At 40.5% G+C, this 43,758-nt stretch carries 46 protein-coding genes (1 of these 46 cut by a window edge); 7 read left to right on the plus strand and 39 right to left on the minus strand.

Annotation, left to right across the window (positions count from 1 at the left end):
- Positions 1-104 carry the 5' end (the start) of a tagaturonate reductase gene (locus BM398_RS02090; protein ID WP_092336200.1) on the minus strand. The gene continues 1,396 nt to the left of window position 1, outside the view, so only the first 104 of its 1,500 coding nucleotides appear in the window; the start codon lies at positions 102-104; the stop codon falls past the left edge of the window.
- A 246-nt stretch (positions 105-350) separates the two neighbouring features.
- Between BM398_RS02090 and BM398_RS02095 the strand changes: the two genes are divergently transcribed.
- Positions 351-1,301 carry an SGNH/GDSL hydrolase family protein gene (locus tag BM398_RS02095; protein WP_175531799.1) on the plus strand — a complete coding sequence of 317 codons (951 nt, stop codon included), beginning with the start codon at positions 351-353 and terminating at the stop codon, positions 1,299-1,301.
- Between the two features lie 682 nt (positions 1,302-1,983).
- Here the strand turns inward: BM398_RS02095 and BM398_RS02100 are convergent.
- The 5 genes from BM398_RS02100 to BM398_RS02120 are packed head-to-tail and all read right to left on the minus strand — an operon-like array spanning position 1,984 to position 8,050.
- A complete protein-coding gene (locus tag BM398_RS02100) occupies positions 1,984-2,952 on the minus strand; it encodes a carbohydrate kinase family protein (protein ID WP_092336202.1) in 969 nt (322 codons plus the stop codon).
- Positions 2,953-2,954: 2 nt separating this feature from the next.
- On the minus strand, positions 2,955-4,433 hold the full coding sequence (locus BM398_RS02105; protein ID WP_092336203.1) for a glycoside hydrolase family 32 protein: 1,479 nt from the start codon (positions 4,431-4,433) through the stop codon (positions 2,955-2,957).
- A gap of 59 nt (positions 4,434-4,492) precedes the next feature.
- Positions 4,493-6,151 carry an ABC transporter substrate-binding protein gene (locus tag BM398_RS02110; RefSeq protein ID WP_092336204.1) on the minus strand — a complete coding sequence of 553 codons (1,659 nt, stop codon included), beginning with the start codon at positions 6,149-6,151 and terminating at the stop codon, positions 4,493-4,495.
- 51 nt (positions 6,152-6,202) lie between these two features.
- Entirely contained in the window at positions 6,203-7,117 is a 915-nt protein-coding gene (locus tag BM398_RS02115; protein WP_092336205.1) for a carbohydrate ABC transporter permease, read from the minus strand.
- Between the two features lie 12 nt (positions 7,118-7,129).
- Positions 7,130-8,050 carry an ABC transporter permease gene (locus BM398_RS02120; protein WP_092336206.1) on the minus strand — a complete coding sequence of 307 codons (921 nt, stop codon included), beginning with the start codon at positions 8,048-8,050 and terminating at the stop codon, positions 7,130-7,132.
- A gap of 213 nt (positions 8,051-8,263) precedes the next feature.
- On the opposite strand from BM398_RS02120, the gene BM398_RS02125 reads away from it, so the two are divergent.
- Positions 8,264-9,322, plus strand: a complete 1,059-nt coding sequence (locus BM398_RS02125) for a LacI family DNA-binding transcriptional regulator (RefSeq protein ID WP_092336207.1) — start codon at positions 8,264-8,266, stop codon at positions 9,320-9,322.
- Between the two features lie 120 nt (positions 9,323-9,442).
- Here BM398_RS02125 and BM398_RS02130 read toward each other — a convergent pair whose 3' ends face one another.
- Positions 9,443-9,646 carry a PspC domain-containing protein gene (locus tag BM398_RS02130; protein ID WP_092336208.1) on the minus strand — a complete coding sequence of 68 codons (204 nt, stop codon included), beginning with the start codon at positions 9,644-9,646 and terminating at the stop codon, positions 9,443-9,445.
- Positions 9,647-9,897: 251 nt separating this feature from the next.
- Here BM398_RS02130 and BM398_RS02135 point away from each other — a divergent pair, with 251 nt between their 5' ends.
- Entirely contained in the window at positions 9,898-11,673 is a 1,776-nt protein-coding gene (locus BM398_RS02135; RefSeq protein ID WP_092336209.1) for an Rqc2 family fibronectin-binding protein, read from the plus strand.
- Positions 11,674-11,755: 82 nt separating this feature from the next.
- Here BM398_RS02135 and BM398_RS02140 read toward each other — a convergent pair whose 3' ends face one another.
- The 3 genes from BM398_RS02140 to BM398_RS02150 are packed head-to-tail and all read right to left on the minus strand — an operon-like array spanning position 11,756 to position 13,939.
- The gene (locus BM398_RS02140; RefSeq protein ID WP_092336210.1) at positions 11,756-12,373 is read right to left on the minus strand and encodes a hypothetical protein; all 618 of its coding nucleotides are present in this window, start codon (positions 12,371-12,373) and stop codon (positions 11,756-11,758) included.
- A gap of 32 nt (positions 12,374-12,405) precedes the next feature.
- Positions 12,406-12,846, minus strand: a complete 441-nt coding sequence (locus BM398_RS02145) for a hypothetical protein (RefSeq protein WP_092336211.1) — start codon at positions 12,844-12,846, stop codon at positions 12,406-12,408.
- Complete coding sequence (locus BM398_RS02150) at positions 12,839-13,939, minus strand: hypothetical protein (RefSeq protein WP_092336212.1); 1,101 nt, start codon at positions 13,937-13,939, stop codon at positions 12,839-12,841. Before BM398_RS02150 ends, BM398_RS02145 begins: the two co-directional genes overlap by 8 nt.
- Before the next feature lie 271 nt (positions 13,940-14,210).
- Between BM398_RS02150 and BM398_RS02155 the strand changes: the two genes are divergently transcribed.
- Positions 14,211-14,759: a hypothetical protein gene (locus tag BM398_RS02155; RefSeq protein ID WP_092336213.1), complete on the plus strand. Its 549-nt coding sequence runs from the start codon at positions 14,211-14,213 to the stop codon at positions 14,757-14,759.
- Positions 14,760-14,837: 78 nt separating this feature from the next.
- On the opposite strand, the gene BM398_RS02160 is transcribed toward BM398_RS02155, so the two are convergent.
- From BM398_RS02160 to BM398_RS02205, 10 genes are all read right to left on the minus strand, one after another.
- Complete coding sequence (locus BM398_RS02160) at positions 14,838-16,274, minus strand: radical SAM/SPASM domain-containing protein (protein WP_092336214.1); 1,437 nt, start codon at positions 16,272-16,274, stop codon at positions 14,838-14,840.
- Positions 16,275-16,324: 50 nt separating this feature from the next.
- A complete protein-coding gene (locus BM398_RS02165; protein WP_092336215.1) occupies positions 16,325-17,272 on the minus strand; it encodes a hypothetical protein in 948 nt (315 codons plus the stop codon).
- A 184-nt stretch (positions 17,273-17,456) separates the two neighbouring features.
- Complete coding sequence (locus BM398_RS02170) at positions 17,457-18,005, minus strand: 3'-5' exonuclease family protein (RefSeq protein WP_092336216.1); 549 nt, start codon at positions 18,003-18,005, stop codon at positions 17,457-17,459.
- Positions 18,006-18,080: 75 nt separating this feature from the next.
- On the minus strand, positions 18,081-19,727 hold the full coding sequence (locus tag BM398_RS02175; RefSeq protein WP_092336217.1) for a putative polysaccharide biosynthesis protein: 1,647 nt from the start codon (positions 19,725-19,727) through the stop codon (positions 18,081-18,083).
- A 9-nt stretch (positions 19,728-19,736) separates the two neighbouring features.
- A complete protein-coding gene (gene glgA, locus BM398_RS02180; protein ID WP_092336218.1) occupies positions 19,737-21,182 on the minus strand; it encodes a glycogen synthase GlgA in 1,446 nt (481 codons plus the stop codon).
- The gene (gene trpS, locus BM398_RS02185) at positions 21,182-22,276 is read right to left on the minus strand and encodes a tryptophan--tRNA ligase (protein WP_026655083.1); all 1,095 of its coding nucleotides are present in this window, start codon (positions 22,274-22,276) and stop codon (positions 21,182-21,184) included. The genes glgA and trpS overlap by 1 nt, the downstream gene beginning before the upstream one ends.
- Before the next feature lie 52 nt (positions 22,277-22,328).
- A complete protein-coding gene (locus BM398_RS02190) occupies positions 22,329-23,531 on the minus strand; it encodes a cobalt-precorrin-5B (C(1))-methyltransferase (protein ID WP_092336219.1) in 1,203 nt (400 codons plus the stop codon).
- A gap of 335 nt (positions 23,532-23,866) precedes the next feature.
- Positions 23,867-24,151, minus strand: coding sequence for a hypothetical protein (locus tag BM398_RS02195; protein WP_092336220.1), 285 nt, complete (start codon positions 24,149-24,151; stop codon positions 23,867-23,869).
- Positions 24,152-24,237: 86 nt separating this feature from the next.
- Positions 24,238-26,076, minus strand: a complete 1,839-nt coding sequence (locus BM398_RS02200) for a C1 family peptidase (RefSeq protein ID WP_092336221.1) — start codon at positions 26,074-26,076, stop codon at positions 24,238-24,240.
- 18 nt (positions 26,077-26,094) lie between these two features.
- Positions 26,095-26,730, minus strand: a complete 636-nt coding sequence (locus BM398_RS02205; RefSeq protein WP_092336222.1) for a C39 family peptidase — start codon at positions 26,728-26,730, stop codon at positions 26,095-26,097.
- A 332-nt stretch (positions 26,731-27,062) separates the two neighbouring features.
- Here BM398_RS02205 and BM398_RS02210 point away from each other — a divergent pair, with 332 nt between their 5' ends.
- Positions 27,063-28,406 carry a putative bifunctional diguanylate cyclase/phosphodiesterase gene (locus BM398_RS02210; RefSeq protein WP_092336223.1) on the plus strand — a complete coding sequence of 448 codons (1,344 nt, stop codon included), beginning with the start codon at positions 27,063-27,065 and terminating at the stop codon, positions 28,404-28,406.
- A gap of 97 nt (positions 28,407-28,503) precedes the next feature.
- Here the strand turns inward: BM398_RS02210 and BM398_RS02215 are convergent, their stop codons facing one another.
- The 9 genes from BM398_RS02215 to BM398_RS02255 form a co-directional block, all read right to left on the minus strand.
- The gene (locus BM398_RS02215; protein ID WP_175531800.1) at positions 28,504-29,499 is read right to left on the minus strand and encodes a DUF4003 family protein; all 996 of its coding nucleotides are present in this window, start codon (positions 29,497-29,499) and stop codon (positions 28,504-28,506) included.
- Positions 29,500-29,654: 155 nt separating this feature from the next.
- A complete protein-coding gene (locus tag BM398_RS02220; RefSeq protein WP_092336225.1) occupies positions 29,655-30,551 on the minus strand; it encodes a DUF4097 family beta strand repeat-containing protein in 897 nt (298 codons plus the stop codon).
- A complete protein-coding gene (locus BM398_RS02225) occupies positions 30,544-31,095 on the minus strand; it encodes a DUF1700 domain-containing protein (protein ID WP_092336226.1) in 552 nt (183 codons plus the stop codon). The genes BM398_RS02220 and BM398_RS02225 overlap by 8 nt, the downstream gene beginning before the upstream one ends.
- Entirely contained in the window at positions 31,092-31,442 is a 351-nt protein-coding gene (locus BM398_RS02230; protein ID WP_092336227.1) for a PadR family transcriptional regulator, read from the minus strand. The genes BM398_RS02225 and BM398_RS02230 overlap by 4 nt, the downstream gene beginning before the upstream one ends.
- A 184-nt stretch (positions 31,443-31,626) precedes the next feature.
- Positions 31,627-32,385, minus strand: coding sequence for an SDR family NAD(P)-dependent oxidoreductase (locus BM398_RS02235; protein ID WP_092336228.1), 759 nt, complete (start codon positions 32,383-32,385; stop codon positions 31,627-31,629).
- A 57-nt stretch (positions 32,386-32,442) separates the two neighbouring features.
- Positions 32,443-33,588, minus strand: coding sequence for a PP-loop family protein (locus BM398_RS02240; protein ID WP_092336229.1), 1,146 nt, complete (start codon positions 33,586-33,588; stop codon positions 32,443-32,445).
- Positions 33,589-33,699: 111 nt separating this feature from the next.
- A complete protein-coding gene (locus BM398_RS02245) occupies positions 33,700-33,987 on the minus strand; it encodes a hypothetical protein (RefSeq protein WP_092336230.1) in 288 nt (95 codons plus the stop codon).
- Between the two features lie 88 nt (positions 33,988-34,075).
- Positions 34,076-34,552, minus strand: a complete 477-nt coding sequence (locus BM398_RS02250; protein ID WP_092336231.1) for a hypothetical protein — start codon at positions 34,550-34,552, stop codon at positions 34,076-34,078.
- A 72-nt stretch (positions 34,553-34,624) separates the two neighbouring features.
- Complete coding sequence (locus BM398_RS02255; RefSeq protein WP_092336232.1) at positions 34,625-35,032, minus strand: hypothetical protein; 408 nt, start codon at positions 35,030-35,032, stop codon at positions 34,625-34,627.
- Between the two features lie 450 nt (positions 35,033-35,482).
- Between BM398_RS02255 and BM398_RS02260 the strand changes: the two genes are divergently transcribed.
- Positions 35,483-35,818, plus strand: coding sequence for a hypothetical protein (locus BM398_RS02260; RefSeq protein ID WP_092336233.1), 336 nt, complete (start codon positions 35,483-35,485; stop codon positions 35,816-35,818).
- Positions 35,819-35,914: 96 nt separating this feature from the next.
- On the opposite strand, the gene BM398_RS02265 is transcribed toward BM398_RS02260, so the two are convergent.
- From BM398_RS02265 to BM398_RS02295, 8 genes are all read right to left on the minus strand, one after another.
- Positions 35,915-36,148 carry a purine biosynthesis protein PurH gene (locus BM398_RS02265; protein WP_092336234.1) on the minus strand — a complete coding sequence of 78 codons (234 nt, stop codon included), beginning with the start codon at positions 36,146-36,148 and terminating at the stop codon, positions 35,915-35,917.
- Positions 36,149-36,168: 20 nt separating this feature from the next.
- Positions 36,169-37,227, minus strand: a complete 1,059-nt coding sequence (locus BM398_RS02270; protein ID WP_242949741.1) for a GGDEF domain-containing protein — start codon at positions 37,225-37,227, stop codon at positions 36,169-36,171.
- A 176-nt stretch (positions 37,228-37,403) separates the two neighbouring features.
- Positions 37,404-38,048, minus strand: a complete 645-nt coding sequence (locus tag BM398_RS02275; RefSeq protein WP_092336236.1) for an MBL fold metallo-hydrolase — start codon at positions 38,046-38,048, stop codon at positions 37,404-37,406.
- A 27-nt stretch (positions 38,049-38,075) separates the two neighbouring features.
- On the minus strand, positions 38,076-38,597 hold the full coding sequence (locus tag BM398_RS02280; protein WP_242949742.1) for a nucleotidyl transferase AbiEii/AbiGii toxin family protein: 522 nt from the start codon (positions 38,595-38,597) through the stop codon (positions 38,076-38,078).
- The gene (locus BM398_RS17360) at positions 38,582-38,743 is read right to left on the minus strand and encodes a hypothetical protein (RefSeq protein ID WP_242949743.1); all 162 of its coding nucleotides are present in this window, start codon (positions 38,741-38,743) and stop codon (positions 38,582-38,584) included. The genes BM398_RS02280 and BM398_RS17360 overlap by 16 nt, the downstream gene beginning before the upstream one ends.
- On the minus strand, positions 38,730-39,347 hold the full coding sequence (locus BM398_RS02285; RefSeq protein WP_092336237.1) for a hypothetical protein: 618 nt from the start codon (positions 39,345-39,347) through the stop codon (positions 38,730-38,732). Before BM398_RS02285 ends, BM398_RS17360 begins: the two co-directional genes overlap by 14 nt.
- Before the next feature lie 135 nt (positions 39,348-39,482).
- On the minus strand, positions 39,483-40,385 hold the full coding sequence (locus BM398_RS02290) for a serine hydrolase domain-containing protein (RefSeq protein ID WP_242949744.1): 903 nt from the start codon (positions 40,383-40,385) through the stop codon (positions 39,483-39,485).
- A 190-nt stretch (positions 40,386-40,575) separates the two neighbouring features.
- Positions 40,576-41,571, minus strand: a complete 996-nt coding sequence (locus BM398_RS02295) for an alpha/beta hydrolase (protein ID WP_092336263.1) — start codon at positions 41,569-41,571, stop codon at positions 40,576-40,578.
- A 301-nt stretch (positions 41,572-41,872) separates the two neighbouring features.
- On the opposite strand from BM398_RS02295, the gene BM398_RS02300 reads away from it, so the two are divergent.
- Positions 41,873-42,745 carry a LysR family transcriptional regulator gene (locus BM398_RS02300; protein ID WP_092336238.1) on the plus strand — a complete coding sequence of 291 codons (873 nt, stop codon included), beginning with the start codon at positions 41,873-41,875 and terminating at the stop codon, positions 42,743-42,745.
- Positions 42,746-42,822: 77 nt separating this feature from the next.
- On the opposite strand, the gene BM398_RS02305 is transcribed toward BM398_RS02300, so the two are convergent.
- On the minus strand, positions 42,823-43,233 hold the full coding sequence (locus BM398_RS02305) for a peptide deformylase (protein ID WP_092336239.1): 411 nt from the start codon (positions 43,231-43,233) through the stop codon (positions 42,823-42,825).
- A 51-nt stretch (positions 43,234-43,284) separates the two neighbouring features.
- A complete protein-coding gene (locus BM398_RS17065; RefSeq protein ID WP_175531802.1) occupies positions 43,285-43,566 on the minus strand; it encodes an AbrB/MazE/SpoVT family DNA-binding domain-containing protein in 282 nt (93 codons plus the stop codon).
- Positions 43,567-43,758 lie beyond the last annotated feature (192 nt).

The raw sequence follows: 43,758 nt of genomic DNA on the forward strand, positions 1-43,758 counted from the left end.
AGAAAGTTTCCTTCTCCAAACTGAAGAACCTTAATCCCGGCATCTTTTTGCACAAATCCTGTATAACCCGATTTCGCCAAAACCTCATAGTTTAATTGTTCCATTTCCCATAACCTCCGCAATGTAAGCGCTTACATATCAAAGTCGCAAGCATTTATTTCATTTACAGTTATATCATATAATGTAAGCTCTTACAAGAAATAAATTATAAAAAACAAAAATCACCATATTTAGGACAAAAAATTTTTAAACCACTTATTTTTTTATCAAAGATTGTCCGCTATAATTGAACTACATGTTGCTTATGAGAAGGGGCCGCATGTATTGTTTTTATTTTGGAGGTTATGGCAATGATTTTTACAAATGAAGAATTAAAAAAGATCTATTACGGCGCTTATGAGTTCGAGGAGACTGATGATGGCTATCTTCAGGCTTTCCAGTATTCCAAGAAACAGATTAAATATTTTAAAGGCGCGTTTGAGATGTGGTATGAGAGGTGCACCGCATCAACCGCAAAAACTCTTGAGTTCACTACATCTGCAACTAAACTCTCGTTTGATTACAAGATCATATGGAAAGGCTCTCCCGATTCCTTCGAGCTCTTAGTTGACGGATTTGTGACCGGAATCAAGTATGTAAAAGATATCATGGATGTCGGAACGATCGAATGGGAACTTCCCGAAGGCGAAAAGAATGTAGTTATCTATCTTCCGGCAGATGCCACGGCCTTGATCAAAAACTTCACGATAGATGCCGATGTTGTACCCGCCGTTAAAGGCAAAAAAGTATTGTGGCTCGGCGATTCCATCACTCAGGGCTACGGCCCCTTAAGATCATCCAACACTTATGTCAGTGTTGCCAACAGGATTCTAAATTACAACATCCTTAACCAGGGTATCGGCGGATATATATATGATAAGAATTCACTCATGAAAATGGACGGCTATACGCCGGACAAGATTATCGTTGCACTTGGAACCAATCAATACGGCGACAAAACTATGACTAAGGTTAAAAAATATTACGAGACTTTGACAAGTATATATGGCAATGAAATCCCCATTCTTTGTATAACACCTCTATGGAGGGGTGATCATATCGACGAATTGCCAAAGCTTTATTCTTTCTGTGAAAAAGTCAGGGATATCGCCGGACAGTATAAAAACGTAAAGATCATCGACGGAATGAAAATGGTACCGCATTTTCCCGAGTACTTCCTGGATAATCTTCACCCCAATTGCCTTGGATGTGAGGTGTACGGAAGAAATCTTGCGGCGGAGATTGAGAGAATCGGTTTTTGATTTCTAATCTGATTTCTTACTACAGATGTTTTTAATTTACGAATAAAAAAGAGAGTGCAACGGATATCTCTCCGCTTGCAACTCTCTTTTTAATTATTTTACTCTATCACTGGCATTTTTCTAAATAATCTTGTCCTGTAGTATGCACTACATCATACACCTCAACATCAGGTAGGTATTCATGTATTTCTTTACATATTGCATCCTTATCGTGTTCCGGCCAAAAATCCATTACAATCTGCTCTGCATTCTTATAATCTTTCAAGAACTCGAACACTCGCCCTCCCATGAAATTTCTTAAGATCATATTTCTCGTCAGTAACCGCATAACCAACTGAATCTGTTCCAATATCTAATCCTACGTAATACCGTTTGTTCGTTTGCATATTCTTGACAAGCCTCCTTGTTGAAGATATTATGATTATGTAGTTTGTAGAACCCTATGAATTTACACTGCGAGTTCAAATAAAAGTTTACTCAAATCACCGACTCAGTTCGGCTGCACAGTGTGTGCATTATGATGCCTAGAATATATTAAATATTCTAGGTTTTTCTTTTATTGTTATATTATACATTAGTTATTGTTCTTTCGCACGCTGCTCGCAACTTATTCCCACAATAAAAAGGAGCATGTCACAGACAGCTCCTAATTTATGTTTTCATATTTTATACAAACAACAGCTTACACGGAACAAAGCGCCATAATTTCTTCTTTGGCAGGCATGACGGAAAGCGCGCCTTTTCTGGTAGTTATGATAGATGCTGCCGCATTGGCAAAATCCAGACACTCCTTTAGGTCTTCTTCCTTCATATCTTCCATGCCATGTTTCAGAATGAAATCTATGGCACAGGCGCAAAATGTATCCCCTGCACCGGTGGTCTCTATTGTTTTTGGATTTCTGTATCCGGGCATCTTCACTTCCATATCGCCACAAAAAGCAATACTTCCCTCTGCACCCAGTGTTGCAAAAACAACTTCTATTCCGTATTCATCACGGATTTTTTTCGCCCCTTTTCGAACATCGTTCTCTCCGGTAAACAAAGTTACTTCGTTATCCGAAATCTTAAGAATATCGCAGACTTCAAATCCATACTTCATTGCCTCGATTGCTTCTTCTACAGAATTCCAAAGAGGTTCCCTGTAATTCGGATCAAAAGAGATCAGGAGATTATTTTTCTTTGCAATCTCAACCGCTACCTTTGTTGCGCTTTTTGATGGTTCATTCGTCATGGAAAGTGTTCCGAAATGGAACAGTCTTGCACTTTCAAAAATGCAGGATGCTTTCTCTACTTCTTCTGCAGTAAGCATCATATCGGCTCCCGGCTTTCTGTAAAAAGAGAAATCCCTGTCTCCGTTCGGAAGCTTATTTACAAAAGCCAGAGTTGTAGGAATATCCTTATCCTCATAAAGGAATGTTGCATCAATGCCCTGCTTTTCTATTCTATCCTTAAGCATCTTCCCGAAAAAATCCGCTCCGACTTTGCCTATAAAAGCCGTGTCGTTTCCAAGATTCTGAAGCATAGACAGTACGTTACAAGGAGCGCCTCCCGGATTAGCCTCAAAAAGAGGATTTCCACGATCACTCATTCCGCAGTCGGTAAAATCAATCAGTAATTCTCCAAGTGCAACAACATCTCTTTTTTCCATCATCATTACCTCTTAAGCTCGTGCATGGTAACATCCATAAGTAGTTCACCAAAAGCCTTGAAACTTATTCCTTCGGCTCTGATATCTGTGTATATTCCCATGGACATTACCTGCTCACCATCGTTAATAAACAGCTCCATACTGTATCTGTCCAGTATAAGGCGAAGCGTGATCTCTCCTTTGTTATCAGAAACACGACATCTTCTTTGATGAACAACAGCTCTCCTGCTGCCGGAATGCTTTCTGTCAATCTTTACTATGGATTCTTCCGGATTGAACGCAATCTTTGAATACGCCTTGCCATTATCAGCAAATTTTATCTCAAACTTTTTGTATGACAGATTAGCACCGGTGCTCTTAACCTTAACGGTCATATCAACACAACGTCCCTCAATACTTGAAAGCGAACAGCTGTCTGTAATAAGCACACTCTTTCTGCTTATTCTTTTACCATAATAGTTTACTATTTCCGATATAGGTTTCTGCAAAAGCCTGCCGGCTCTTATAGCGATTTCTCTCGGAAAACTCATCTGTCCAAACCACGGGAAATCATCGCGTCTTATTCCGCAAGTATCCCAGTTCTGGAGCCACCCGATCATTATTCTGCGTCCATCCTTTGTCAGGATTGTCTGCGGAGCATAGAAATCTATGCCATAATCTATTGCCTGACAGTTTTCCTCAGAGAATATACCCTCTTTGCCAAGTGTTCCGATAACACATATCGTCCCATTACCATTGTGGAACTCAAGTTCCTCGGGAAGCATATCCTGCGGACTTGCCATAAGCACCTGTTTGCCATCGAGATTAAAGTAATCAGGGCACTCCCACATAGCGCCAAATCTGTTATTGTTTTTTATAACAACCTTTTCATAATTCCAGTTTATACCATCTTCACTTGAATACTGAAGGATCTGTCCATCTCCGTCTGCAGTCTTATTTCCGACAACAATATGGTACATGCCGTTTTCCTTCCATATCTTTGGATCTCGGAAGTCATATTTTCCGGCTCCCTCAGGAAGACTTTCGCTCTTGATAACAGGATTATTTTTATATTTTACATAGTCCTTGCCATCTCCGAATGCAATACACTGAGTTTGGATATCATGCCAATTTCCATCTTCATCCTCTTCCCTGCGCACGCCGGTATACACAAGCATCTGTTTTCCATCTTCCATCTCAATAGCACTTCCAGAAAAGCATCCGTCTGTGTCATATTCTTCATCCGGAGCAATAGCTGCAGGAAGATAATCCCATGTCAAAAGGTCCTCACTGACTGCATGTCCCCAATGCATGGGTCCCCACTCAGTCTTGTAGGGATTATACTGATAAAACATATGATATTTTCCATTATAAAAGCTAAATCCGTTGGGATCGTTCATCCAACCGCATCTTGGAATAAGATGAAAAAGAGGCCTGAGTTCTTCAGCTATAGTCTTTTCTTTTTTGCTCTCATATTCTCTTGCTTTATCCAATAATTCACTCATTGTATTTCCTCACTTGCCAAAAATTTTAATGGGGAGGAAACTCCTCCCCATCCCCTTAATTATTTATAAAACTCATCCAGATACTTCTGATAAATTGAAAGATAATCCTCAAGCCCATACGCATCAACCTGCTTAACATATGAATTCCAGTCAGCATCGGTCAAACCGTTCATAACAAAGTTACTTCTGCTGGAATTTATATAGGAAATAAGATCCTGCTGAATAGTAGTAAGTTTCTCAGTGTCTTCAGCCGTCATGAATACGTTAGGATATACGTACTTGCACTTCATGTCATTTGTGTAGTACTCCTTAATCCAATCAAGACGATACTGTGCATCATCGGGACATGTGACATATACACCGTAATACTCATCCAAAATTGCAAGAGGTCCACCCACACACTCTGCTTCACGTACTTCGACAGGAGAAGCTTCGCCGAGAGCAGCGTGCTTTAACATTTTGTCACCGTTTGCATTTGTAGAGAGTTCAAAGATATCAAACTCATCATCCTCGCCATAGGTTCCCCAGTTATTCTGAGGTGACTGGAAAGGATCGTACATAAGATCGAGCCATGCACATACAAATGCAGGATTGTCACATTTTGCCGTAACAACACATCTGCCGCGATCAAAACCTGAAGTAAACGAAGCATTCATTGGTGTTACGTTTCTTGTGTCGGCTTCAAGTGCTGCAAGAGGAACATAATCCTCAAGATTGTCGATGTTTGCCACGTCCCATGTGAAGCAGACTCCATATCTGTGTGATTTACCCTTTGCAACATATGTTGACCAGTCCTGTGTAAAGCACTCAGGATCGATAAGTCCTTCTTCATAGAGCTTGTGCAACCACTCAAATCCTTTTCTGAATCCTTCTGTGATCGCTGTACAGATAACCTTCTTGTCATCGGTTACTGCAATATGCTGTCCGACATCGTTGTCACCGTATCCCTCGCCAAAACCATTGATCAAAAGGCTGGGATCATTATCATTCATGATGCATGACATAGGAATGATGTCACCATCTATTCCGAACTCAGCCTGCAACTCAGACGCATGCTCTTTGAATGCAATAAGCACTTTTTCAAACTCATCAACCGTTGTAGGTGCTGAAAGATTAAGAAAATCAAGCCACTTCTTGTTGATATAAGTAAAGTTGTTACCAACGGTCTGGATTGCAGTCTTTTCCGAGCCAAGCTGCTCTATCCAGGGAAGCGCCCAGATGTGACCGTTTGAGTCCTCACACATTGCGCGGTACTCAGGATGCTTATCAAACACCGCTTTAAGATTAGGCATATAATTATCAATGTACTCCTCAACAGGAATGATAACTCCCTGATCGGCGTATCTTATTAGATCCGAATTACTAAAGCCCGCGTTGAATACAAAATCCGTAAGTGCATTCTTGTTTGCCATGTTGAGCTGGATCTTGTCCCCCCATTGATCGCTTGAAATTGCAGTCCAGTCTACATGTACATTTGTTTCTTCCTCAAGTCTCTTAAAGATTGTCCTGTTATTGGGTTCCGACTCAGTTCCCGAAGGATAGCTGATGGTTCCTGTAATAGTAACCTTCTCCTGAAGAGGGAAGCTGAGCTTGTCCGCTGACACCGATGCAGAATTACTTCCTGCACCCGCTGCTTTCTGCCCGCACCCTACAAGTGCACCTGCCGTCAAAGAAAACGCAAGTGCTGTTGACAGTAACTTAGTTGTTGTCTTTTTCATTTACCTCTCCTTTTTTGCTCTAAAACTATAATCAACCCCATTGGGATAGACTTACCCTTTTACAGACCCAATCATAATTCCCGAATCGAAGTACTTCTGAAAAAATGGATACATAACCAAAAGCGGTAAACTTGAAATTATTATTGTTGCATATTTTAACAGTTCTGCCAGTTGTGCCCTCTGAGCAGTACTCTGCATGTCGGCGATCATTCCGGGATCAGGCTCATTCTGGATAAGGATTGCCCTAAGAACCAACTGCAAAGGTTGTTTATTTGCAGAATTGAGGTAGATCATTGCATCAAAGTAACTGTTCCACATTCCGACGAACTGCCACAGTATCAAAACTGCTATAAGAGGTGTACACACCGGTAACAGTATCTTGAAGAAAAATACCAGCTCATCAGCCCCATCCACATCCGCAGCTTCACGAAGCTCATTAGGTATTCCCCTATAATAGGTCCTTGCAATGATCATGTTCCATACACTGAAGGAACCCGGAAGGATGACTGCCCACATACTGTCGAGAAGTCCCATATTGCTGATCAAAAGATATGTAGGAATCAGTCCGCCACCAAAAAACATTGTTATGATAAAAATCGCATTAAAGAATTTTCTTCCTTTAAAATCATCCCTTGACATAGGATAAGCACACAAAAGCGTTATAAATACCGAAATCACACTGAACAGAACCGAGTAAAGCACGGCATTTCCAAAACCGATCCAAATCTGTGAATTAGTCATTACCCTCTTATATGCTGTCAAAGTCCACTTACCGGGTTCAAAGACAATGCCCCTGTTCTGAAGAGTTATTGGATCCATAAAGGAAGCTATAACGATGTAAACAACAGGTCCGATAATTGCAAGAACAAAAAGTCCCAGCAGTATATACCCGATTAAAAGAAAAATCTTATCCCCGAGTGATGCTCTTGCAAACTCGCTCTTTTTTAATGTAACTGCATTAGACATCTCCGTTCCTCCTTATAATCCCTGTCCGTCATTGAGCTTTTCTACCACCTTGTTTACAGCTATCAGCAATATTACGTTAATGATGGTATTAAAAAGCCCCACCGCGGTGGAATAACTGTAATCTCCATTTAGAAGACCTTTTTTGTATACATATGTGGCTATGATCTCTGATGAGGAAAGATTCATGTCTGACTGGAGTGCATAAGCTTTTTCAAATCCGATGCTCATAATGTTGCCGGCCTGAAGAATGAACTGAATGACCACCATGTCTTTGATTGCCGGCCATTCAACCGCCTTGATCTGCTGCCATATATTGGCTCCGTCAATCTGTGCGGCTTCCTTGAGTTCTTTGCTGGCATTTGACAGAGCGGCTGTATACATTATCGAAGCCCAACCTGCTCCCTGCCATATTCCGCTTGCTATGTAGATAGGTCTGAAGGCTTTAGGGATGGTGAGGAAATTTATACCCGTTCCAAGCATCATATTTAAAGGGCCTGTAACAGAAAGAAGTATTCGCACCATACCGCAGAGCACTATGACTGAAATGAAATTTGGCATATACAGTACCAGCTGTATCTTCTGCTTGATCTTGCTGCTTGCTATCCTGTTAAGAAGAAGTGCAAGTATGATCGGCATAGGGAATCCCCATAAAAGGCCATACACACTAAGTTTTAACGTATTTACAAGATATTGCATAAAGTCCGGGGATGATAAGAATTGTTGAAAATACTTTAATCCCACCCATTCACTTCCAAGTATTCCTTTAAAGGGATTGTACTTTTGAAAAGCAATCAATATTCCACCCATTGGAAGATATTTGAATATGATTGTCAATAAAAGAGCAGGTCCCAGAAAGAATACATACAACTGCCAGTGTTGTTTTACATATACAAAGGTATTATGCAATTTATTGACCCTTGTTTTGGCGTTCATACTGCCTTCCTCCTAAATTATTTTTACATTTGTGCATTTTGTTTTGCATATGTAAAATATAGCATCGGAATTTGTAACTGTCAATACGATATTTTTACATTTGTAAAATTTAATATGTCATTTGACACACTCATTTTTACATTTTATAATGAGCATGTGTCAAACGTAACATTCTGATACAATTTATTCTATAATCTAAATACGGAGATTATTATGGCTACGAAAGTAACACTACAAGATATTGCCGATGCTCTCGGCGTTTCAAGAAATACAGTATCAAAAGCTATCAACAATACAGGAGTTCTGGCTGATTCCACCAGGCAAAAGGTCTTGGAAAAAGCTATTGAAATGGGCTATAAGCAGTTTTCATATGCCAGTTCGGTTACCGATATAAAGAACCCTTCTTTTTTACAGCAAAAAGCTGCAGGAGAGATAGCTCTTTTCACCGGATCATTCCTTAACAACTCACATTTTGCATCCACCATGCTTGATAAGTTCCAACATGAGATATCTCTTTTTGGATACAGTTTGTCAATGCATCGGGTTGACGAGAACAATTTCAATGATATGACTCTTCCGATTTCTTACAGACCGGAGAACACAAAAGGCATTGTCTGTATCGAAATGTTCAATCATCCCTACTGTGAAATGTTGTGTCAATTGGACCTTCCGGTTCTAATGATAGACGCTCCCGTTGCAAGCTACTGGAAGCCACTTAACGCAGATATACTGTTGATGGACAATTCATCAAGTATTTTTTCTGTCATAAATGATATGAGTAAAAAGGGAATAACCAAGATAGGATTTGTAGGACAAGTCACTCATTGCCGTTCTTTCTATGAGCGATTCATGGCCTTCAGAGAGGCTCTGTATATCAACAACCTCTCTTTTGAAGAAAAGTATTGTCTGACGGAAGTCCATCCTCACGGCTTAGAATACAAAGAATACTTATTCAAAGCGCTTGAGAAACTGGAAGAGTTGCCGGAAATGTTTATCTGCGCGAACGATTTTGTCGCAATAGACCTCATCTACGGTCTAAGAAAGCTGGGAATAGAATGTCCGCGTGATATTAAGCTGTTTGGTTTTGATGATTCGCCCGAATCCAAAATCATGACACCTCCATTATCAACAAGCCACATTCACAGTCAAATAATCGGTTACTCTGCTGCCAACATGATACTTTCGAGAATACAGCAACCGGACCTCAATTACAGAATAACATACACTGAAACCGACCTGATCGTCAGAGAATCAACCGTCACAGAGAACTGATCATCACTATTTTATACTACATCTATTATCTCACACCGAACTATATTACGCTTAATTTTATTTGATATTTTTACAAAAAAAGAGGCTGTCACACGACAGTCTCTTTAACTCTATGATTGATCATCCTCTGCTTATATAATCCGGCTTATCGTCCATAATGATTGCTGCAATAATGTATATCAATAATCCGCTTCCGTATGTAAGTGCAAGTATCGCATAAACGAGGCGAACTATTGTGGGATCAATTCCGAAAAACTCTGCAAGTCCACCACATACACCACAGATCTTTCGGTCATTGCTTTTATAAATTCTCTTTTTTTCCATAACCTTTTCTCCTTTTATATTTGTGCTGTAGGCTCACTAAAATGATACACAAAAGAGCTTTTCGCAACAATGTTTTTATTTCGTTTGGTATGAACTTATTATATGGTTAATAAACGTAATAATACATATTTGTTTAGAGGAAATGAGCGTTGTTATTTCTCTTTTTTGACAAATTAAAACAATTTTGACAGACATTCACACGGCTAGTAGACTATACAATATATTATCGACTATAAAACACGGAGTTAAAAATGGCATTTGACGGTATAACCATAGCAAATATAACTAAAGATATGAGCGATCTTCTTACCGGAGGAAGGGTCTACAAGATTGCTCAGACAGAGAGCGACGAACTTCTCATCACGGTCAAGCTCTCCTACGAAAACACTGACAAATACGGGATAAAGCAGGCTAAGATGATCATGTCTGCCGACGCTTCTCTTCCGCTTATCTATATGACGGACGAAACGAAGCCATCGCCCATGACCGCGCCGAATTTCTGTATGCTTTTAAGAAAGCACATTCAGAATGGACGAATCATTTCCGTAACTCAGCCCGGACTTGAACGAATTATCCGTTTTGAGATCGAGCACCTTGATGAAATGGGCGATCTTAGACACAAAGTTCTCCTCATCGAGATTATGGGCAAATACAGCAACATAATCTTCACCGACGAGGACAATGTGATAATTGACAGTATCAAGCATATTCCGGCATCTGTCAGCTCGGTAAGAGAAGTCCTTCCGGGCCGCGAGTATTTCGTTCCTTCGCAGGATAAGATGAATCCTCTCGAGACAAGCGCAGATGAATTCTCAGCCGTTGTCCTAAGCAAGGGTGTTCCTGTATTCAAGGCAATTTATCAAGGCTACACAGGTCTTTCGCCCGTCATTTCTCAGGAGATTTGTAAAAGAGCAAACATCGATTCCGACAAGTCCGCGATAGCGCTCGATACATCCGAATCCATAGCGCTTTACAGAGCTTTTTCCGAGATCGTTGATATGGTAAAAAACGGCGAATTTACGCCCGAGATCATCTATGAAGGAAACTCGCCCAAAGAGTACTCTTCTATCCCGCTTACCATGTACAAGGACGCACCGGGATTTTCCGCAGTTGCCCAGAACAGTATCTCTGAGCTCATCAGCAAGTACTATGCAGAAAAGAACGTCGTTACAAGGATCAGACAAAAGTCAGTCGACCTAAGGAAAATAGTCCAGACTGCGCTTGAAAGAAACGTTCGTAAGTACGACCTTCAGACCAAGCAAATGCTCGACTGCGACAAAAAAGACAAGTACAGAATTTACGGTGAACTCCTCACGGTCTACGGCTACAGCGCAGAGCCGGGCGCCGATAAGATCACTGTCAACGATTACAACACGGGAAAAGACATAACGATCACACTTGACCCTACTCTGACTCCAAACCAGAATGCCAAGAAGTATTTTGATAAATATACGAAACTTAAGAGAACCGCTGAAGCTCTTGAAGAGCAGCTAAAAGAATCTAAAGAAGCGATTGAGCAGCTTGAATCAATAGAGAGCGCTCTTGAAATTGCAGAAAAAGAAGCCGACCTCGCCCAGATAAGGCAAGAACTCCACGAGAGCGGCTACATAAAATCAGGATTTGGAAAGAGCGGCCGCAAAGAAAAGATAACAAGCAAGCCCTTCCACTATCAGTCCAGCGACGGCTTTGATATCTATGTCGGAAAAAATAATATCCAGAACGATGAACTCACCTTCAAAACCGCAAATGGCGGCGACTGGTGGTTCCACGCCAAGAAGATACCGGGATCTCACGTTGTCCTCATAACAAAAGGCAAAGAAGTTCCCGACAGAACATTCGAGGAAGCTGCTGCCCTTGCAGCCTACTACTCAAAAGGAAAAGTTCAGGAGAAAGTTGAGATTGACTACTTAAAGCGCAAAGACGTAAAGAAACCGAACGGCTCAAAGCCCGGCTTCGTAGTTTATTACACCAACTATTCGCTGTCGATTTCACCGGATATATCCGCTCTTAAACTTATTAGTGATTAAAAATATAAGCACCTTCAAGGACGCCCAATGTCCTCTAAGGTGCTTATTTTAATTTCATAATATTTTTTCAAACGAATCAAAATTACCAGTCTGAGCCCCAATCTGTATATCCCGAATCCCAGCTGTCAGAGCCCCAATCACTGTAACTGTTATTGTCATAATTATTGTAGTTGTAATCATTGTAATAATAGTTATCTGAGCCGCTACCATGACTTCTGCTCTTCGAATTGAACCTGGCTCCAAGCACAACTAATAACAAAAATAATAAATATATAATACCGGCAACAATTTTACCGCCATGTCTATGCCAAAAGTCCGATCTTTTTGCATTTGCGGAATATGGTGAGGAAAAACTCACGCCTGCATATGGATTATCATTACTCGTATTTCCGCTTGGAACATCTCCGGCGTAATAATGCTGTTTCTGATTGACAATCTCTTTCTGAAGCCTGTCGTAAAGCTCGCCTACCGCGAACGCTTCATCATATCCTCTGTAACGGATGGCTCTGTTACCATCATCCTTGTTCTTATAGACTATAAACTCGCCATTTCCTTCATCCTTATAAATACCGAAGGCTTTGGGTTCCTTATAATTCTCTCCGATAAAAAATCTTGTCTTTTCCGAAGTAAAACCATTCTTTTCGCAATATTCTTTTAATTCTTCAATAGTCTTTGGCTTAGCGCCGCTTATGAGATTCATTACCATTCTCCTAAACTTTAACCAATTTATTTTTAATCTTCCTTAGAAAAATACAATTCCACAATATCTTTTATATTCTTTTTTCTAGGAGATTGATACAAGACAAAACTGCCTTTATACAACGCATCCGGATCTATATAGTATATTGATTCTTTATCCCAGTATTTATATATAGTATTAGACTTATCTAAATCACTAACGCAATACCTACCGCCTTCTGAATCTTCTACAGTCAAATCGAAATCAGTTTCATTCCAGTATTCAATCAGCTCAAGCACTTCCTGGCCATTTACAGGTTCTTGAAGATATTTTTCATATTTCTTTTGAGCTGCTGAATATTTCTCATCAAAAGCTGTGTCATCAGATGCAGAGGAAAAAGAACATCCGGATATGAGCGGTAATATAATAACTACAAGTATAATAAGTAAATTAGCAAAAGAAATGTTAGTAGCACAAGTATATTTTTTAATCATTGCAACTACCGATTACTGTATAATCATCCTCATCAAATATCAGTAATGTATTATTAATCCAATTAAAGGATAATTGATCCTTGTTTCTATTTTTATCAATAGAATAAATGACTTCCTCTTTTTTATCATTAAGATTTTTTCTAATAACTTTTCCTTTTCTATAAAGGTAAATTTGTTTATCTTTATATCCAATTATCAGAGTTTTACTTCCTTTGGTCTCATATAATATATTGCTTTTTTGTGTGTTGATATCAAATTCAAAAAGCGCTGAACCTTTTAAGTTCTGTGGCTTTAATAAATTTTTAGGGCATAGTCCATTTTTCCACTCAGTAAATTGAACTATCCCAATAACTTTTTCATCTTCAACCAAGAAATCATTATACAAACCTGAATCCAAAGCATTTTTGTTTGTCAAGGCATCAATATCACCATTTATGCCATCTAACGAATAACTGTAGTTTGCTTCACCAATATTCTTAGTAAATGTCACTGATTTACCATTTTCTAAAGGTATTATCTCTGAAGATCCATAATTATTTAAGTTGTTCAGCTCAGGTTTGACTATCTCACTTAGTTGAAATGTTGAATTAGCTTCATCAAGGTTATAATAGTGCGGTGTATCATTATCATCCTTTTTATTAATCCCAACAATCATTCCGGTTCCTGTACGGATTAGATAGATACTGCCTGATACTTCAGTTATAATTTGATTCTCACCTGAATTGTTATTGTGATGATATAAGAAACTTGTTTCATTATCATTCTTGTTTTCATTAACTATAATAAATAAATCATTATCATTGCCATAGTAATCAGTAATTCTTTTATTGCCGGCAGTGTTATTATCTAATGCAAAAACTTCATGCTCTTCTGAAGATTTAATATCATATTTTGATATCTTTGAATAAACAAATCCATCCTCGTTTTTTACATAATGGTAATATGAATTATTATAATCATTGTTTGGCCCAAACGATGTAACGAAAGAAACATAATTTGATTTTTTTGAATCGTTGCCTTCAAAAATACATCCTGAAACGGTAATTAAAACAAAAATTAGAGTAGCAAATAATAATCTTTTTATGTTTTTCAACCTAATTTATTCTCTCCTTCATTATAATCTCCGAGAACACTATTAACTTCACGTTTGCTATTTCAGTCTGTAATCTTCTTATGAGTCTTTCTTGTTTCTTTTTAAAGTAATAATTAACATTTTATCATGTATGGTATCCATTATCAACCTTAATTCGTCATCCGGGTATTCTTGCCAAACCTGCACTGCTATGCGGTATGTTAACTAAAATTTATCTTTTCATACACCTCTTGATATAATAATACAAATATTAACCCTTAGGAGTACGAAATTGAAAAATATTATAATAAAAGGCAGTATAATCGTTGCAATCATTGTGCTTTATATGATAAAACGTTCCGGATTCGCCGAGCCGGATTTCGATACCGGTATCCCGCAGGAAGTAACATATACAGAGGATGCAATCAATGTTTCCGGAAAGCAGATTTCTGTTCTGGATAAGATAGATACAACACTCTCCTCTTTGAATGATGAACCCAAAGATGTCTTTAAGGCCAAAAATAGCGGTGTATATACATATAGTGATCTGGGACTTGAGATAGAAACATTCAAGATCAAATGGACTGAATATCCGTTGCATTTTTTTATTAATAAAGAGGGCATCACATCATACAGAAACATTGGAGTCGGGAATACCAAAGACCAAGTCTACGAAGCCTATGGTCTTCCCGCTTATCAAAATGAGGATCATTCTGAAACATATACTTTCAGCAACTGTATTGTCCAATTTCGCTACAATGATAATGATATAGTTGAATCCTTTTATATCGAAAACACAGATACTCGCTTAAGAATGAATCACTATTGGAAAATAGATTAGTCACAGCACATAAAAAGGCAGCCTTTTTCATTTCTATTCTATGAAAAAGACTGCCTTTCTTTTATTTATTGCATATCATCACATCTTACCGTCTGTCATGTACCTCAGATCCTGGATCAGGTTCATATCACGGCCACCCGTCAAAGCAACTGCTTCGCGCATGATGCGAATACCTTCATCCTTCTGCCCAAGCCTGAACAACGCAAGAGCACGACCGCCCATGGCGTAAGTATTATTGCTGTCCATCTCGAGCGCCTTGTTATTTGCTTCAAGGCAGGATTCATAGTTTCCGCACATAAATTCGCTATAGCCTATTGCGCTATACACATCTGCATTTTCGGGATCCAGCTCTTTTGTCCGTTTAAGAGCAAAAGATGCTTCCTGATAATCTCCCTGCTGTATAAGCGAATCGGCAAGTCTGCGTAATGCAGCGGCATTGTCGCACTTGGAATACTTTGTTTCTTTTTTCTTGAGAGAAAGATTGTATGCGCAATACTCGTTCTCCTCGTATATACTGCCCTTCATCGTGAGTCTTGTATTCGGACAGCCTCCGAGACACTTTGAGCCATAGACACAGGTTTTGCATGAGCCGGAAAGTTTTTCTTTTGTCAGCTGGCGCCTCCATAAGAATGCATTTTCATCTTCCCATATCTCACGAAGTTTTCTCTTACGGATATTCCCTTCAATAAACTCTTTTGAGCGAATTGAAGTACATCCCAAAATATCTCCGTTATGCAATATACCAAAGCCGCGAACTCCCGCATTGCAGCCATCCCACAAAGAATGTCTGTCAAATCCGAAAGATATACGCCTTGTTTCAAGATCTTTTTTCGAATAATAACCGATACAATCGGCAGGGTATATTCGAATTCTTCCCTCTTTTGCCGTGTTATAGCAAAAATCGATGACATCATTGACCTGTTTCGGCTCAAGCACCCAGTCAGGGCGTTCCTTAAGATTTCCCATGGGTAGACCAAGCTGTACCTGCCATGTCTTAACTCCCATGCCGATTAATTCTTCTTTAAGGTCCGAAAGAATTTCTATATTTTTCTTAGTTATGGTTGTGACAGCGCCGGTCTCTATCCCAAGTTCCGTCATTGCATGAAATGCATTACGAGCGTGTTCAAAAGCTCCTTCTTTTCTTACACTGTCATGTATCTCCGGCGTACCGTCGATACTTATTGCAACTGTAGATATCCCACTGTCTTTGAGTCTTTTTGCCATATCTGTATCAAGAAGCCAGCCGTTGGTAATGATATTTACCTTAACACCATTACCGGAAAGTCTTTTCACCAGATCCGGTGTATCCTTTCTTGTAAGCGGCTCTCCTCCTGACAAGGTTATCCATCTCAGCCCAAGCTCCGCGATCTGATCGCATAGGTCAAGAGCTTCCATTGTGCTAAGTTCTCCTGGGAGCGCACCCGCGCAAGACGAGCCGCAATGGCCACAACGCATGTTGCATCCCATCGTAACCTCCCAGACTGCTGTAACCGGTTTATATTCAATATGTGCCATTTCTTTTTCTTAACCTCCAAACCGCCGATGGGCATTATGTATTCAATTTGTTAGCAGAAATAACCATATTTCATCATTGCATTCTGTGCATTGCAGTTATATCCGTAAGCAACTGCTGAATTCTGAATATTGCACGGATAACCATATTTAAGCGTTGCATCCTGTGCGCCGCAAGGATATCCATATTTAAGTACCGGTGTATCTCCGCACGGATAACCATACTTGAGTACCGGAGCGTCTCCGCAAGGGTATCCATATTTAAGTGCAGGTGTGTCTCCGCATGGATAGCCATACTTAAGAACCGGTTCTCCGCATGGATAGCCGTATTTAACGCCAGTTGCCACATCTTCCGCTCCACACGGATATCCATACTTAAGCGTTGCATCTTCTACTCCGCAAGGATATCCGTACTTCATAAGTGTTGCATCCTGTGTACCGCAAGGGTATCCGTATTTTACAGCAGTCGCATCATTTGCACCGCATGTATAGCCATACTTCACATTGGTGTTAGTTGCATCCTGTACCCCACACGGATATCCATATTTAAGTGTAGGAGTATCGGCCGAATCACACGCATATCCGTACTTAAGAAGCGGATCCTGTGCTCCGAGCACATATCCGTAAGGAATTGCAGCATTGCTGATACTTCTTAGCATTGCATCATTATTCTCGCTATATTTAGCGAATTCATCTGAATCACTGGGAACAACTGAGATTGAAACATTATGTTTCTGATCTGTTGCAGACAAGTTAGTGAAATTCATCATTGTAAATTCAATTTCAGCTTTCTTATCTGTTTCAGAAACAGCAACGAACCAAAACTTCTGAATAATAGGCGCAACCGTGTTAGGTGACTGAACCTTTTCCGTTTCGATATTTAACAATACTACGCCTTTCGGTAGACCTGTCAGGCACCATCCGTATGCTGTAGAACCAAGCATTGACTGAAGCCCAACCGAGAATGATTTTCCCTGAAATACTACCATTTCGTTTGCCATAAGAACCCCCTTCCATCTAGTTGGAATTTTTAGTTGACGTTGCCGACGTCTTGCCTTGACGCTTTAAAAAGGCAACGTATTACACCAGTAAATACCTATACTTAAAATTATGGGGGATGCTCTTTTTTATGTCAATAAAAAGTCGGGATATAGACAACTTTATTGGTCTACATCCCGACAACACTCACAGCACCGGATACTTCTCTATACCGTATTTTAGATAGCGCATGATTCTAAGCTCATCGACCGCATCCGTCAACGCATTGTGAAACTCTTCATATCCAGCCTCACCGAACATATGGAGAATATTCTCGACCCTGTATCCACTCTTTAAACGTCCGGTCGAGCAACACGGCGCCTCAGGCGGAATCTTAGGATTATGCTGCTTATAAGCTGCGAGCTTTAATATATCATGCCAACTATACTCTTTTAACTCCGGTAACACTCTGGCATCGAACGATGCATTATATGCGAATATCGATTTTATGCCAAAAGAATTCAGATAATCCTTTATGGCATTAACAGCGCTTTTGCGATCCAGCATCTGCGGAGTCTTTCCCTTGATATTAAGCGCGTATGAGTACATCCCGCCAACTTTGGCAGCTTCCTCAATGATAATGTATGTATTGTCCAAGGCCACAAATTGCTCATCTTCCGCAATCACTATCCCCACTGACATTACAACATTCTTCCAGTTTGTTTCCGTGTCTATTACTGCAAATCTTTCAGCCATTATAATTTGTCCAATCCTTATATGAAAAATCCTCATGGCATCTCAACAACGTCATAAGGATTTTTATTATCTTAGTTATAATAATTTGATTTTCTCAAGTGCCTTAACCAGGCTTCTTCCCTTGGGGAACTTGAGGATATCCTCTCTTGCTGCGCCTCCGATCTTTATGAGTACGGCAAAGTAAACAAATATAGCAACAAGTATAGATACTCCCGCACAGATAAGATTAAGCCAGTACGCTCCTTCAATAATTCCGCCCAAAAGTGCTGATAATGCCGCATACAAGAAATATGCCACAATTCCCATAACTGCCGACGCAATCGAAGGTAAAACGTATGTCTTCTTTACGTCTATCGGAATATCTGTACCTTTATTCATAGAGATATTATTAAACACGCACATCAGGAATGAATATATGATCGTAACGATACAAAGCGCTTCGCCGGTCAAATCTGTAAAGATAAGAAGTAACACCAATACCACAGTCTGAATCACAAGAGCTATGGCTGCATTTGTCACAGGCGCCTTCAATCTGCCCATTCCCTGAAGAACAGCGTTGGTAACCGTAGAAATAGAATAAAATACAACGGTGATAGCAACAAGTGCAAGATAAAATGACGCTTCATCAAGTGATTTCCTGTATGGGAACAATATCATCATTACAGGCCTTGCAAGAGCAAAAAATCCGACAGCACAAGGAATGGATATCATCATCATTACTCTCATTACACCTGCAACCGTATCTGCCGCATCTTTTTTATCGCCTTTAGCAAAAGCGGTTGATATCTCAGGCATAACTGCTGCTGCAGCCGCAGACGCAAACGCAATCGGAATACTTGTCATAACGATTGCCTTACCTGTAAAAATACCATATATACTTGCAACAACATCCTCATCCATTTTCTTTATATCCATGAGGACATAATTAAAAAACTTAGCGTTAAGAAAAGCTGAAAGATTGTAGATGCACGTGCTGAGTATAATAGGTGTTACAACTGTGATTATTAGTTTAAATGCCTCTACATCTGATAATTCAGGCCCGTTATCACTTTCCATTTTTTCACTAAAAATCTTTTTATTTGAAAAATAAACAACGATCATGAAAACGAGTGCTGATACTACACCGGCTCCCGTACCAAGCGAACTTCCGATTGCACCGTAGACCGCTCTCTTTGTAGCATTTCCGGTTCCGGCGATATTGGTAAGTATATATGCTCCCGAAACACTCACAATCGCATTCAGTATCTGTTCAAGAAGCTGCGAAACAGATGTAGGGATCATTGTTCTGTGCGCCTGGAAATATCCTCTGAGCACTCCCAAAAATCCAAACAGGAAAACCGTTGGCGCAAAGAAACGAAGAACTATTGCAGAATTTCTTTTTGCAATCATGTCTGCTCCAAAGAAAAGAATCAGACTGCCAATGCCGCCCATAACTGCAACATAAATAAGCGCACACTTAAAAATCTTGTGCGCACTCTTATATTCATTAAGCGCCAATTTACCTGAAATAATTTTTGATATAGCAGAAGGAATGCTGTACGCCGAAATCATAAGAATTATGATATAAGCCTGATATGCAAATCCATAATAGCCGTTACCTTCATCGCCTATGATGCCTGTAAGAGGGCTTCTGTACAAAAATCCTATTATTCTCGATATTATGCCGGCGATTGCCAATATGCCCGCCTGCTTAAATAAATTTTTTTTTGAATCTTCACTCATAACTATAAATCATGGCCTGAGCCAATCGTACATCTCCTGATATTTTTCCGCTGAAACCTTCCATGAGAAATCAACAGCCATTGCACGGTCGATCATCTTGTTCCACTCGCGCTTTCCGTCGTAGAATACGCTCTCCGCTTCACGGATCGTGGCAAGCATCTCATGGGCGTTGTAATTAAGGAAACCAAATCCTGTGCCCGTTCCCTCGAATTTGTTATAAGGCTCGACCGTATCAATAAGTCCGCCTGTCTGTCTTACAATGGGAATGGTTCCGTATCTGAGAGCCATGAGCTGTGAAAGTCCGCAGGGCTCAAAAAGTGACGGCATAAGGAATGCATCACAAGCAGCATAGATCTTGTGAGACATCGGCTCAGAATAGTAAATATTTGCAGAAACCTTGTCATCATACTTCCAGTCAAAATGACGGAACGAATTCTCGTACTGCTCATCTCCCGTTCCCAGAACAACGAGCTCAACTGCATCCTGACAGAGTTCGTCAAGAACACAGTTAATAAGATCAAAGCCCTTCTGGTCGGTAAGTCTTGAAACGATACCGATCATCATGCACTTTTCATCTGCCTTAAGTCCGAGCTCTTTTTGAAGCTCTTTCTTATTCTTGTACTTCTCTTTGCGGAAATTGATCGAATTATATCTGTATGGAATAAATTCATCCGTCTCGGGATTGAATTCATCATAGTCTATTCCGTTTACAATGCCGCGAAGATCTCCTGCGCGCGCCCTTAAAAGCCCGTCAAGATTCTCACCGTAGAACTCCGTCTTGATTTCTTCGGCATACGCATTACTAACCGTAGTGATGGCATCGGAATAAACAATACCGCCTTTAAGAAGATCGGCGTCCTTAAAGAGTCCGAGCTTATCGGGAGTGAAATAATAATCGGGAAGGCCTGTAATATCACGAACCGTCTTAATGTCCCATTTTCCCTGGAACTTAAGATTATGGATCGTCATAATAGCCTTGATTCCCCTGTAGAACTCACTTCCCTGAAATCTCTCTTTGAGATAAACGGGAACAAGCCCCGTCTGCCAGTCATGGCAATGAATAATATCCGGTCTGAAATCGATGACCGGAAGGATTGAGAGCGCAGCCTTCGAAAAGAATGCGTACTTCTCAATCTCAAAAACAGTGTCGTCACTGTAAGGTTTCATTCCGTTGAAATAAAACTCATTGTCGACGAAATAATATTTTATCCCGTCAACCTCTGACCTGAATATGCCCACATACTCGTTCTTCCAATGGAAATCCATATAGAAGTTGGAGACATATTCCATCCTATCCTTCATCTGCTGGCTTATACACTTATAGAGCGGCAAAATAACGCGAACATCAAAGTATCGCCTGTCGATATTCTTAGGCAAAGAGCCTACAACATCGGCAAGTCCGCCGGTCTTGATAAAAGGTACTCCTTCAGATGCAATAAACAGGATATTTTTCATCAGTCACCAATCTCCTCATACTTTGCAGATTGCATAGCAATAAGTTCTTTGTCATCAAAATAATTGATTCTCATTGCGCTCTTTACGTCCTCAAGAGTCTTGGCAGCAGTCTCTTTTGCAATCTCACTGCCCTTTCTGAGAACATCATAAACATAAGGGATATCCTTCTGGAATTCTTTTCTCCTGTTGCGAATAGGCTCAAGCTCTGCCTGAAGTACATTGTTGAGGAACTTCTTAACCTTAACGTCGCCAAGTCCGCCTCTTGAATAATGATCCTTGAGCTCCTGAAGATTGTTGTACTCAGGAAGGAACTCAGCAAAGTGCTCATCCTTGGCAAATGCATCAAGATAGATAAATACAGGATTTCCTTCAACCTGTCCGGGATCTTCCACTCTCAAATGATTGGGATCCGTAAACATGCTCATAACCTTCTTCTTGATAGAATCGGGCTCCTCAGAAAGATAAATGCAGTTTCCGAGCGACTTACTCATCTTTGCCTTTCCGTCTATGCCGGGAAGACGCAGACATGCAGCATTATCGGGCAAAAGAATCTCAGGCTCAACCAAAGCTTCTCCGTATGTTGAATTAAACTTTCTTACAATCTCTTTGCACTGCTCGATCATAGGCTCCTGGTCTTCTCCAACAGGAACAACCGTTGCCTTAAACGCAGTAATATCAGCAGCCTGGCTGATAGGATATGTAAAGAATCCAACAGGAATACTTGTTCCGAAATTCCTCATCTGAAGTTCGGTCTTAACCGTAGGATTTCTCTGAAGTCTTGATACGGTAACGAGGTTCATGTAATAAAATGAAAGCTCTGTAAGCTCCGGTATCTGTGACTGGATGAAAAGATTTGACTTTGCAGGATCAAGTCCCACAGAAAGGTAATCCAGCGCAACCTCTATAATATTCTGACGTACTTTTTCCGGATTGTCGGCGTTATCTGTAAGTGCCTGAGCATCCGCTATCATAATAAAAATCTTGTCAAATTCGCCGGAGTTCTGAAGTTCAACTCTTCTTCTAAGTGATCCCACATAGTGTCCTACGTGAAGCTTACCTGTCGGGCGATCTCCGGTCAAAATAATCTTGCTCATCAGTGTATTTCTCCTAAACCTCTAATTATTTTTGGATAAAAAATATGATACTCTATTTTAACTTAAGTGACAATGCATATTGCTCCTGCGAAACCTTTACAAGAACATTCCTTGTGTCGGCCGTCGCACCTAAAAGCCCGAATTCCTCAGAGAAAAGAGCTACTCCGAACCTTATCCTGCCGTTGCAACGTCTTGCAACAGCTTCGTTTATCTTAGCCATTATGCTTGCCATTACTCTGTCTCGAAGGCCCCAGGTATTAAGAAGCGCCAAAATCTCATCACATGTGGTGCATCCCATAACCGTCCTAACCTGGCTTGATGTGCCTCCGACAATCGCCGTATGAGCGGCAAAGATTTCTCTTCTTCCGTCAGATGCATAAGAATTGGTATTCATGATACCAGCAGCCATTTTCACAAGCTTTCCAACATTTCCTACTAGAAGAAGATTTTCTACTCCCGCTTCGCATGCCGCATCTATGGCACTTCCGGGAAAATTGAAACAATTTATCGCAGTCTTAAGCGATACGTGTATTCCTTCATATATCTTGTCCGCACAGTAATCTCCGGGAGAAACAAGAATACTCTTAACTCCCATCTCGATCTGTTCACGGATCTGATTCTCAATAGAACCTGCAATGTCCCTCTGATGAACGCTCGATATGGTTCCATAATTTCCCATGATACCGATACCGCCCATAAACGCGCTAAGCGCATTGTTTTGCTTTGCAGCTATCATCATTCCTTCGGGACAACTTACTGTTATTAAAAGAGGCTGTGCTCCATCCGAAATTTCGCACACACCCGCAACCGCATCAAAAATAAGCTTTCTTGCATCTTTTTCGATACTAGCCTGACCTTTTCTTGCAGGAGGTGCGTCGACAGACGCTATTCCGATACCCTCGCCCGCATAAAGGAAAAGATTGCCGTATCTGACATCCATAAATGCCCTGCTGTCAACTTTTCTAAAATCGGTCACCTTCGAAACACTTACGTGTATATCAGCTTTTTCCCTGATATCAGGTGCCATGCCGCCTTCCATTACCGCATAGAAATGGGCCTCATTACGTGTGCATTTGTCAGCATCTTTATAAACCTCGATAGTTCTGGTATTCCCTTCATGCTGTATCGTCACATATTCATAGTCAAATTTAAACAAAAGACTCGCCGCTGCCGCTCTTGCCGCCGCTGCTGCGCAATCCCCCGTTGTCAACGGACTAATTATAAGTCCCGAATCTCTTGCATCAAACCTGTCCATATACACCTTCCTCACAAAAAACTCTTAATCATCATTAATTATACATTATTTCGCTATATCATAAAGCAAATAATAATTTACAATATTCCGTATATTAATTATTTATTATTTCGACTTTCTTTATTTTAAATTTATAATTTGTCCATAATTTGTCCAAATTTTGAATTTACTATATATACTATCAGAAGAATAACTTCTGACTCCCCCAACAAAACTTTTTTCATACTGGGTCGATTGGCTCCCCACCGGTCGACCCCTCCTCCCAAAAATAAACCACCTTCTAACGAGGTGGTTTTTTTATTTGTGAAGTTGGTTTGTCGAAGTTTGCTTTTCCTTTAAGCCGTCAGTTCTTTCTTCTCCTCAGCCTCTGCAGTCTCCTGCGCAAGCTGATCGCTCTTTCTGGGTCCTCTTAATCCGAAACTTCCGTTATATCTGAGTTCTTTTAACAACTTCTTGATATCCTTAAGTTCCTTGCTGATATCCTCAGCGCTTTTGCAGATAACTGTGGGAACACCGCTGGCACTGAATTCTGTTCTATATCCCGCATCCTTAAGCGCCTTAAATGCCTTGAGCTTATCTGTTGTACCTATCTGTTCAGGTTGCTTATCTTTAATAGCCATATATATTGTGCCTTTCTAATTCTTTTAACACAATATACCATATTCCTTCGCCATTTTCAAAAGTATGTTCTCATAAACATACACAGTTACTTATTTTTGGTATATGCCTTGATAAAGAAGTCTTTATCCTTCTGGCAATTCAATGATTTTCCGTCATCCGAAATATAATAACTCTTGCCGCTCGCAGAATTACTGTTGTGGATATTTCCCGTAAGGTTGTTCCACTCGTCGTAGTTCTTTTCATAAGTAATATCGCCCGCAGTCTCAAACGCAAGCTTGCCCGGAGTATGAGGCTTTATGAGGATAAAGAAATTGTCCCCTGCTTTAAGATTTATTTTTTCATCAAGATCGTATGTATGGAAACCTCCGCTCACAGAAGAAATCTTCTGAGTAAAGACAGGCTTTCCGAGATCTTTTAAGCTAAGCTCATCATCACCCTCTGTAGGATTAAGATAAATGCTCACCTCGTACTGTCTGTATGAATCAAGGCTCATAAGTCCGATCGCATCAAGTTCCTCATCGCCGATTGCAGTGTACAGTACGCCGTAAGGATTGGAAGATTCAGTGTAGGCTGTTACCGTATTCTTGGTATCTTCAAGCGCGCTGACCTCGTTTGTGATGAATCCGCCCACCTGATAATTGTTATCATAATATCGTTCATCGCCTTTGGCCTTAGCACTGTACGCAGCAGCGTTACTTACGGCAGCGGTCTCATCATAATATGACAGATAAAAGAATCCGTCGGAACCGGCCTTATCTCCCCAGCTGTTCTTGCAAAGCCATGCACCGTTTTCCTTCGGACTTGAAGAAAAATTAGATGCGCTGTAATCATCGTCCCATCCTATTATAAGGACCTCATGATTGGCCGTAGGAGGAAGCTCTCCATTAAAATGAGAATAAAGATTTCCGTGATTCTTGTTCCAGAACTTCTCGTCGGAATTAACTCCGATAGTTGCTCCGCCGTGTTCCATTACCATCTGCTTGATAAGCATGTTGTTGTCATAGTTTCCGCAAACCTGGCTTACATCCTGAACATGAAACTCTGACGCATACGCTTCAGACGGCTTATCCTTATTATCATTAAAGATATACTTGCTTCCGTAGATACTCTTAAAAGAATCCGTTCCCTTATCAAAAACAGGTCCCTTCCATGCTGTAAGAAGGCTTATACAATAGTTTGTAACTCCGCCCATGGCAATATAGCCCGTGTCGTTATCAACAACCCAAGCCCCCTCTTCGTTCTCACTATTTACAAGTTCCCTGTAATCATCATCAATATTTCCGCCATGAGAACCTGCAGCCTTGTGAACATTGTAATAAGCAAGATGTTTCTCGGACAGATCAAGATCCAAAGATTTATATTCGGGATAATGCTTTAAAATATCGCACTCAACAGCACCCGCAGAAGCAAAAGCCCAGCAAAGATACGAATATCCCTGGTCTCTGACTCCCGTAACGTACGATTTTCCATCAACATTTCTTGAATCATACTTTGCAGGTATCTCTGCAAGTTTCGTTTCATCGGCATCACCGGCAAAAGAATCTGCATCGGTAGGCACAACATCTTTGTACTCAGCATCATTATAGAAAGCATCACGGTCGCCCGCGTCTATAACAACTGCCTCGGAAATGGTCATTGTTCTGACTTCCTCGACTTTATCGGAAACAGGGCTGTTTGAAACATCGCCCACAACTGTCTCCGCAGGCTTCTGCACAGCATCGGGGCCTTTGGTTGCTCCAAACTGCGCATCCGGATCGCCGCCTACAAGCAGAAGGTCTTCATCGCCTCCGCCTGAAACTGCCGCGCCATCTCTCCTTGACGCATTCTCTGTCTTGGGAGCGCCTTTTTTTACGAAGACAACAGCCAAAACCGAAACAAGTACTACCGCTATGATTACCGCAAATGCGATTTTTTTCTTTTTCACTACTTTAAACCTCAACTTCTATTGTATTACCTTTATTGTATTAAACGATCCGAATATTGATTGCCTTATATCTTTTGCGAACGCTTCATAATCAATATAGTGATAGCCGCTCTTCCATCCGTCTATCACGCGGACCATGGGATATGTTTTTTCCCCAACCTGCCAGATGTTGTAACCTGAGACAACTACCGTATGATCTTTGTAAAAACCTCTGGCTATATTCATTATTACAGGCCTCCCCGCGCAGATCTCTCTGACTACCTGTTTCTCAAAGCTCCATATATAAATGCCTCTGCACTTGACCTTCACGCCGTATCTTGCGAAAGCCTCCTTAGCAATTCCTGAGATAAAAAAAGGAAACGTTCCTATCTTATCGGTATATCCGTAGCTCTCTGCTATCTCTTCAACATCCTTATATATGTGCTTTATATCTTCGGGAATAGATGTGATCTTATTTCGTCGTCTGTAATAATCTATGATCCTTGCAACGGCAACCACGGAACAGTTCCTCGTCCGCCTGCCGCTTATGGCTTCCATTGATTTCGTATCCATCGGAACAGGCGGCCCCTGACGTATCATCCTGCCTCTGTCCCCATATTGTTCCAGAAGATATTTTGGAATATCGTTTATTCCTCCATATGGTTTCTTCTTCATGTATATCGTATTTCACCTTCAAAAAACAAAAAACTATTTGATTGTATCTATTAAATATACATAATTTTATAAACTAAAACAACGATAAAAAGCAAGTTTATATCATATTAAAAAAAATATTTTTTTAATTGTGGCAGATAGCATCAAATACGCCTCAACCCCAGATAAAACCTGGAACTGGAGTTTTTAGCTTAACGACGGGCAAAAAAGAAATTGTGATAAAATTGTGTTTTTTTTGCGAACTTTGTGTTTTTTTGGTAATTTGTATGTATAATTAATTAAACTAACTAGTATTACATAATAACGCAAAAGGGAGCGAGGAAAATAACTTTATGGACATATCGCCAAGATCTTCTGTAGAGTCGGTTAGCATCGGTATGACATCATATGGCGATCTAATCAATATTCCAACTGTCGATCCGTTGACAGGTCTTTGTTCCAAAGAGCAGTTTTTTATTCAGGCATATGATTACGACAGAAAGCATCCATTCGAAGGTGTTGATGCAATTGTACTGAACTATAACAAGTTCCACCTTATAAATGAGCTTTATGGTAGAAGCTTCGGAGATAAGGTTTTGTGTGCAATAGGTGATTGTGTATCTCAAACTGCAAAGGAACATGGCGGAATCGCATGCAGATATGATGCGGATAAATTCTATATATATATAAAGCATCAGGATAATTACGATTTTCTTGTACATCAAATTTCCGATAAGCTTGCGCTTATGCTAAAAACTCCGGACATTCGCGTTAGAATAGGAATATATCCGGACATAACAAGAGAGGCTACTCTTGAACAGCGTTTTGATCGTGCTATTCAGGCCTGCAACTCCATTTCTAAAGTTAGGCACTCTACTTCTTATGAAGTATATGATGCCAAGATGCATGAAAAAGAAATGTTTGAAGCAAGGCTTCTTGATGGTATAAGCAAAGCGTTTTCCGAGCACCAGTTCAAATTGGTTTTCCAGCCCAAGTACAATGTACACGGTAAAACTCCCAAGCTTGCCAGTGCTGAAGTTCTTATCAGATGGAAACATCCTGAATTCGGTCTTGTTAAGCCTGATTTCTTCATTCCTTTGCTTGAAGAGAACGGTCTTATCAGACAGCTCGACAGATATGTTTGGAGAGAGGCTGCCGCTCAGGTTCGTAAATGGAAAAAAGAATTTGGCTACTCCATTCCTGTTTCCGTAAACGTATCAAGAGTTGACATATTCGATCCCGATATTATCGATTTCCTTCAAAAGACAATCGAAGAAAACGAAATTAGCCCTTCAGACATCCACCTGGAGATCACAGAGACAGCTTATACGGATAATGTGGATCACATCGTATCTGTTGTAAAAAAGCTCCAGAAAGCCGGATTTATGGTTGAAATGGATGACTTCGGAAAAGGTTATTCATCAATAAATATGCTTACTACTCTTCCACTCGATGCACTTAAGCTCGATATCGAGTTTATAAAAGATATTGCTGAGAACAACAGGGGTAAAAATCTTCTCGGATGTATTCTTGAGATGGCGAAGCTCCTCGATCTTACAGTTATCGCTGAGGGTGTTGAGAATGCAAAGCAGTATTTCCTTTTAAAGAACGCAGGCTGCGACATGATTCAGGGCTATTACTTCTCTAAGCCCCTTGAAACAAAAGAATTTGAGAAATTGCTTGCTGTTGCAAATTGATTTTATGAATAAAAATATCGGGAAAGATGTGATAAACATCCTTCCCGATTTTCTTTTATCTTTCTATTCTGTTTCTTTCGTATGTTTAATTCGATTTTTAATTCGATGATGAAGATGCAATCGATGCCGCTGAAGATGTGGCAATGATCACAAACATCGCTGCCTGCTGGGCAATAACTCTTGCAACGGTACTGCTGATCACTGATGCATCGGCTGTAGCGGAATTGTCCAGATAGCTCTCGGATACGAGCATCGCCGCAAACATAAGTCTTGTCTGCTTTGTCATATACCAGAATGTGAATCCTTTTTTCGTTCTGAGATATTCAGCAGTTCCGATAACTTCGGCAACAATATCTTTTGCATCCATAGGAATATCTGTCAAAAGAGCAAGTGACGCAAGCTCATATTCCTTGCCGTACTTGGTTCCGGCTTCCTTAAATGCATCAAAAAGCGCGATTGTCTTCTCGCATTTCTTCTTATACGCACCGTCAAGAGTTGTAAGCACCTGGCAAAGAGAATATGCCGAATTGTTGTAAAGCATGAAATCATTCTTTATCTCAAGATATGTCGATTCAAGTTCGCTCAAAATATTTTCCGTGCTCTTTTCTGTCATTGCAAGCAAAACCGCAAGACATGTATCTTCATCATTTGTAAGAAAAGGATGTGCTGCTTTCATTCCGTCCAAAAGCGCTTCCGTCTTCTCTATTACCTTATCCGAATCATCTGCCTTACCGGAATCGCAGATGATAACCGCAGATAAAACTCTGTATGTAGATCCAAGAAATTTACCTTTTTGAAGTTTCTCATATATTTCTGTAACATCATCAAGATACTTCTCAGGATCTTCGGAAAGAGCCATCTTTGTTGAAATAAAAAGTTCGTTGTTTCCGCGAAGATATGAAAACGCGCTGTGTTTCTTACGTAAAATTTTTCTGCATCTCTTTATAGCCTTAACATCTGCCGTCTCTCCACGATCAATAAACGACAATGCCGCCAATATCTGCATAAGGCTGTCTTCCAACATAAACCCCTTGTAAATAATGTTTCTGTTCTCTACAAGTCTGTCACATTTTTCCATTACTTCGGTCTGCATCGTATCTCTCCTTCTATGATTATCCAAAATATCATATACAATATGATACAGCGCTGTCAATGAAGATAACATAGTATTTCTCGAACAAATTATTACTTTTTTCTTTATTATACATAAACAAAGCGGTACATATTGTACCGCTCAAATAACGATGATTACTTATTTGCAAAAGAAACCTTGATTTCTCCTGTACTTGACTTAGCAGTTATACTCTTACCGCTCCCGTTGTCTGACTTAAAAGAGCCTTCCGTCGTATTTCCTTCAACAATGATATCTTCTCCTGTAGATGATGTCAGATCCAATGAATAATCATTTTGTCCCACTATATCAATAACAATGTCATCAAGTGCTTTAAGATTTGCAGTATTTAACTTGACATTATTAAGTGTGATCTTATCGCTTGATGAATCTGCAGCGAGATCATTAATAGTACAATTCTCAACGATTATGTCATCAGTGGACGATTCAAGCTCAAGCTTGTCAAACTCAGAATAATCAAGCTTTATCTTTCCCGTGGAGCTCTTTACATAAAGATCGCTTGAGGACACATTACTTAATGTAATGCTATCCGTATCCGAAACAACCTTTCCATTCACATCAACACCGTCAATTACAACGTCGTCCGTGGAAGCTTTAACATCAACATTTATAGGTGCAGTATCTTTAGGTACCGTAATGGTATAACTTGATTCTTCCTTACACGCTGTTAAATCCATATCAAAAAATACTATTTCTGCTTTAAGAGAAGGTTGTTTTACAGTCAAATTCTTACCGTCCTGACTGACCTCCGGAACATATTTTTCTTTTACATTATACTCAAGTTTGTACGCGTCTCCTTCCAAAATACGCACATCTACCGTACTCGCATCAATCGTAAGAGTATCAAATTCACTTATGTCTATATTACCACGTACCATATTTTGGCTTTCTTCTACGCTTTCTCCGCCAATCTTCACAACCGGAATCGCTCCCATCCCGATTGAAATTTTCACAGCCATTGCCCCGACAACAATAAGCGCACACGTTGCGATAAGTAATGTTTTTCTATTCATATATGCTCCTCACTCTCTTTTTCTTAGTCATCGCTCTAAATATCTTTTTCAAAACAGCCAACAAAGCATACGCCATTAAGATACCACCACCAAGGGACACAAGGCCGTATCCCAATGTAAATATTTTTTGCGCCACCCCGTGAACAAATAGCGCATACGGGATCGCAATTGCTCCTGCAAATGCAACAACAATCATTACTAAAAAAAGAACTATAAATACAAAAATTAATGTAAGCGCAAAAATCGCAAGCGGTAGAGATAACGGAAGCGACAGTATTCCAAGAATAACAAGCCAGATTGTTGTGGCACCACCTTTAACAGTCTTCTGTTCTTTCTCATTATCAATATGTTTCTGAGTACACTGACTTATGATATCCGATGCAACTTCTTTTGGTGTTCCGAGCTTAGTCGTAACATCCTCCTCATCTGAGAGTTCCATCTCCGAAATATATTCGTCATAAAAACGAATCGCATCATTCCTGTCTGTCTCAGGAAGGTACTTTAACTTTGTATTCAGTTCCCTCAAAAACTGTTCTTTGTTCATAACTCTTTTTCCTCCATTGCTCCCTCCGACGGCTCTAATCCTGTCCCCTTGATAAGGCCATCGATTTTCTCCTTATATTCATTCCATTCATTCTCATAAAATTCGAGCATATTTCTGCCCTCATCTGTTATCGCGTAATACCGCCGATTTCTCCCCTGAAAAGGTGCATCATATGTTCTCAGGTAGTCCGACTTCTGCAAACGCCTAAGCACCGGATACAGCGTTGATTCAGATATATCAACAACCTGCCTGACTTTTTGTGTCAGAGTATATCCGTACGAATCTTCACTTCGGACTATTCCCAGAACGCAAGCATCAAGTAAGGGGGCTGTTAATTGATATGTCATGCACTCACCTCTCTTGTTTTGTTTTGATACAATATTATATAGCGTATAATATTACGACTGTCAAGTATGATTTAAAAGAAATCAAAGAGTCATTTGCAAAATGCTTTCGCACGAGCGACTCTTTCAAATAAAAAAGCACACTGTCCAAGCCATATATCCTGCTTAAACAGTGTACTTTTTCATATCATCTCGTCTTTTTCTTCTGCTGTCCTGCGGTCATCTTGATTACAAAACTCTGAGGAACAAACCTGCTTCCGTAGAGTGCGACCTTCATCCTGAGTGTCGGTATGATAACCGTTTTCTTTCTTCTCATGCCCTTTAGGCACTCATCAACACATTTTTCCGCCGTAATACCTTTAAGAGAAAAAACAACATCCGCATTCATGTTAAACTCGGTATCTACAGGCCCCGGGCAAAGGCATGCGACATATACGCTGCTGCCGATTTCTTTAAGTTCACGCGCAACAGCTTTGGTTAAAGATGTGACATAGGCCTTTGATGCGTAATAGGTTGCCATATAAGGCCCCGCAGGCAAAAGACCTGCCGACGATGCGACATTTAGAATCGTCCCATGCCCCTGTTTATGCATCTTTACAAGCACGCCTTTGAATAAAATGTGCATTGCAATGTCATTTACCTTTACAATTGAAATTTCTTTTTCAAGATCAGTCTCAAGAAAACTTCCTGCTGTGCCAAAACCCGCGTTGTTGATGAATACATCTATCTCTTCATCCGCTATATCATCAAGGAGTTCCTTGCACTTAGTCTCATCCGAAACGTCCGCCTTAATAATCCGGCACTCCACGCCAAGCTCATTTTTCATGGCATTTAAACGCTGCGTTCTTCTTCCTGTGAGAATAAGTCTGTATCCTTCTTTTGCATATCTACGCGCAAACTCGGCGCCAAGTCCTGAGGTTGCTCCGGTTATAAAAGCTGTATTCATATATCATTACCTTATCGCATTAGTTAATTTTTCCGATATTGTTTATATTGCAAAATATTAATATTCATCGAGGAAGTTATGCCTTACGCCGTCCTTTTTGTACTCGATGATAGTATTAAGCTGCACATTCTCGACACTTCTGAAGATATTTGACTCAACGAAAGGATTGTCTTTCTTGAGCCTTTCGATAAGTTTCTTGGTCTCAAGCCTCTTTGACGATGTAGTTCCGTCCGTATGGCAGGTCGAACACGTCTCTGTAAAGTGGCATGCACACTGAAGGAAATGAAGCTCGTTGTAATCTCTCCATGCACAGATATCACTCTCACGGATAAAATACATAGGCCTTATAAGTTCCATACCTTCAAAGTTAGTGCTGTGGAGCTTTGGCATCATTGTCTGGATCTGTCCGCCCTGAAGCATTCCCATGAGAATAGTCTCGATAACATCATCGTAGTGGTGGCCTAGAGCGATCTTATTGCATCCAAGCTCTTTTGCCTTGCTGTACAAAAAGCCTCTGCGCATTCTAGCACAGATATAGCAAGGGCTCTTTTCTATATTGTCGACGGAGTCAAATATGTTACTCTCGAAAATCGTGATCGGTATGCCAAGCGCCTTGGCGTTACTTTCGATAAGCTGCCTGTTCTCTTTGTTGTATCCGGGATCCATGACAAGAAAAGTCACGTCGAACTTCACCTGCCTGTGCGTCTGAATCTCCTGAAAGAGCTTTGCCATCAGCATAGAATCTTTGCCGCCCGAGATACATACCGCAATATGGTCTCCTTCATTTATTAGCTTGTAAGTCTTGCACGCCTTCGCGAATCTGGAAAAGAGCTGCTTATGGTATTTCTTCCTGATACTCATCTCAGCTTTCTTCTGCTTCTCGCCGCCTTCTTCCATATGAGCAAGTTCGTCCTGAAGATATCCCATATATCCGCCTTCAAGACCGTAATACTCGCGCCCGTTAAGAGCCGGAAGCTCTTCTGCTTCCCTAGTCTTTTTACCTATCTGGCAGTAAAGAATAATAGTCTTATCCTGTGGAATATCGCCGATTGCCGCGCTATCTTCTTTTTCCAGCTCTTCCATATCGATATGAATCGCGCCCGGAAGCATGCCGTACGAAGCAAGCGCCTCATCGCGCACATCTATAAGCCTGTATGAACCCTCCGGAAGTTTACGAAGGTCGTTAAGTGATATTTCTTTCATTGCGTTTTTTCTTTCCTAACACATTTTTTTATCTCATTTTTTCTCTATCTGATATAGCATTATAACAAAAATGGGAGCAGCAACAATAGCTACTCCCAAAAATTCTCCATATCACAGATCAGAAAGTCTCATCATAAATATAGAATACTCATCGTTCTGAAAATCAAGATCCGGTGAATTCTCTCCGCCACCGTTGGTACTGCGCTTAATCTCCGCATAGAACTCCTCACCCTGGTTGACTATATCCATAACGGTAAGCTCCACACCTGCGCCTGCTGCCACCTTACAAAAAGCCGCAAGCGGATCTGCCTCATTTCTCGTATCAAGAAGATTCTGCTTAAGAGCCGAATCACTCTTTGCTTTTTCCAAAAGTATCTCAAGTTTATCTGCCGTGTTCATAAGCTCTCCTCCTGTTCGTTAAAACTCATAAAAATTATAACAAAAATAGGAGCAGCTACAATAGCCGCCCCTAAAAATATACGCCACTTCAAAATCCCACTTTAAATTCTTCATCCTTCTGTCTATCATAGATCACCGTACACTTGATGAATTTACTTATAACTCCGTGCCTTGATAAAGAATCCGAAATCGCATCTCCTACATAGAATGTATACGGCCAGGTATTGTCTCTTTCTTCATTGGCCAAAACATGCAACTCCATAGTTTCTGTTCCGCTCTTATCTGCCGCAAAATACTGATCTAAGATATCTTGTCCGATCGAATAAACCTGTTCTTTTGACAAAGCAAAATCATTGTAATCTCTGTAAGATTTACAACTGTTGATCGTCTGTGCAACCGTTATAAAAGTAAGGAGCGGCAGAACAACACCAAGTCCCGACTCTTTTCCGTCGGCGTTCTTAAGTGCCATGCCAAATACGATCATAAAGAACAAGAACATATAAAAGTAATAGCCAAGCGAAACATCACTTCTTTGAGCATAATTGATTCCGCTAACCCCTGACAAAAATCTCGACCTTTCGCAATATAACTCTTTTTGTTCGTATAAATTCCAGAAAATAACCCAATAAAGGCATTTTCAGCCGATGTCTTTATGGCAATCGCCTATATCACCCAAGTTAAAAATAGTAATTCCTCGTTTGTGCCATGTATTATACGGTTCGCCAATCAGTTCAAAAGACCTGTCGCAATACTCTTGCTCATTACATTCATACATCTCATACGCATCTCCCCAAATAAGATTACTGAGAATCTCGAAAACAACTACCTTTTCGTCATCGGTAACATACGATACAATCTTCTTCCCACGCTCATGCGTATACAGCTCGGCTGATCCATCATCTCGAAAATCAATTTTAGTGCACATGTCATAATAAGTTGATTTGTCAAAAAAATCATCTACAGCTTTCTTATGTCTCGCAAAGCCTTTTGTACATGTAATATGCATGAGGATTCTTACTTGTTTTAAAATATCACTTTTCTTCATGTTTTACTCACCTTCCAAATCCCACCGTTTTTTCTATAAACAGAATTACTCCCCAATGAATCTTTTTAATCTCTCATTAACATTCTGCCATATAAAAAAATCTTTCTCAATGTTATTTTAACGCCCATCCCCCCTCTCCAACTCTCACACGCAGCACTGATAAACGTTGCATTCCACGACTTCCACGTAGTTATTCCCACATAACACCATCCTAAAAAAATAATATTTCAAATAACATTTATATTGATTTTCTTTTAAGAATATGTTAACGTTATTTTGTTGTACGAATACCCAATTTTAGACTTATATATTTTTTCTTTCCATGAAATATATAAGCCCCCATAAGTTCTTGTACTGGTTTATATGCCATATAGAACTCAAGGACCTATTAGCTCCCCCCTCATTTGCTAATAGGTCCATATTATTTAATCAGATTGGCGGAGAAATATTATGATTTTTTTCCATAAAAAGTCGGAGAAAATTGCTTCCAAATATAGAATCGTAAAAACTATAGAAAAGACTCATATTGACCCTGAAAGCCTTTCTTTTGAGTATTCCGATACAGACATAAGTATCCTTAAAGACGATATTGGTCAAAAATATCTAAGAGTTTATAAGAAAAATTGTACGTCTGAAGCGAACGGCCGCCCCATAACCGCAATCAGCGACACATGTTATCCTTTAGAAAAAGGCGAAAAGGTCACAACAAAAAACTGGCAGAAAATTATGCTTGATCACTATGCTGATGAAATCATCCTAAAACAGGAAAGCTATTGCGGAGTATAGCACATCGAAACTCTAACCCGTGCCCATACCCCCGCACTTTATCACATCCTATTCCCGTAATCCTTCCTTAGCCCGTGCCCATACCCCCGCGCCCAATCACATCTTATACCCGCATTCCTTCTTCACCGGTCCATCAATTCCCGACTCATAGTGCGCCCTAAACTCCATATTGATCTCGCGGATTTCCTTAACGCCATCTATGTATGGCTGATACATCTCGATCACCCCCGCGCTGCAGCCGTCACAACTGCCATCGATATTACCGATCGATTCAGCAACAATGCGCTCCCTTTCTTCTCTTGTAGTGTCTTTAATCAAAATAGAATCCATATTTATCTCCTCATTCTCCTCTATCTCCCCGTACCTCGTTCTCTTTTTTCATTATACATAGCCGCATCCGCCTTAACTATAAGGCTCTTAAGCGAATCCGCCTCTTCAAGCTTCGCAATGCCGATACTGACTGTCAGCTCAAACGGAAGTTTCTCCTCTTTCACAAGCTCAGCGAGCCTTGTATTTATGGCGTTCTTAAGTTCCTCGTTCGAAGCACTGCCTTCCGAAGACAACAGAATAACGAATTCATCGCCGCCATACCTTGCAATGATACCCCTGCGCCCTACTGCCTTGCAACCTTCCCGCAGCGCCTTGGCAATCAGTTTAAGCGCATTGTCCCCCTGAAGATGCCCGTAAGTGTCATTGATGGATTTGAAATGATTAGCGTCCGCCAAAAGGAGAAAGATCTTTTCCTGATCACTCTTCCCCCTCTTAATCTGCTCAAATGACAGATTGAGCTGCTTCCTGTTGTTAAGCCCCGTAAGCGGATCAAGAGAAATAAGCTCATCCACCCACACAAGATACAGAATCAGCGTCGCCAAAGACATAGCCACGCAGGCCACAGGCAATCTCGGATGGACAAACTGTATTATTCCCGCAACACCCGGCGCAACAGGTAAAAGAGCCAGCCTAACCAGCTGTTTCCTATTCTTCTTGGTATCTTTTTTGATGATATTTATAATAATCCTGATCCACGCCAGCACAACGTATGCATACGAAAAGACATAGTTAAGAATAAACAAGGGACCTCTGTGATATGTTCCATCATCACCTAGATAAAACAGATATTTGCCAAAAAGATTTCCTATCAGCAAAACACCCATGATCACCATAAGCACAGACGAAAGCCTAACCTTCCGCATATCCTTAACAAAACTCGTCTCGCGTATATGCTCAAAATATAGAAACCAGAAGAAACACATGCTGGATGTAGCGAAAAAATAGACCGACTTACAGGCAATAAGAATCCATCCATCGCCTGGGATGACATTCGTAAACACCATCAAAAACCACGTGTCAGAAACAAAGAAAACCATCTCGGAAATAATGGACATAACAAAATTTCTCTGCGCCTCCATCTTGGACAACCCCTGAGTTTTCCGAAGAATTATCCATATCAGGATCAGAGAAAAAAGATTCAGTTCCAGATATAACATTGCATATTCAATGTTGGCATCCATATATTCATTATACCGTAAATTTATTACCGATACACGCTCTCATATCAAATTATACGCAAGAAAATCTCATCCTTTTACTCAAAATACTGAATCTTCTCCAAAACCTTCACCGGCTCCTTTACAAGCGAAGCAAAAGTCTGCCCGTCACTCTTTTTCCCGACAAAACTGCCATAATGGACGGGGATAGCATACTCCGGCTTGATCGTATTCGCAAGCTCCGCAGCTCTCCTGGCATCCATTGTGAACGTTCCTCCAATGGGCAAAAGAGCTATATCGCACTTCACCTGCCTCGCCTCCTTCGTAGCTCCTGTATCTCCCGCAACGTAAATGCGCTTCCCGTTAACCCTCAGGATATAGCCGACCCACTCAGCACGCCTTGGATGAAACGGCTTGATCGTGTTGTAAGCAGGAACCGTCTCCATTTCAAGACCGTTTACCTCTTTGAAAATCCCAGGCTTAACCGTCACAATATCTTTTACATCAGGGCGAAGCTCACCCGCGTCATCCTCCATCCTCTCAGGAACAACAAGCAACGTCTGCGCCCCTGCCACCTTCCTAATATCCTCAATCGAAAAATGATCGTAATGCGAATGCGTGATCAGAACATAATCCGCATCATGCGGCTCCTCCTTCATGTGAAAAGGATCCACATAGATCGTGCCACGTTCGCTCCGTATCCTTATACTATTCTGGGTAAAAACCTCTATATTCTCCGGCATCTTATCCCCCCCTAATAAGTCTCTCTTTCAGCTCTTATACTTAAATATATCCATATCCGCCACAATAGCAATCCCGTTTGAAACAGCTTCCTCATAACTTACATCCTCATACAAAAGCTTTTTGGTAATATTATTGTAATCAGCTTCATAAAAACGACTACTGATAATTTCTTTAAGCATTTCAGGTATGTCATGTCCCAACTGCGCCGCAGGATTATTCTTTGATTTCATCCTATCATCTCGAACATCATCTATAAGAGCATCTAGCTCAGATGTAAATTTAATCTTCGGCAACAGTTTTGCGATATCATAAAGATGCCTCGAATCCCTATCCTGCATATTCTGCAAACGATAATCGCATACTGCAAATACTTTATCTATAAAAGTTCGTTCCAAAGATTGAACCTGCATCTTAACAGTTGTGGCCTCGAAAGGTATCGGCAATTCTACTTTATGCTCTACACAAAAATTACCAACAAAGCTATTTACCTCCTGCACCTCAACCGGATAAACTTCTTGATAAAAGCTTGTTTCTACAATAAGTTCCAATGGAATATCGCTAAAAAGAGATTCATACTCAAACACATACATTGAATAGTATCTTTTTCAACCATCTGCATCGTACGGCGCTTCTCCGCTGCAACAGTTTCAATAATTTCTTTCCACTGTTCCTTATACTCCTTATACCAACTCACCCATTAAGCCTCCATCATATATATTTCGATACACACGATCCGGATAAAGCGACAAATACTTCTTTACAATTGAAAAATCAATTCCCGCCAATTCAACGTACTTCTTAAGCTTATTCTTAAGCTCTGTCCCGGATATTTCACTATATTTATCAAGAGTAGACATTAAATCCAAAAACTGCAATGCAACTTGATTTTCTTCTGTAACACTAACTACCGGCATATAAATTACTATGGTATTACCATCAATTTCCTGTTTACGCTGCTTTGTGCTCGCCTCATTGCTACATACTTCATAACAAGCAGGATTCTGAGTGGTAAAACCATATTTATTAGCTAGCTGAAGCCCGGTAATATACCCTGATACTTTGCCATCTGTTTCCAGATACTTCTTCTTGATATATTTATCTACCGAAACCTTCCCTTTTGTTCCCAGTATTGTGACATAAGAAAGATAATATACCCCATTATATAAGCGTTCCAACTTTCCTTCATCTACAAGCTTCTTCATCTCTTGCCTGAGATAATCCTTTGATTCACCCGGAAGCTCACTTAAAAAAATCGGCTCGCCATTTTTATAATTTTCAACTATGTAATCATAAATCATTTCGCCAGCCTCACATTTCCGAAATTATTTATTTCATTTTTATGATACACCCAATTTGTTCGCTTTTCAAGCAACTAACCACCAAGATACCCCCTGTCATACGAATACTTCATCTACAGCCAAATAAATCCTCAATCACCCACTAATCACCTGCAACACTTTCCGCTCAATAAATTCCACACGGTCAAAGATTCTCGGCTTAAATGTACCCGTCATTCCCACAGCTACATTTTCCTCTTTGTTTACATAGATAATATTTCCGCTGTCACCAATCGCCGCATATACTTCTTTGTCATCGTATGGCTTGTACCATAAGTAGCCATAGTTCATGAAGCCAAACCTCTCGCCAAGCTTAATGTGAGGCGTCAGCATATCCTTTAAATATTCTTCGGAGATGATCCTCTTGCCGCCACTAAGCCCACCATCCAAAACAAGCTCACCGACAGTAGCCATATCTTTTGCCGACATACATAATCCCCAGCCTGCTGTAACGCAGCCCTTAGGGTCAGAGTACCACTCGTATTTCCTGGGATTTTTGTTCATAAAAAAATCAAACTGATCCTCTTTAGAACTGTCTCCGTGAGGTATACGCTCGGGAAGTCCCAGTGGTTCAAAAAGATTCTTGTTAGCGAAATCAATACATTTTTCACCCGTTGCTCTCTCGATTATCCCCGCAAGGATCTGAATGCCAAGTGTTGCGTACCTGAATTCTCCGGTGATTCCGCTTCGGCCGCCAAGATAATCAAGAATCGCAAGCGTAAAGTCTGCGGATGTACATACCTTCTTCCACGGCTCTGACTTGCCTTTATACGGAGCTGTCATTGTGAGCATATGCCTGATCGTAACGTCATAGATAGTTTTCTCCCCACGTTTTACAGTGTAATCAGGAAAAAAATCCATCACCTTTTGATCCAAGTTTTTGATAAATCCCTTGTCCAACGCGATCCCTGCCAGTAATGCCATAATGCCTTTAGTCACGGAATTGACATTCATCGCATCCAAAGTCTTGAATCCATGCCAACAATCATCAAGCTCCACCTCGCCTTCTTTGATGGCATAAATCTGACATATGTTACTCTCATTCCCGGTGCTCTCAGAAATGTACCTGTGTAGTTATTCTTTATTCATAGTAAAAAAGCCTCCTCTTAGGAAAGATTCGGACGTCCTAAGAAAAGGCTAATTGAATTAAAAATCTTTTTCAAGAAAAATCTTACGTTTAATATCAAACCTATTTAAGATTCTTTGCAAAGAAATCCTGCATTTTATCAAAAGGAATTACTTCCATGTTGTCGTAAAGATCTGTATGAACCGCACCCGGTATGATCATCAGCTCCTTGTTGTCTGTGTATTTACTGTTTCTTGTCATATCTGCGTAGGCATCCTTACTAAAGTAGCAAGAATGAGCTTTTTCTCCATGGATCATGAGAACTGCACTTCTTATCTCATTTGTGTATCTCAGTATCGGCTGATTGATAAAAGACATGCAGCCTACAGTATTCCATCCTTCATTGGAATTTAAAGATCTCTCATGATAAGCTCTTCCCTTGTAATATTCGCTATAGTCTTTTACATAAAAAGGAACATCTTCCGGCACGGGAAGCGGAAGGCATCCGCCCGCTCTTGTATATTCTCCGCTTCTGTAATTTTCTGTTCTTGCCTTATTGAGCGCCACTTTATTATTGTATCTGGCTTCCTCATTATTATCTGCGTCAAAATATCCGTTAGCATTAACTCTGGACATATCGTACATTGTAGCTGTTACCGTGGCTTTTACCCTGGTATCAAGAGCCGCAGTGTTAAGCGCCATTCCGCCCCATCCGCAGATTCCTATAATTCCGATTCTCTCTGGATCCACGTTATCCTGAACTGACAAAAAATCCACAGCAGCCATGAAATCTTCTGTATTTATATCCGGAGACGCCATGTACCTTGGCTGGCCCCCGCTTTCTCCTGTAAATGACGCATCAAAAGCAATTGTCAAAAAGCCTCTCTCTGCCATTTCCTGTGCATATAATCCCGAACACTGTTCCTTAACCGCACCGAAAGGACCTGCAACCGCAATTGCCGGAAGTTTTCCTTCTGCATTCTTTGGAACATACATGTCAGCGGCAAGTGTTATTCCATATCTGTTTACAAATGTTACTTTGCTGTGATCAACTTTATCGCTCTTTTCAAAAGTCTTATCCCACTCTGTTGTCAGATTTAATTTCTCAGTTTTCATCATCGCTTTATTCTCCTTAGCCTCTACATTTTCCGGATTCCGACTCCCACATACTCCAAGTGAAAGAGCAAGTGTTGATATTAATGATACTGCCAAAAGCTTTCCAATTCTTTTCATGATCATGTACTCCATTCTTACAGTCTTCTTTTCTTCGACTCAACAGTTTCCAAGTTCATTTTTAGTACCATATTTATATTTTTCCCTGACAACCTCACTATAATCCATATACATCGCTTTCGCTAATGGTTATAATGAATATCATGATATTCATTTTGGTTATATCACTGCCCGAAAGGAATCCATTATGGAAATAAGAAATTTAAGATATTTTCTTGCTGTTGCCAGAGAAGAGAACATGTCAAGAGCCGCTGAATTACTCCATGTAACGCAGCCCACCCTCTCCAAGTCATTAAAGAGTCTTGAAGAAGAGCTTGGAAAAAAACTATTCACACGCCACAGTTTTTCCATCAAACTCACCGATGAAGGAATGCTCCTTCGTGACCGTGCCGAGGATCTGGTCCTTATGGCAGATAAAATCGAGCAGGAGTTTGTCTCCTTAGACGACATCACCGGCGGTGATATATACTTTGGTCTGGCTGAATCCTATCAAATCTGCCACCTTGCTAAAGAAATAAAAAAACTCAAAGACAGCTATCCTTCCTTTACCTACCACATCACCAGCGGCGACACAGAACAGGTAACCGAAAAGCTTGATAAGGGATTGCTTGATTTCGGCGTAATCTGCGAGCTCCCAAACAAAGAAAAATACGATTCTATCACATTTCCTGATACCGACCGTTGGGGAGCTGTTATGTTAAAGAGCCACCCTCTTGCAAAGAAAAAGAGCATAAAGGCAACCGACCTTATCGGCCAGCCACTCTTCTGCTCTGAACAAAGCTGGAATATTGAGATACCACAGTGGGCAGGCGATCAATTCTCCAAACTCCACCTGGAAGGATCTTTTCGCCTTGCTTATAATGCTTCTATGTTTGCCAAAGAAGGTCTCGGAATACTTCTTACCTTTGAGCACCTCATTAACTGCTCCGAAGAAAGTGATCTTGTATTCCGTCCCCTCACCCCCAAGCAGGAAACAAAGCTATATCTGATTTGGAACAAGTACCAGACTTTCACACCTATTGCAGAGAAATTTCTGGCACAGATAAGGGAGTCATTTTGAGTTATAATTCCTTCAAGAGCATCCTCAAGCTAACCGCATACGTCTCATACACTATGTGAATTACACTAATACTTATTTCAGATCAAAATCCCCTCAAAATGATCAATCTCATGTTGAATGATCTGCGCGGTAAAATCCTTATACTTCCCATGCTGCGGCTTAAAGTCACGGTCCAGATAATCAACCTCGATTTCCCTGTACCGCGTGCACGGCCTTACACCTTCCAGCGACAGACAGCTTTCTTCCGTCCGGTACTCCCCGCTCTTCTTAGTAATAACAGGATTTATCATAGGGAAAAGAAAAGGTCCCATAGCCACCACTATAATTCTCTTCCTCACCCCGATCATATTTGCCGCCATACCAACGCATCTCTCCCTGTTGGCATCAAGCGTATCAATAAGATCCTCGATCACCTGCGCGTCTGCTTCAGTCGCAGGTTCAGACTTCTGCCTGAGAAAAAAAGGATCCTTAACTATATTCTTTACCATTGAAAAACCTCTTCCAACTCCTCGTATATAATCTAGTCTGCATTTTCAGGATTACCAAATCTCTCTCCCTACCGGTTCACCCCAGTCAAATTCACCATCAACACCAATCTTTCCGCCATATTCAGCAACACGTTCTTCAAATGTTCTATGTCTAAATGACTCGCCAGATTTTTCTTCTCCGTGTTCATAACCTTTAACAACATCAGCAAGCACATCTTCTGCCAATCTGCCTTCATTTGCTTTTGCCTGCTCAAGCCCTTTTTCCAACATTGCATCAAATTCGTTTTTTGTCATTTCAATTCCTTCTTTTACTCCAACTACTTCTCTTTTCACTTAAGTCTGAGCCTGAAATCACACAGCTCATCTCCATTGCCGATTGTCTTGGTTCTTATAAACTCAAGCCCCGGAATATTACCATAATTGTAGATATTAGTGCTAGCATCTAATTAGTACATTTTAAAATGAGTTAATCCCTTAAATATCATATAATACAAGAGGAGGAACTCATTATGCCTAGAAAAAACA

Source organism: Butyrivibrio sp. M55 (genome assembly GCF_900116865.1).
GTDB lineage: Bacteria > Bacillota > Clostridia > Lachnospirales > Lachnospiraceae > Butyrivibrio.

Coding starts and splice junctions, on each gene's coding strand:
- trpS (WP_026655083.1), bottom strand. CDS start 22,276: ATGAGCAAGATTATTTTGACCGGAGATCGCCCGACAGGTAAGCTTCAC.
- BM398_RS02165 (WP_092336215.1), bottom strand. CDS start 17,272: ATGGCAAACGAAATGGTAGTATTTCAGGGAAAATCATTCTCGGTTGGG.
- BM398_RS02135 (WP_092336209.1), top strand. CDS start 9,898: ATGGCATTTGACGGTATAACCATAGCAAATATAACTAAAGATATGAGC.
- BM398_RS02255 (WP_092336232.1), bottom strand. CDS start 35,032: ATGAAGAAAAGTGATATTTTAAAACAAGTAAGAATCCTCATGCATATT.
- BM398_RS02110 (WP_092336204.1), bottom strand. CDS start 6,151: ATGAAAAAGACAACAACTAAGTTACTGTCAACAGCACTTGCGTTTTCT.
- BM398_RS02220 (WP_092336225.1), bottom strand. CDS start 30,551: ATGAATAGAAAAACATTACTTATCGCAACGTGTGCGCTTATTGTTGTC.
- BM398_RS02300 (WP_092336238.1), top strand. CDS start 41,873: ATGGAAATAAGAAATTTAAGATATTTTCTTGCTGTTGCCAGAGAAGAG.
- BM398_RS02285 (WP_092336237.1), bottom strand. CDS start 39,347: ATGATTTATGATTACATAGTTGAAAATTATAAAAATGGCGAGCCGATT.
- BM398_RS02130 (WP_092336208.1), bottom strand. CDS start 9,646: ATGGAAAAAAAGAGAATTTATAAAAGCAATGACCGAAAGATCTGTGGT.
- BM398_RS02125 (WP_092336207.1), top strand. CDS start 8,264: ATGGCTACGAAAGTAACACTACAAGATATTGCCGATGCTCTCGGCGTT.
- BM398_RS02245 (WP_092336230.1), bottom strand. CDS start 33,987: ATGAACACGGCAGATAAACTTGAGATACTTTTGGAAAAAGCAAAGAGT.
- BM398_RS02275 (WP_092336236.1), bottom strand. CDS start 38,048: ATGCCGGAGAATATAGAGGTTTTTACCCAGAATAGTATAAGGATACGG.
- BM398_RS02145 (WP_092336211.1), bottom strand. CDS start 12,846: ATGATTAAAAAATATACTTGTGCTACTAACATTTCTTTTGCTAATTTA.
- BM398_RS02270 (WP_242949741.1), bottom strand. CDS start 37,227: ATGGAGGCGCAGAGAAATTTTGTTATGTCCATTATTTCCGAGATGGTT.
- glgA (WP_092336218.1), bottom strand. CDS start 21,182: ATGAAAAATATCCTGTTTATTGCATCTGAAGGAGTACCTTTTATCAAG.
- BM398_RS02160 (WP_092336214.1), bottom strand. CDS start 16,274: ATGGCACATATTGAATATAAACCGGTTACAGCAGTCTGGGAGGTTACG.
- BM398_RS02190 (WP_092336219.1), bottom strand. CDS start 23,531: ATGGACAGGTTTGATGCAAGAGATTCGGGACTTATAATTAGTCCGTTG.
- BM398_RS02305 (WP_092336239.1), bottom strand. CDS start 43,233: ATGGTAAAGAATATAGTTAAGGATCCTTTTTTTCTCAGGCAGAAGTCT.
- BM398_RS02295 (WP_092336263.1), bottom strand. CDS start 41,571: ATGATGAAAACTGAGAAATTAAATCTGACAACAGAGTGGGATAAGACT.
- BM398_RS02095 (WP_175531799.1), top strand. CDS start 351: ATGATTTTTACAAATGAAGAATTAAAAAAGATCTATTACGGCGCTTAT.
- BM398_RS02260 (WP_092336233.1), top strand. CDS start 35,483: ATGATTTTTTTCCATAAAAAGTCGGAGAAAATTGCTTCCAAATATAGA.
- BM398_RS02240 (WP_092336229.1), bottom strand. CDS start 33,588: ATGAAAGAAATATCACTTAACGACCTTCGTAAACTTCCGGAGGGTTCA.
- BM398_RS02175 (WP_092336217.1), bottom strand. CDS start 19,727: ATGAGTGAAGATTCAAAAAAAAATTTATTTAAGCAGGCGGGCATATTG.
- BM398_RS02170 (WP_092336216.1), bottom strand. CDS start 18,005: ATGGCTGAAAGATTTGCAGTAATAGACACGGAAACAAACTGGAAGAAT.
- BM398_RS02205 (WP_092336222.1), bottom strand. CDS start 26,730: ATGAAGAAGAAACCATATGGAGGAATAAACGATATTCCAAAATATCTT.
- BM398_RS02195 (WP_092336220.1), bottom strand. CDS start 24,151: ATGGCTATTAAAGATAAGCAACCTGAACAGATAGGTACAACAGATAAG.
- BM398_RS02140 (WP_092336210.1), bottom strand. CDS start 12,373: ATGAATCTCATAAGCGGCGCTAAGCCAAAGACTATTGAAGAATTAAAA.
- BM398_RS02225 (WP_092336226.1), bottom strand. CDS start 31,095: ATGAACAAAGAACAGTTTTTGAGGGAACTGAATACAAAGTTAAAGTAC.
- BM398_RS02210 (WP_092336223.1), top strand. CDS start 27,063: ATGGACATATCGCCAAGATCTTCTGTAGAGTCGGTTAGCATCGGTATG.
- BM398_RS02235 (WP_092336228.1), bottom strand. CDS start 32,385: ATGAATACAGCTTTTATAACCGGAGCAACCTCAGGACTTGGCGCCGAG.
- BM398_RS02105 (WP_092336203.1), bottom strand. CDS start 4,433: ATGAGTGAATTATTGGATAAAGCAAGAGAATATGAGAGCAAAAAAGAA.
- BM398_RS02215 (WP_175531800.1), bottom strand. CDS start 29,499: ATGCAGACCGAAGTAATGGAAAAATGTGACAGACTTGTAGAGAACAGA.
- BM398_RS02265 (WP_092336234.1), bottom strand. CDS start 36,148: ATGGATTCTATTTTGATTAAAGACACTACAAGAGAAGAAAGGGAGCGC.
- BM398_RS02230 (WP_092336227.1), bottom strand. CDS start 31,442: ATGACATATCAATTAACAGCCCCCTTACTTGATGCTTGCGTTCTGGGA.
- BM398_RS02120 (WP_092336206.1), bottom strand. CDS start 8,050: ATGAACGCCAAAACAAGGGTCAATAAATTGCATAATACCTTTGTATAT.
- BM398_RS02115 (WP_092336205.1), bottom strand. CDS start 7,117: ATGTCTAATGCAGTTACATTAAAAAAGAGCGAGTTTGCAAGAGCATCA.
- BM398_RS02100 (WP_092336202.1), bottom strand. CDS start 2,952: ATGATGGAAAAAAGAGATGTTGTTGCACTTGGAGAATTACTGATTGAT.